Source organism: Mesorhizobium sp. M0136 (genome assembly GCF_040322515.1).
Classification (GTDB): Bacteria; Pseudomonadota; Alphaproteobacteria; order Rhizobiales; family Rhizobiaceae; genus Mesorhizobium.
Genome location: NZ_JAMYTP010000016.1, coordinates 1 through 54669, shown reverse-complemented (window position 1 = coordinate 54669; position 54669 = coordinate 1). Strand labels below are relative to the sequence as shown.

Here is a 54669-nt window from a genome sequence, read left to right as displayed (position 1 = left end):
GCGTTCCGTCGTCGAGGCGATGGGTTTTTGGGGGCAGAAATGGGTCGAGTCCCGGCTGTCCTTGAAGAACCTCGATCCGTCGCTGCTGATGTGGGACATGCGGCGCAATCTGAACGCGTCGCCGCTGCCCGACGGGCGCACGGTGATACAATTTCTGTATCAGGAGCTCCCCGCCTCCAAACGGTCGTGGTGGCTGATCGTCGAGAAGCACGGCGAGGTCGATCTCTGCTGGTATGACCCGGGCTTCGATGTCGATCTCTACGTCTCGACCGACCTGCACACCATGACCGAAATCTGGATGGGATTGATCACCGTCGAGAAGGCCGGGGCGAAAGTCGTTCTGACGGGCGACCAGGATATCGCGCGCAAAATGCAGACCTGGCTCGGCCTGAGTCCGTTCGCGGTGGAGCCGAAGCGAGCGGCCTAACTGCCTCTTGGCGAAACGATCCGAAGCGGTTATGTGTCGGGCCGCGTGGTCCCGTAGCTCAGTAGGATAGAGCGGCAGATTCCTAATCTGTAGGTCACAGGTTCGATTCCTGTCGGGATCACCAAAGTTTTCAATAACTTAGTGAATTGGTGCCGTACTTTTTTGCCAATTGGTACGGCACCTCGTCTATGGCACGAGCGGCGAGGGTTATTGGACCTCTGAGGAAGTTGATTGGATTGTCTACTGTTCGCACGAAGGGACGATCACGCTTGGCGGGTCAATAACAGCAATCGCCCCATCAAAACTCCCTTGCGGCTGATTTGAGTTAACGTCCGCTCCGGGTTGGGAGTTGAATGGCAGCTATCCTTGAACCAGCCCCTTTGACCGGACGGTCTGAAACCGGCCCAAATCGCCGATGCAGAAATTGCAGGGTGAACGATCATCCCTTGTCCGCTGGCTGACCGCTTGTCGTCAAAGGGATGCGGGCGATGACCTTGATCTCGAAATCGAAACCCGCGAGCCAATTGACGCCCACTGCCGTCCAGTTCGGGTAGGGAGGTGCGCCGATCTCTTCCGCGCGGACAGCCAGCACCGTTTCGATCTGTTCGTCCGGGTTGGCGTGGAAGGTGGTGACGTCGACAACGTCATCGAAGCTACACCCGGCGGCGGCCAAGACCTCACGCATATTGGCGAAGGCCCGCCGAACCTGATCCTCGAATACGGGCTCAGGCGAGCCGTCCTCACGGCTCCCGACCTGACCCGACACGAAGAGAAGATCGCCAGAGCGAATGGCCGCGGAATATCGATGAATATCGTATAACGCGTGGCGTTTGGCCGGGAAAATGGCGTCACGTGCAGGCATTTCGTATTCCTTTCTGTCTTAATAACGGCGCCGGGCCGGAGCCTGGGGCATCAACGGGCGGAGCTGCATGCCGGTGGCCTGCGGATCGGCGGCACAGGTTGGGTCACAGCCGCGCCAGCTCCTCGTCGGTGAAATCCGCCGCAACCGCGATGTCCTTCTGCCGGTCGAGCTCCTCGATGCGCCCGCCGAGTGCCTTGCGGATGCCGGCATAGGCCTCGGCACCAAGCACCAGCCGTTTCGGGAGTGGACCATCCTGATCGGCAAGCCGGATCATTGCGTCCGTCATGCGGTCGGGGTCGCCCTTGATCACCCATGAGACACCCAGCGCCTCGCGGATCTGACCGGCGGGTGTTCCCTCATAGGCCGCGAGCGGCTTGGTCCGCGCGAGATTGCCGCCGAACCCGGTCCGCGCCGGCCCAGGTTCCACAAGGCTGAATTCGATGCCGAAGGGAGCAGCCTCCTGCGCCACGGACTCGACGAATCCCTCGATACCCCACTTGGTCGCGTGATAGAGGCTGAAAGCCGGATAGGCGATCTGGCCTCCCTCGCTCGATACCTGTAAAATCCGGCCGCCACCCTGGCTGCGCAGATGCGGCACCGCCGCCCGGATGAGTGCGATCGAGCCGATGAGATTGGTGTCGATGATGTCCCGGACCTGCACATCGCCAGCCTCTTCAGCCGCGCCGAGGAGGCCATAGCCAGCATTGCTGACGACGAGGTCGATCCGAGCGGATGCCGCGAAGGCGCGGTCGACCGCGGCGCGGACCGAGCTCTGGTCCTTGAGGTCCATTGCGACGATGCGGAGCCGTTCGGGGTAACTTGCACGCAGGTCGGGAAGTGCGTCCTCGCTGCGGCTGGCACCGACGACGCGGTCTCCCCTGATCAGGGCCTTCTCCGCCAGCAGCCGGCCTAGACCGGAAGACACACCCGTTATGAGCCAGGTCTTTTCCATTTCTCATTTCTCCAATTGATCCAGGCGGGAGATAGGGCAGTCGCATTGCGCGCATTAGCCGTTGAAATCGGCATGGGATAATGCAAAATCCCCATCAATGCCCCGCCCGTCGCTCAACGATCTCACCGCCTTCGTCACCGTTGCCACACATCGCAGCTTCCGCCGCGCAGCGGACGAGATCGGCACGGCACCTTCCACATTGAGCCATGCGATGCGTGCGCTCGAGGAACGCATGGGCGTGCGACTTCTGAACCGCACCACACGCAGCGTCTCGCCGACAGAAGCCGGGTTCCGGTTGCTCGACCGTCTTCAGCCGGCGCTCGCCTCGCTGGACGAGGCGCTCGACAGCGTCGCGGGGTTCCGGGGCAATGTCGCGGGCACGGTCCGCATCAACGCACCGCGATTGGTGGCCGGGCTTCTCGTTCGCCGGGTCCTTCCGCAGATGGCGGAGCGCCATCCGGACGTGACCGTGGACATCGTCGTCGAGGGGCGGCTCATCGATATCGTGTCCAGCGGGTTCGATGCCGGCGTACGCCTCATCACATCAATTCCCAAAGACATGATCGCCGTGCCGTTTGCACGCGCGTTGACGTTCATCTGTATCGCGTCGCCCGCCTATCTCGATCGCTTCGGGGAGCCGGGAACGCCCGAGGAATTGCAACGCCACCATTGCATCGGCCACCGTATGCCCAGCGGCAAGCTCTATCGATGGGAGTTCGAACGCGCAGGCCAGGAACTGGTGATCGGGGCAAACGGCCCCATCGTCCTTGATGACGAGGAACTGATGGTCGAAGCCGCAATAGAGGCTCTGGGCATCGCCTATGTGGCGGATTGGGCCGCCGAAGCGGCGGTGTCCGATGGCCGGCTACGCAAGGTCCTGACCGCGTGGACGCCAGCACCGGAAGAAGTTGCGGTCTACTACCCCGGACATCGAGCCGTACCGCCCGCACTGCGAGCTTTTCTCGACGTAGTCAAGGACCTGCGGAAGAAAGAACCTTAACTGGATCACGAAGCCGACGCCCTCGCGCGGAACAGCCGCTCATACGCGTCTGAAGTTGGTCCGTGCGTCTGAGCTGGGCTGTGTGGGCGCCTACCCACTGCGTAAGACATGGCGCAGGAAAAGGACGCCTTTGACGCTAACTCGTTGGCCGATAATCAGGCGGTGACTGGCTGCATCAATTCGAAGATGTTGCCCCAAGGATCGGAGAAGAACGCGATGCGGCTGCTGATCGCCGGAACATCGAATGGCTCATGCACGATTTTCACGCTACGGCGCTTCAACTCGGCAACGGCCTTGTCGACGTCGTCCAGGCGCAGGCAAAGGTGATGCCACCCCGACAGGCCGAGGCTGGCGCCAAGATCCGCGTATACGGGGCGCTCGGCAGCGCCGGGGCCTGCCAGAAGTTCAAGGCGGAAGCCGTCATCCACTGCCGGCGAAAGAAAGACGAAGGTCATATCGTCGCCAGACGGTACGGTATCCACGACTCTGAAATCCAGCTTTTCGGTGTACCACGAGATCGCGGCATCGCGGTCAGGCACTCGGAGCAAAGAAGGGTCGCATCAGGTCATAGCGCGAACGGCAGGTTTCGAAACGCGCCATGAGGGTCAGCAAATGGCGCTCCTTATCCTGCTGGTGCAAGCGTTTCCCCACCCCCGCACCGTACTGCGGTCGGATCCAGGCATCTTGCCGGAACTCACGATAATCGTCATCCTTGCCAGCCGACGGCCAGCGTTCCGACCGGTCGTCACGGAGTGCCCGCCCTTGCAAGAAGACGACGACGGAAACGCATTCCAAGAGGCGATCCTCGCTTCGGTGGTTTGCTCATCGCTCGACTGCGTGATCGTCACGGACGAAGCCGGATTGGTTGTGGAATTCAACGCGGCGGCCGAGGCGACCTTCGGCTATTCGCGCGCTGAAGCGGTCGGCAGACAGATCTCGGAGCTCATCGTCCCGCCGCATCTGCGCAAGGCGCACGCAAACGGGCTTGCCGCCTATCTTGCGGGTGGCGCCCCGCGGTTGCTCGGGCGTCGCACAGAGCAGACTGCCATGCGAGCGAACGGCACCGAGTTTCCGGTGGAACTCACGATCACCGAAGCCCGGAGCGGCAAACGTCGTTTCTTCACGGCGAGCTTGCGCGACCTGTCGCAGCGCCACGCTGCCGACGCAGCTCTGCGTGCCAGCGAAGCCCGCTTGGCGGCATTCATGAAGCATGCTCCCGTAGGCATGTATCTGAAGGATACCGACGGACGCTATCTGGTCGCCAATCCGGAAATGGGAAAGGTCTTCGGCCGGCCAGCCGAGAGCGCGATCGGACTAAGCGCGGCCGACATTTTCGGGCCACAGGAGGCCGCGATGATCGCGGAAAACGATCGCCGCGTGCTGGAATCGGGACAGGCGATTGCAATCGAGGAATTTCTAAGCAACGCGGTCGACTATGCCTGGAGCCTTGTCGTTCGCTTTCCCGTGCTGTGGGCCGATCAGCAACAGGCGCGCATCGGCGGCTTCGATATCGACATCACCGAGCAGAAGCGCGCGGCCGAGCGCCTGCAGCAAAGCGAGCGGCGCTTCCGAGACCTCACTCACCATCATCCGGTTCCGGTCGTGTTCATAGACTCGCGAACGAGGCACCTGATTACCGCAAATCCCGCCTTCCGCGAGATCATGGGTATAGGCCCGCGTGACGAGGACCGCTTCCGCCAGCACCGCTGGTTCGCCACACGGGAAGACTATCGGCGCCTCAAGGCCCTGTCACGTCAGCAGCCGCGCGCCGACGGCGTGGAGGCTCAACTTCGGCGTCTGGACGGCTCCGTGTTTCCCGTGTCGCTGAGTTGGCGCCACATCGAGATGGACGACCGACCGGTGATCGTCGGCAGCATTCTTGATCTCACCGCAACCAAGGCGGCTGAAGCCGAACTGGCGCGGTCGCGCGAGGCATTGGCGCAGAGCGAGCGGCTCAATGCACTTGGTTCGCTGCTTGCCGGCGTTTCGCACGAACTCAACAACCCCTTGGCGGTCGTCGTCGCGCAGGCCCAGTTGCTGGAAGAATTTCTAGCCGGAACCGCCCACGCACAGCGGGCCGGCAAGATCAGACTCGCCGCCGAGCGCTGCGCGCGCATCGTGAAGACTTTCCTGGCAATGGCGCGACAACGCCAGCCGGAGCGCCGCAGTACCGACGTCAACGATCTGATCCGCGCAGTTCTTGACATCGCCGGCTACGGTTTGCGCACGGCAGGCATCGAGGTGCAATGCCGGCTCGCCGAGGGCCTGCCGCCTTTGGAAGTCGACCCTGACCAGATGCATCAGGTGTTCTACAACCTGATCGTCAACGCGCAACACGCCCTGCAGGAGATACCGGCACCGCGGCGGATCGAGATCGAAACGTCGCTTGAAGGCAATGACCTCCAGATCGTGATCGCCGACAATGGCCCCGGTGTGCCCGCCGAGATCCGGAACCGCATTTTCGATCCGTTTTTTACCACTAAGGCTCAGGGTGCGGGCACCGGGATCGGGCTCGCTTTCTCGCTCGGCGTGGTGCAGTCGCACAATGGACGGCTGACCCTGCTTGACCGTGCGGACGGCGCGCATTTCCGATTGCTGTTGCCGGTGGAGGCCTGCACTTCGTCAGATTCAGTCGAAGGTGTTGCGGCTCACTCGGTCGCGGACATCGGTTGTACCGCCCTTGTGGTCGATGACGAGCGGGAGGTTGGAGAAACGGTGGCAGAACTACTAGAGGCTGAAGGTTTTGCCGTCAGGATCGTCGAGGACGGTGCCGGTGCCAAGGCAGCGCTGATGAGTGCTGTTTTCGATGTGATCTTTTGCGATCTGCGGATGCCGAACATCGACGGCCCCGCCTTGTTCGACTGGGCCTGTCAGGCAACCCCGGGCATGGCGGAGCGATTCGTTTTCGTTACCGGCGACACGCTCGGCGGCGCTGCGGCGCGCTTCCTTGAACGGGCCGGTCGACCAGTTGTCGAGAAGCCATTTTCGCGCGATTCTATCCGCCGGGCACTAAGCTCGTTGGCAGACGTTCCGCGCTAGCCAACGACCTCAGCACCTCTAAGCGCGAACGTCTGGTGTGATGCCCGATGCGCGTTCGTAGGCATCTCGCTGTTACATCGCGGTGACAAAAACACCGCCACGGTGGCGTCAACCGGTTACCAAGGGCAGTAAATATCTCCGGCCTTCTGGGAGGAGTGGCGTGTCAGCGTCCCCAGAGGCTGCGTGGGCGTATCCCCGGTTGGCTGTTAGCGCGGCGACTGGATCGCTCCACGCCTCGCAAGCGGGATAGCGAAATCTCGTAAAGGCAAAGTCGAGCTGCGTTTTCCGTTCTGTATCGGCGACGGGCGGCGACTGGGAGAGACGGATACCATGCACATGGGGCGTCTGGAAGGTGCCAGGACATGGACGCGGGGCGGCCCGCGCGCAGGCGCTTGGTCGAGCGGTGCAATGACCACGCAGCGCCACCTCGCAGCGATCATGGTTTGCGACGTGGTCGGCTATTCCCGCCTGACGGAGCGCGACGAGCGCGGCACGCTCGAGCGGCTGAAGATCTACCGCAAGGACCTGCTCGAACCGCTGGTCTCTGAGCACCAGGGTCGGATCGTCAAGCTCACCGGCGACGGCATGCTGTGTGAGTTCGCGAGCGTCGTCAACGCGGTGGCCTCGGCGATGGCGATCCAGCAGGCCCTGGCAGAACACGAGGCGGAGATGCCCGAGGAAGAGCGGATTCGCTTTCGCATCGGCGTCAATCTCGGCGACGTGGTCTGCGAGGAGGACGGCGACCTCTACGGCGACGGGGTCAATATCGCAGCCCGCCTCGACGGCATCGCCGACCCCGGCACCGTGGTCGTCTCAGGCACCGCCTACGACCACCTTCAGGGCAAGCTCGACTGCAGCTTCACGCCGCTCGGCAATCTGCGCCTCAAGAACATCGAGCGGCCTGTGCGCGCCTACCGCGTCGAGACCGACGCCGGCGCCTCGCTGGCTGCATCGCCTCCGCTGCCCGCGAAACCCTCGATCGCGGTTCTGCCTTTTACCAACATGAGCGGCGATCCCGACCAGGAATACTTCGCCGACGGACTGGTGGAGGACATCATCACGGGATTGAGCCGGGTGAACTCCTTCTTCGTGATCGCCCGCAACTCGTCGTTCACCTACAAGGGCCGGGCGGTGGATCTGCGCCAGGTCGGGCGCGAACTGGGCGTCCGCTACGTGCTCGAAGGCAGCATCCGCAGAGCAGGATCGCGGGTGCGCATCAGTGGGCAGTTGGTGGACGCGATCAGCGGACACCATGTCTGGGCCGACCGCTTCGAGGGCGACGTGAGCGACATCTTCGACCTGCAGGACAAGGTAACCGAGAGCGTCGTCGGCGCTGTCGAACCGAGCATCCGGCTGCAGGAGATCAAGCAGGCGCGCATGAAGCCGACCGACTACATCGGTGCCTACGACCTCTACCTTCGTGCGCTGCCGCGCTTCTACAGCATGACGCGCGAAGGCTTCGCCGACGTGCGCCGGCTCACCAACGAGGCGCTCAGCATCGACCCAGACTTCACCCTGGCGAAGGCACTCGGTGCCTATATCCGCAGCCTGTCGGTGAGTCAGTGCTGGCACGAGCCCGACGATATCCGCGTCGCCGTGCGCATGGCCCGCGAGGTGCTGGCGGACGCGCGAGACGACCCGACAAGCTTGCGTTTCGCCGCGCAGGTGATCGCCTACAGCGCCAAGGATTACGAGACGGCGCTGGACACGATCGAACGGTCCCTGCTCCTCAACCCCAATTCGGCGCAGGGCCATACGGGCAGCGGCTGGGTGAACGCCCATTCCGGCCACCCCCTCGTCGCGATCGAGCACTTCCACAGGGCAATGCGGCTGAGCCCGGTCGACCCCGAGAAGGGCATCGCGCTCTCCGGCATCGGGATGAGCTACCTGATGCTCGAACGCTACGAGGAAGCGCTGGCTTGGGGAGAACGAGCGCTGCGCGAGATGCCGAATTACGGCTCCTCGCACCGGGTGGTGATCATGGCGCTGGTCAAACTCAACCGGCTGGACGAAGCGCAGGCGGCGGCGCGGCGGCTGATGGAGGCGTTCCCGACCTACACGCTCGGCCTGCAGAGGCAGATCAACCCGTGGCGGGACAAGGTGTTCGCCGAGCACTACGTCGAAGCGTTGGGTATTGCCGGCGTGCCGGAGTGATCGTCGCGGTTGCAAAGATGCCCGCTCCTGCGCGTCACGTCCGGCCAGGCGACGCGCCCCTTGATCCCGCGTCGCTTCAGGAAGGATAGTTCTCTGGCCGGCTTGTCGAGGACCGAGCGTGTAGAGCAGCTGTGAACAGCCGGCGAGCTCTCGTGGCACTTTCGTAGGATGGCGTTTCGTAGTGACCCCAAAATTGACCTTGGCGGAAATTCGAACCAAGACACTACCGTCGCGGTGCGTCCGTCTGGCGGACGCGGGTAACGCCGGAAGCACTTTCGTCGCCGCCTGTCTGTTGGTGTAGATCGGCCCTCGCGTCGTCACGCCGGGAAAAGACGATGCGCCGAGGCTTGTCATCATTTGGATCATCATTTGGAAGTTCTTCGATGCACAGCGAAATCGCTTGCAGTTCTGCGAAGCGATTCGCAATTATTGCCGCAATCCACGTCCACCTGGAGGCTCCCATGGCCGAGGTCCTGCTGTTCCACCACGCACAAGGGTTGACTCCCGGCGTGCGCGCGTTCGCTGACGACCTGCGGGCAGCCGGGCACACCGTGCATACGCCGGACCTGTTCGACGGACGCACATTCCAGAGTATTGACGAGGGTCTCGCCTACATCGGTGAGATCGGGTTCGACGACATGCGGGAGCGCGGCGTCCGCGTCGCCGGCGAACTGACGCCCGAGCTCGTTTACGCCGGATTCTCGTTCGGGGTACTGCCGGCGCAGAAGCTCACACAGACACGACCCGGTGCCTGCGGAGCCCTGCTCTTCCACTCCTGTCTGCCGATTAGCGGCGAGAGGGCGTTCGGACCCTGGCCGGACGGCGTCCCGGTCCAGATCCACGGTATGGATAGCGACCCGATCTTCATCGGCGAGGGCGACATCGACGCCGCTCGCGAGATCGTGGAGAAGGTCGAGGACGCGGAGCTGTTCCTCTATCCCGGCGACCAGCACTACTTCGCCGACAGCTCGCTCCCGTCGTACGACGCGGCTGCCAGCGCACTGCTCACGCGGCGGGTGCTGGAGTTCCTGGACCGTGTCTAACCATGTCGTCGACGGCCTTATTGAGGAGTATTGGCAGCTCTCGTCAAATCTCCATAGGGTCGAATTCGCGATCACCACCCGCGCGTTCGTTCCCTGGAGGGCTTCCGGACGCCGGCCCCGGCACCCAAATTCCTAATCTGTAGGTCACAGGTTCAATCCCTGTCGGGATCACCACGTTTTCAACAGGTTACCTGACGGTTGCGTCGGTGCTCGGCTGTGAACGCGTGCGAGGAAGTCGCGCACCAACGCAAGCGCCTCATCGAAATGGGTTTCAGTAGCCAGTGGCCGGCGCCATCGAGGAGATGGGGCTCTGCTTGCGGCAAGTCGCGCTTGTAGGCGCGGGCCGATGCGGCCGGCATGTAGCCATCCTCAGGACCCCAGACGATCAGTGTCGGTGGTTGCCGTTCGCGCAGATAAGCCTGGTATTTCGGGAACCAGTTGAGGTTCGCCTCCAGCTTCTCCATCAGGCCGACCGCGAGCCGCCGACGGGGCGGCGTGTCCATCAGAGGCCAATGGAGTTTCCACAGATCCGGTGGCACGCGCTCGGCCACGACCTCGCCAACCTCACCGATGAACTCGTGCCGGAAGCCCTCCTCGCTCACCGCTTCTTCCAGCGGGCGATGCTTGTCGGGCGTCTTGTCGTTCCAATACGCCTTGATGGCTGCGTATTTCGGGCCAAGCACGTCTTCGTAGATGTCGCCGTTCTGGATGATAAGCGCGGCAACGCGCTCCGGATAGGCGATGGCGTGGCGCAATCCGATCTGAGAGCCGTAATCGTGCAGCCAGAGCGCATAGTGGGACAGGCCGAGCGTGTCCGCGAAAGCCGCCAAAAACCCGGCATAGGTCTCGAAATCGTAGCCGAATGCAGCCATGTCGGGCGTAGCGCTATAGCCGAAGCCAGGAAAGTCCGGGGCGAACGTGTGCCAGCGATCAGCCAGTCCGGGCATCAGCCTTCGAAACTGATAGGAGGAACAGGGATAGCCGTGCGGCAGCAGAAGCACGGGAGCGTCGGCCGGCCCTTCCTCGCGAAAGAAGACAGTAATTCCGTCAACTCTGATTTGGCGGTGTCGCAACTTTGCCTCCTCGATTGAGGCTCCGAAAATGACTGGTAACCTCCCGCATCCCGTTGTGAGCGCCTGGACCCGAAACTCATGATCAGGTCGAGGGTTCCCGGTCGCGGGCGGTGGAAGCGACCAAGGAACCCCGCCGCCGATCAGATCGTTTGGCGATATCTGGCCAGATCAACCTGAGCAGATATGCCGCATGCTCGCAATCGCATGGAACCGAACATCGGCAAAGTCTGCCGTGGAATTCGGGGCTTGGCGCAATGCTGCGTGACGTCGATTATGTCCTGCAAAAACTCGACTGGATGCGCGCCGAAGGCATCTGGCCCAACGGCTTGCGATATCTGTGGACCGATGCATTCGGGGTCGTGCTCTACGTCTCGCTTTATGCGGAACTTGACGAAGAGCGCTGGCTGGACGAGGCCGAGCGGCTGGTGGTGGATGTCGAGCGTGTGCTCGGCCGGCGGCGCGGATTGAGGATCGGCGAAGCGCCGGATCGCGACGGCCAGTATTTCCACTATCTGGCGATGTGGCTGTTTGCCCTGGCGCGTCTCGGCGATCTGAAGCCGGAATACCGCGAGCGCGGCATTGCGCTGGCGCGGGACATTCACCCGGCGTTTGTGGTTCCCGGCCGCGGCGTGATCTGGAAGATGCAGGAGGATTTGAGCGGTCCTTACCCCGGCTACGGCCTCGGCAGCATGGATGCCTATGACGGCTACGTCTCTTATCGCATGCTCGACGAAGAGGAACTGGCGCCCGAGATCGCGCAGATGCGTGATCTGATGGAGCGCGATTGGCGCACGCTCGACGTCGACCAGGACCTCGGCCTCGGCATGATGCTGTGGCTCGCCCATTTCTTTCCCGACGAGCCGTGGGCCGAGGCCCAGACAAGGCATTCGCTGCGAACCCTGGAAACGATGTGGGTCGACCCGCCCGGTTATTTCAGCCGCGCGCCATGGCTGCGCGATACCAAGTTCGCCTTCACCAATTACGGCGTATCGCTCGGCCTGCAAGCCGCCGGCATCTGGCCGGGGCGTGTCGATAGGCTGAATGCCTTCTTCGAGGACTGGCGCTCCGGCGACGAATACGACCGCGAGGCGATCACCTGGGTGATGGCCTGCACCTCGCGCCTTCCCGGTGCTTTTCTGACCCGGGGTGGCGGGACAATGACTGAAAGAAGCAACCAAGCTCGGGAACGTTCCCCTGCTGGCGCGGTTGTCGATGGAAGTGCATCGAGACGCAAGGAGCGCGGTTGAAATGGCCATTCTCTTGGGAAAACCGGGAAGCTGTTGGGTAGCGGCAGCCAGATCCACGAACTACCCCCAGCTCGAAGGTTCGATCCGTGCGGACGCCGTTGTCGTGGGTGCTGGAATTGTCGGGCTGACGACGGCGCTTCGCCTTTGCGAGGCAGGCCGGTCGGTGGTCGTCGTTGAAGGCCTGCGCACGGGCGGCCAGGTGACCGGCCGCTCGACGGCCAAGATCACCACGCAGCATGCACTGATCTATCGTCATCTCATCGACACTGTCGGCCGGGAGTTGGCCCAGGTCTACGCCGATGCGAATTCCGCCGGCGCCCGACAGATCCGCGATTGGGTTCGCGAGTACGCCATCGCCTGCGATCTCGAGAGCAAGGACGCCTACACCTACACCTGCGATGAAAGCCGGCGCGCGGAGGTCGCGGCCGAGGCCGAGGCCGCGCGCCAGGTCGGGCTAGAGGCCGAGATCCTCGACCACGCGCCGCTGCCTTTCGAAACGGCCGCCGCGCTACGGTTTTCTGACCAGGCGCAGTTCAATCCGGCGATGTATCTGGTGGGCCTGGCGGAAGCGGTGACGGCCCATGGTGGTCGGATCTTCGAAAACAGCCGCGCCACCTCGATCGACGAGGCAAGCCGCTGGCGCATCGTCACCGATGGCGGCGCCGTTGATGCCGGGCATGTCGTCGTCGCCACCAACATGACGGTGAAGAGCCCCATCGGCATGGCGAACCGGACGCAGCCGCGCTGCCACACCGCCATGGCCTTTCGGATCGACGATCCCTTTACTGTCGACGGCATGTTCATCGGCATCGACGACCCGACGCATTCCATCCGCACGGGCCATGATGCCGAAGGGCCGCTGCTGGTCACGCTCGGCCCCAAGTTCAACACCGGCTGGGACGGCGACGTGGCCAAACGGTTTGTCGAACTGGAAAAATGGGCAAGAAAGAACCTTTCGGTCGGCGACGTCGCGTGGCGCTGGTGCAATGAGGATTATGATACGGCAGACAGAATTCCATATGCCGGCGAGCCCGATCCCACCAAGGCAGCCGGCTTCTACATTGCCACCGGCTTCAACGCCTGGGGCATCACCAACGGGACGGCCGTGGGCGCGATGATCGCCGACCTGATCTGCGGCCGCCCGAGCCCATGGCAAAAACTCTACGATCCGGCCCGGCCCTATCCTGAGGACTTCCACAAGAACGGCCGCAGTCAATCGATCGTCTCGAGCACCCACGACATTGCGCCTGGTATGGGGGGCGTGATCGTCAGGGGAGAGGAAAAGATTGCGGCGTGGAGAGACACCGAAGGCGCACTACAGGCGGTTTCGGCGACTTGCACCCATAAGGGCTGCACCGTAACCTGGAACACTGCGGACCACACCTGGGATTGTCCCTGCCACGGCTCGATCTTCGCGGCCGATGGTTCGGTCATCCACGGCCCTGCCCGAAAACCGCTTGCCCAGATTACGTTGTGAAGGCGGCGACCGACGTCGCCCGCGTCACGCCGGCCGTTCGTAGGTTCCGACCAACTCCGTCTCCTCCAATGCGTGTTTCTGGGCTTGCTTCCAGACCTGATGCACGCCCGCCTGTCCCGGTACGCTGAGGCTCGGCACAGCAAGCGCGGCCAGCCGGAAATGGTAATGATGGACGCCATGCCCTACGGGCGGCTGCGGGCCATCGTAATAGGCATTGCCGAAATCGTTGGTGCCCTGCCTGAGTGCCGACGGACCGGGCTTGCCGTCTGCTGCCTCGGCGAGTTCGCCGGCATCGGGCGGGATGTTGAATACCGCCCAATGCCCGAAAGTCCCGCTTGGCGCATCGGGATCCAGCACGACAAGAACAAGGCTCTTGGCACCATCCGGAACACCGGACCACTTCAGTGGCGGCGAGACGTTCTGGCCGTCACGCGTATACCTTTTGGGAATTTTTCCGCCTGCCGGGAACGCCGGGCTGATAAGTGTGAGTGGCATTGCTGTTTCCCCAAAAAGATTGCGACCAAGAAACCCGCGCCGGCGCCGTTCACGCCGCTTGCTGAGCTTCGGCGACGCGTCTGATCTCTCCTGGCAGGGATTCCCAGACCTTGTGCATCTGTCCTTCTCCGACATGATGGGCAAGCACCTTGGACACGGCCCTGAATGCATCCTTGGAATCGACCGGACGGGTGAATTCAAGCTCCGCCTTGATCTTGGCCAGAAATTCGTCGAGCGACCGCACCTTCTCGGGAGCCTTGGAAGGTTGATATTGGTCATAGAAGGCGCCACGCACCAGAATCGGCAGCTGCGAGCCGAGGTGGGCTGCAAGATCCGGCTGCATACGGTCGCGCAGGGCGTGTAGCACCGCTCCGAGAACGTGCCAGGCGACCTGCCGATCCGGTCCAATCTCGTCCATGATCTCGTCGAGCCAGATGTTCGTGGTTCTGCAATGTCTTGTCGACTACGTCGAGTCCGGTGGCGTTCATCGAATCCTCCTTCCGTTCAAATCCGATTACGGCGGATGTGACCAAACAGTCCTACCTGCCGGTTGTTCCCCGATGCGCATTCCGCGGTTTTCGGACCGCCTTTCCCGGCCGGCGTGCGGAACATCCTCATCGGCGGACGAGTTTTATTTGCTGTCGCCGATCACATGGCGGCGAGCGATGCAAACAGGAAAAACAGGAGAAGAACCATGGCAAACCGTGACTTGGCGTCCTGGACGCCATCCCGAAGTCTTTATCCATCCGGACGAGATCCGCTTACGTCATTCCACCGGCAGATCGATCGCCTGTTCGACGACTTCTTTGCGCCAATGGCCGAAGCGACTACGGCCGGCGATCTTTGGCCGAGCGTCGACGTATATGAAACAGACCAAGCCTATAAGGTCACCGCCGAATTGCCGGGGCTCGAGCAGAAGGACGTTGAGCTCAAGCTGCGCGACAACACCCTCTCCATTACGGGCGAGAAGCGTTCGGAGCACAAGGAAGGCGTTGGCGGCCGCACCTATAGCGAACGCAGTTATGGCCGGTTTCAGCGGACCATCTCCCTGGATGCGGAGGTCGACGCCGACAAGGTGCAGGCCACTTTCAAGAACGGCGTTTTGGCTGTCGAGCTTCCGAAGAACCCCGCTGCAAAGGACAAGACACGCCGCATTGAAGTGAAAGCGCGATAGTTGCCAAGCTGAAGGCTGCCTGAGCAGGCGGTGCTCAGCTAAACGGCGAGCGCGGTACAACCTGCGGGCAAGCGCCCTAGCGCCGAGATTGTCCGTCGCCTCGGAAACGCCGGTGCCGCAGCCATCCCACGGGATGTAGCCGCAGGTTGGTGAAAGCACATCCACCGGGAAAACAGATGCACGCGGACTGAAGGTCATGGCTGTCATCTTTTCAGATCGCCGCGAGGCCGGGCGGCGACTTGCCGGGGAGCTCGTTCGCTTTGCCGGCCGCGACGACGTGATCGTATTGGCGCTGCCCCGAGGCGGCGTGCCGGTCGGCTACGAGGTCGCGCAGGCACTCAAGGCACCGCTCGACGTCTTCGTCGTGCGCAAGCTCGGCGTCCCCGGCCACGAGGAACTGGCCGTGGGGGCGATCGCGCCCTCCGGCGTACGTGTCCTGAACGACGAAATCGTCAGCGGTCTCGCGATCCCGCCATATGTCATCGACGCGGTCGCAGCAAAGGAGGAAAAAGAGCTTCTGCGCCGCGAGCACCTCTATAGGGCCGGGCGACGCCCACCGCAGTTGGATGGACGGACCATTATCCTCGTGGATGATGGGCTTGCGACCGGATCGACCATGCGGGCCGGAATCAAGGCGCTGCGAAAAAACCACGCCGCCCGTATCGTCGCGGCCGTTCCCGTCGGTAGCCCCGACACTTGCGACGCGATGCGGGCGGACGCCGACGAGGTCGTTTGCGCGACGACACCAGAGCCGTTGCTCGGTGTCGGGCGCTGGTACGTGGATTTCTCGCAGACGAGCGATGAAGAGGTCCGCGCGCTCCTCGCCAGGTCCGTGCCCAAGCCTGCCGCTTCCGACAAGACTGCCGCTTCCGAAGAGGAGTTGGCTGGGCCCGCGGGCGCGGGTCCGGCGCGCGGCACCAGATCGCCATAGCGGAGGTGGATATGGGCCATAGCGAGCACGTCGTTCATGTTCCCGCGGGTCGCGTCACGCTCGAGGGCAATCTGTCGTTGCCTCCGGATGCTCGCGGCCTCGTGCTCTTCGCCCATGGCAGCGGCAGCAGCCGCCACAGTCCGCGCAACCGCTACGTGGCCGCAAGGCTGAACGAGGCGAACCTCGCCACCTTCCTCGTCGACCTGTTGACGGCCGAAGAGGAGCGGATCGACCAGGTCACGGCCGAGTTGCGCTTCAATATCGGACTGCTCGCCGATCGGCTGGTCGGCGTCACGGATTGGCTCGGCGCCTCGCCGGATACGTCGGGGTTGCGTCTTGGCTATTTCGGCGCGAGCACCGGCGCCGGTGGCGCCCTGGTGGCGGCGGCCGAGCGGCCCGACCAGGCCGCGGCCGTGGTTTCGCGTGGTGGCCGGCCCGATCTCGCAGCGCTCGCCCTGCCGCGCGTCCGGGCGCCGACCTTGCTCGTCGTCGGAGGCGCGGACACGCAAGTGATCGCACTCAACCGCTCGGCGCTGGTGGCGCTCCGCTGCGAGAAGGAGCTCGCCATCGTCCCTGGCGCGACACATCTGTTCGAGGAGCCCGGCGCCCTGGACGAAGTCGCGGATCTCGCTACCCAATGGTTCTTGCGCCATCTGATTTCGGACAGATCGGCATCGACGTCCTGACAGCCGGGGCTTGGATCACCAGTCCCGGGATCATTTGCGTCCTCAACGCGTTATGATCCTCATAAGACCGCGCGCAGCTGCAACCCGAATGGCTGTCGCAACCCGTATGCGGGAGAAAGACAATGCCGGACAAGAAAACCATCGAGAAGGCCCGAAAGGACAAGCGCGAGGGCAAATCGCCGAGCACCCAGGCCGGCGAGTTCGTGCACGAGGAGATCGATAAAATCCGCCGCGGCGAGCACGGCGCGCGATCGACCCAGCAGGCCATCGCCATTGGACTTTCCGAGGCAAGACGCGCAGGCGTAGACCTGCCCCCGCCCAAAAAGGGCAATGTGAAGGAAAGCACGCGCAAGAGCGCCGAATACGCCTATGAGGCCGGCCAGGGCGAACGCACGCCGAAACGCCGCCCGCGGGTCTCGAAAGCCGTCTCCAAGGTGCTCGAGCACGAGCCGAAGAGCACGGCGTCGCACGAGGCGCTCTCGCAGCAGGCCAAGCGTGCGGCCTCGCGCCGGACGGCTGAGGAGCGCTCGGCCGCCGCGAAGAAGGCCGCCGAGACGAAAGGCGCCAGCGGAAGGAAGCAGGCGGCGCAGAAGGCCGCCAGAACGCGGGCACAGCACGCATAGTTCAAGGCGGCAGTTCGCCTCCTGGAAACCCGATATGGCCCAACGGCCGGCGAGATCGCCGGTGATAAACGCCTACCCCGCCACACCCCTTCCCGGCGCAGATAGTCCATCGTGCGCGAAATGCCTTGGCGCAGGATCGACGCCATGTCGTCGATCTGCTCGCGCGTGATGATCAGCGGCGCGACATGACGCACATATTGATCAGCGGCCTGACCAGCAGGCCGAGCTCGCGGCAATGCGTGTCGATCCCGCTCGGCAGCTTGATCCGCCTCGCTTATGACCCCGAGGCTCTGCTGTCGATGGCCGACTGAATAATTTTTCGGGCAGCAATGCGGCCGGCGACGATGGCGCCCTCGACATAGCCCGGAAATGACGGCGACAGCTCCGACGAGGCAAAATGGACCGGCGGAGCGCCCGCACGGATAATGCGTTCGGCATCCGTTGCCGTCGCATCGACGATCAGATCGCTGTAACCGCCGCCGCTCCAGCGATCCCCAGTCCAGTCGCGATAACTGAGATCGATAATGCCGGCCGCCTCGATACCGAGCGCCTGTTCCAGCCTTGACGTCACCTTTGCGCGTAACGCCGCGTCGTCCAGATCCCGCCAGCGCTGCGCCAGCGGCCCGCCGATGAAGACGACAAGTGCTGCATGATCCTCGTCGCTGCTGGCATCGCAGGCAAAAAGCCCGTGCGGGTCGCGCCACATCACCATGCCGCTCAAGCCCCTGTCGCGCCAGAAAGCCTTGGGGTAGCGTACCAGCATCTTGATCACCGCGCCGCTTTGCCAGACGCCTAGGGCCGTCTTCAGCACAGCCGGCAGCGGCGGCACGAAATCCACTCTCGAGGCCATCATCGGCGGTACGGCGACCAGTACCGCTCGTGCCTCGATCGCGCCGGCAGGCGACACGACGCGAACCCCTCCCGGCCCGTGCTCAATGGCCTCGACAGCTGTATTCAGCCGCAGTCGATCGCCGAGATCCCGCGCAAGATCATCCGCCAGCGAATGCATGGTTTCGCCCACGAAATACTGCAGCTCCGACACCTCATTGGTGATGCGGCGATCATTGTCGATCAAGTACCACAGCGGCAGCCTTTCCATTGCCAGGCACCACAGGCCCTCGATCATCGACCGAAACGCGGCCTTTGCATCGTCGGGATCGGCCTGGCGATCGAGCCATGCCGCGACCGTCGAGCCGGCAATGGTCGGGTCGTTCGGTGCGATCGCGTTCATCCGCTCGCGCATTCGCATCGCGGTGCCGTAAGTGCGCCCGGCTTGCGCCTCGCCCATTCGCGGCTGCGTGACGAATTCGCCTGCGACATGGGTCTCGACCAATGTCTTGCCGCGCGCTCGTACCAGCGCCATTAATTCCGGCATGTCTTCGCACAAGAACTGGCCGCCGCTGTCGATCCGCTCGCCGAGCCCGTTCTGCACAGCTTCGACGCGGCCGCCGACACGGTCGCGGGCTTCGAGCAGCACGACATCGATGCCGGCGTGGTCCAATTCACGCGCGGCCGACAGGCCGGTGAAGCCGGCGCCGACGATCGCCACATCGGCTCGTTCGATCTTGAACTTCATTAGCCGGCCTTGATCTTCTCGAATGTCAGGGGCCGGATCATTGTCTTCATTGCTGGTCCACCCTCTTTTTGATGGTTCACGCCGGCCTGGCACCGCGGGCTGCGAAGTTCGGATAGTGCTTGGGGAATGCCGCAGACAGGAACTCATTCGCGGCCTGCAGCGCCGTCTCGCGTGTGGCGTCCTCGGTGCCCATCATCAAATGCAGCCACAGACCATCCAGCATGGCGCTGAGCGCCAGCGCCATGACTTGCGGCTCATAGGCATAGAAGCCGCTCTGCTTGAGCGCCGCGCAAAGATCGATGAAGATGTTCTGGTAGACGGCATCGCGTGCGCTGCTCAGCGCCTGATATTTCGGTCGCGATTTGGCCTCGCCCCAGAAGGCACACCAGGCAGCCAGCTTCCGCTTGTTGCAGATCGAGCGGTCGAAATCGGCCGCCACCAATGCCTGCAGCTGGCGGGCGGGATCATCGCCGGCCCTTTGCAAGGCGCTGCGCCAATGCACCGAATACTCGTCATGCATGTATTGCAAAGTGGCGACGAGCAGCTTCTCCTTGCTCTCGAAATGGAAATTGACGATGCCGCGCGACAGGCCGGCGCCGTCGGCGACGTCGGCCATAGTTGTTTCCGAATAGCCGCGCTTGGCCAATGAATCGATAGTCGCTTCGATCAGTTGAACCTGCCTTGTCTCTTTCGACGCTTTGCGGCCGCGCTTATCGGAATCGCTTTTTCGCGCCGGTTCGAGGAGGGCTTCGCGCGCCTCTGTTGTCTTCATCGGGTAACGGTCTCCAGCATCGCCGGCTAGCCGACCGGCTTCGGCCGCGAAGATCAGTGGGGCGGTGTTTGCCACTGTCAAGCACCTTCTGCATGGCTGCCCATATTCGAATGTTCTCGTCGAGATTGCATCCTTGGAGAGAACGACGTCGAAGGCGCCATCGGCGAAAGGCAGCGATCCCGGCACGCGGACCAGATCAGCGCCGCCGAGTCCGCCTGCAGCGGACCTTGGGTCGAGATCTACGCCAGGCGCGAGCTGCAATATCAAAAGCTGCTGAAGCGTGCCAAACTGGTGCCGCGGCTGGTCATCAAGCTCGGCCGCCGCACTGCCAATCCGCCTGCGGATTTCTGAATATGGCCGACGACATCGACAGTCACGAAATCGACGCCGAAGCCGCCGAACAGTGGCAGCTGGTCAACACTCCGCTCGGCGAAAAATGGTCGGGCCGCACCCGCTATGCCGCGGCCATGTTCTTCTACAAGCGCGGCGAGATGAGGGCTGAAACGCTGGAGGTCTACCGCATTTGTGCGAGGCTGGATTCGACCGATCCGCTGCCGATCATCCGCGACCGCGGCATTGGCCAGGACTGGCTTAAACGCATGGGTTTCGAATAGTCCGCCTCCAAACTGTGTTCCGGATAAGCCGGCATCACCCGCTTAGCCGATGGTCTTCTCCAAGATGCCGAGCCAGTTGCGATAGGCGATCTTCTCGATCAGCGCGCGCCCGAAGCCGCGTGCCGCGAAAGCGTCGAGCAATCTTGGCAGGCCGGCAACGTCGCCTATCACGGCCGGGATCATAGCGCCGTCGAAATCCGAGCCCAGGCCGACGCCGTCTTCGCCCAGCGCCTGCAGTAGTGAATCGACATGGCGCACCATGATGTCGAGGCTGGTGTCGGCGTTCATCCTGCCGTCCTCACGCAGGAACCCGGTGGCGAAGTTCAGCCCGACCATGCCGCCGGAGTCGCGGATCGCGCCGAGCTGCCATTCGGTGAGGTTGCGCGAATGGCCGCAGATCGCGTGCACGTTTGAATGGGTCGCGACCAGCGGTGCGTCACTGATCTCGACGACGTCGCGGAAACCTTTTTCGTTGAGATGCGAAAGATCGATCATGATCTTCAGCTGGTTGCACGCTTTCACCAGCGCCTTACCGGCATCGGTCAGCCCCGGCCCTGTATCGGGCGACGAGGGGAAGCGGAACGGCACGCCGTGGCCGAAGGCATTGGGACGGCTCCAGACGATGCCGAGCGAGCGCAGGCCGGCTGCGTGGAGAACGTCGAGCAGGGTGAGCTCAGGGTCGATCGCCTCGACCCCTTCGATATGAAACACCGCCGCAATCGAGCCTTGCGCCATCGCCTTCCTCACATCGCCGGCGCTGCGGCAGACGGTAAGCGCCGAAGCCCGCTCCAGCCTGAACAGGATCGAGGCCATCGCTACGGTGGAGTTGAGCGCATCGGCGCGCGGAACCTCGGGCGGCAAGGGCTCGCTGTCGCTCGGCGCCAGCGGCACCGCACCGCGTTTGGATTTCTCGGCAGGCGGCGGGAAGATCGCGAACATGCCGCCGGCAAATCCGCCTTTCTTCGCGCGCGGCAGGTCGATATGGCCACCCGGCGTCCCCTCGACGAACAGCTTTTCGACGTCCGCATCCTTCGACTGGTAGAGCCTGAGCAGCGTGTCGTTGTGGCCGTCGAAGACGGGAACGAGATCGGATTCGGTCATGGGGGGCCATTCGGTTGAAGTGGTCGGGCCGCAGAAGGCGAGCCGGTTGTTGCCAATACTTAGGCAAGACGGGCGCTCTGCGCAAATCCCGCATGTTTGCCTTGTGTTTGTACGCCGCCAATGGTCGAAGGGGCACGCGGTAAAGCCGCGCACCCTTTCTCCTGTCATTCACCGAGGGGCTGTCTCTTACCGCTTCAGCACGTCCGCCCATTCCGGATGGCGGCGGAACTGAGCATTGGCGAACGGGCAAAGCGGGATGATCGTCTTGCCCGCCGCACGCGCATCCTCGACGGCACGGGTGACCAGGCGAAGTCCCGCGCCCTGGCCGCGAAACGCATCCGGCACTTCTGTATGGTCGATGATGATCTGGTGCTCGCCGATCTTGGTGAAGGTCATCTCCGCCTCGGCGCCGCCCGGCCCACGCAGCAAGTAGCGGCCCTTCGAGCCGCGGTCCTCCAGTTCAATCTCCGGCAATAGGTCAGACATGGCTTGCGGTCCTTTCATCCGACGCCACGGCGAACAACCGCCGCGCCGCCTCGATCTCGCCCGGCCGCACCTCATGGCCGCCGTCATGCCACTCGACTGTGACATCGGCGCCATCGGCGCGCAAATAGGCTTCGAGCCGCGCCGTCAAATTAGGCGGACAGATCGGGTCTCGCCTGCCGGCGGTGACCAGGATGCGGCTGCCGCCAAGGCTGCCCCTGACCTCCGGCTGGAACGGGATCAGCGGATGCATCAGCACCGTTGCGTCGAACAGCGACGGCTCGGCAAACAGCACCGAGGCCAGGATGTTGGCGCCGTTGGAATAACCGAGGCCTAGCACCGAAGATGGCTTTGCCGCCTCGACATGCGCCTTGACGAAGCCGGCCATCTTGTCCGTCGCTCGCGTGAGGTCGCCCATGTCGTAAACGCCCTCGCCGGTACGACGAAAAAAGCGTGCGGCGCCTTGTTCCGAGACATCGCCGCGCGGGGCAACGATCGTCGCTTGCGGCGCAAGATCGCGCCCAAGCGACAGAAGCTGATCCTCGTCGCCGCCAGTGCCATGGAAGACGAAGAGCAACGGTCCGCCCGGCGAACCGGGCAGCACCTTGTGAATATACGAATCCTTGCTCATAACCTTGCCCTCAGTCTTCCAGTTTCTGCAGATGCTGCTCGAGATAGGGCCGCAAATGCTGGTGTTGCGACGGCAGTTTCAGCGCCTCGCCGAGATGGGCGGTATCCTCGTCGCGGTCGAAGCCCGGCTCGTTGGTGGCGACTTCGAACAGCACGCCGCCCGGTGTGCGGAAGTAGATCGCCCAGAAATAATCGCGGTCGATCACTGGCGTCACCTGATAACCTGTATCGAGCAGCGCCTTGCGCACTTCGAGCTGCTTGGCGCGGTTCTCGGCGGCGAAAGCGACATGGTGGACCGAGCCGGCGCCGAGATTGGCGAAGCCGGCCCCTGGCAGCGATTCGATATCGACCACATCGGCGCCGTTGCCGTTCTTCACCGCCAGCCGCCTGACGTTGCCGGATTTGTCGACCTCCTCATAACCCATGAATTTCAGCAGCTCTTCGGTGGCGCCGCCATCTTTCAGCCTGAGCGACACCGAGTGGAAGCCGCGGATCGCCTCGTCGGTGGGGATGCCACCCTTGGCCCATGGCGCACGGCTGTCCGCTCTGTCCTCGACCAGCGCAAACCCGTCGCCGTCGGGACCGGCAAACGCAAGACGCTTCTCGCCGAACGTCTCCTCGCGTGACAGCCCGGTGACACCTTGCTCGGCAAACCGTTTCTCCCAATAGCCGAGCGTTCCCTCGGGCACCGAATAAGCGGTGGTGCCGACTTCGCCGACTCCATGGCGGCCTTTGCCGATGTTCGGGAACGGGAAGTAGGTCATCACCGAGCCGGGCGTGCCGACCTCGTCGCCGTAATAGAGGTGGTAGACGTCGGGTGCGTCGAAATTGACGGTTTTCTTGACCCGCCGCAGGCCGAGCGTCCCTGTGAAGAATTCATTGTTCTGACGCGCATCGCTGGCCATCGAGGTGACGTGATGCAGGCCTTTGACCTGGTCGAGCATATCTGTGGCTCCCTTCCTTGTGCCGGTGCGGCCCTTGCCGCTGTCCACGCGAATATGAGCATCCGCCTCCTGGCCGCAAAGGCGGCAAACACAGAATAGACTGTGCTGTTAAAGTGAACGACGAAGCAGGTTTTGTTCACCATTCGGCAAACTGGACCGGCTTGCATACTCGCCGAAATTGCGCTCCATGAGCGACGCATGTAGCCAGCATGAGGATACAGCGGTTGAGTGGAAAACGCCCCAACATTCTCCTGATCACCTGCGACCAATGGCGCGGCGGCTGTCTGTCAGCTGCTGGGCACAAGGTGGTAAGGACGCCGAATGCCGACGCGCTGGCTGCCGAGGGCGTTTTGTTCCGGAAGCACTATGGCGGCGCCGCACCTTGCTCGCCGGCGCGCGCCTGTCTCTACACCGGCCTTTACCAGATGAACAATCGTGTCTGCCGCAACGGCACACCGCTCGACGCCCGCCACGGCAACATAGCGCTCTGGGCGCGCGCCCTCGGCTATGATCCGACGCTGTTCGGTTATACCGACACCGCGCGCGACCCGCGCACGCTGGCGCCTGGCGACCCGCAGCTGAAGAGTTATGAAGGCGTGCTGCCGGGCTTTACCGTGCGCCAGCTTCTGCCCGAGCACCAGAGGCCCTGGCTGTCATGGCTCAAGGCGCGCGGCGTCGATGCCGGCGCCGGCTCCCCCGACATCCACCGCCCGGCGGGCGAAATCCTGGAAAACGACGGCGAGATCAGCAACGCCCCGCCAGCCTATTCGAAGGATGAGACGCCGTCGGCCTTCCTGGCTGGCGAATTCATCCGCTGGGTCGGCGAGCAGGAGCACGATGCGCCGTGGTTCGCGCACCTTTCCTTCATCAGCCCCCATCCGCCCTTCATCGTGCCGGCGCCTTACAACACCATGTACGATCCGGCCGTGGGCCCAGCTTTTGACCGCGCCGAAAGCTGGCAGGCCGAAGCAGCAAGCCACCCCTATCTCGCCTATGAATTAGACCGGCAGGAACGGTCGAAATTCCGCCCCGGCTCGGAGGGTAAGGTGCGCGACTGGAGCGACGATAGTTTTCGCCGCATCCGGGCGCTCTATTACGGCATGATCTCGGAGGTCGACGCGCAGCTTGGCCGTGTCTGGCAAGCGGTCAAGGCGGCCGATGCATGGGACGACACCGTCATCGTGCTGACCTCAGACCACGCCGAGATGATGGGCGATCATTTCATGCTGGGCAAGGGCGGCTTCTTCGACGGCAGCTTCCATATTCCGCTGATCATTCGCGATCCGCGCCGCCGCAAGGCTGCCGGCAGCAGTGTCGACCGCTTCACCGAGGCGGTCGATTTGGCACCGACCTTGCTCGAGCTCACTGGGCTCGAGCTCACCGGCGGCGAAGTGCTGCCGCATCTCGACGGCCGCTCGCTGGCGCCTTTCCTGGACGCAACGGAGCCGGACGATTGGCGCGATGCGGCGCATTGGGAGTTCGATTTCCGCTCGATCGCCGATGGTGATGCAGAACGCTATTTCAGTATCGGTCCGCGTCAGTGCAATCTCGCCGTCATCCGCACCCAAAAGTTCAAATATGTGAATTTCGGGGGCGGCCTGCCGCCCTTGCTCTTCGACCTGGAAAAAGATGCCGGCGAGCTGACCAACGTCGCTGACGACCCAGCCTATCTGCCGGTGCGGTTGGAACTTGCCGAAAGGCTGCTTGCCTGGCGGGCCGAGCATCTCGACCAATCTCTGGCGCTCGCCGAATTGACGGACAATGGCGTTGCCGGCCATGTCGCCGGCTTTCCCTCGACATAAACAAAGCCCGCGCCGTTGCCGGCGCGGGCTTATCTGTCGCCCTGTGTGGTGCTAGCGCATGATCATGCGCTGTTTGTCGCGGTTTTGCGCATAGCTGGCCTTGTCATAGGGGGCCTGCGCTTCGAGCTGCTCCTTGGTGAAGTTCGTGTAGAGATAGCGCTTGCCGTTCTTGTCGGTCATGAATTTCAGGTTGTCCATGCCGACCGCCACCTCCTTCTCGCCGACACCGAGGAACCCGCCGACATCGATAATGACTGCATCGACCTTTTTATCGGCGCCCAGCACGATATCGCCGATCTCGCCGACGTTGACATCGTTGGCGCCGTAAACGGTCGTTCCAACCAGATCCTCGGCCCGGATCTGGCCGATCGGCATTTCAGTCAACGTCGACTTGTCGATCGACCCGGTCTTGGTCTGGTCGGCCGTTGCGGGCGCTGGGGCGTTTTGAGCCGTCTTGCCGGCCTGGTCGGCGTTATTGGTCGTCGCAGTGTTGTTGGTCGACGCGGTGTTGCTGGCCATCACGGTAGGCGTGACGGTGGCAGGCGCATTGGCATCGTTCGAAGCAGTGGATGCCGGGGCCGGATCATAGGCCTTGCGGTTGAAGTCCGGCTGCGCCTGCAGCTCTTCCTTGGTGGTTTGCGCGACCAGCCAGCGATCGCCGTTCCTCTCGGCCCACTGCGCCTTGTCGAAATCATAGGCGACGTTCTTTTCGCCGATGCCGAGGAAGCCGCCGACGCCGATGATCAGCGATTGCGCTTTGGCTTCCTTGTTGATGACGATGTCGTTTACGTCGCCGATGTTTTGGGCGTCGTCGCCGGTGCCGTTATAGACGGTCTCGCCGATGATATTGGTGGCGAGATTGCCTTCGGCGCGCTTCACTGGCTCAGCCGGCGCGGCAGGCGCTGGCGTTGTATTCTGCGCGCTGGTCGAAGCCGAAGGGGCGGCGGGTGCCGCATTATCGGCCGAAGCTGGCGGCGGAGGCGGATCGTAAGGCTTCCGGTCGAAATCCGGCTGAGCCGTCAACTCATCCTTCGTCGTCTGAGCTATCAGCCAGCGGTCGCCGTTCTTTTCTGCCCATTGCATCTTGCCGTAGTCGAAGGCGACATTCTTGGTTCCGATGCCTAGGAATCCGCCGACGCCGATGACGACGGATTTTACCTCGCCGCGCTCGTCGAAGACGATGTCGCTGACGTTGCCGATATTCTGGGCATCGGCGCCGGTGCCGTTATAGACGGATTCGCCGATGATGTTGGTAGCAAGGCTGCCCTCGGCCCGTTGCACCGGAGCGGCTGGAGCGGGGTTCTCTGCTGCGGGTGGTTGCGCCGGCGCCGGGGTCGTCGCCGACTGCGCAAAGGCACCCGTCGCAATCAATGTTGCGACTGCTGTCGTGGTTAAAAGGGTGCGGATCATCTTAGTGTCTCCTCGTCGGTGATTTCGTGCACGCCCTGCCCGCCTGGCGTCACTGCGGGCGCAGCGTCTTCTGCATGTTCACAACGTTGTGACCACACTGTTGTTCCGAAAAAAGCCGTGGTGCACCCGGTACGATGTCTATGGTTCTCGGATTCACCGCGCTGGTCGAAAGGAACATTTTCTCGGCCGCGCCGTTCCACTCCCGGCTGGGACCCCGTCCCGGCCGGATAGGTGCTGGAAAAAATGGAACGGCCATGCGGTTTGCAGCGGTGCTGAACAAGGACGGCGGCACCCTGCGCACCATCGATATTGAGGCCTTCGCCAGTCGGATGCGCAGCACGCTTGAGACTGCCGGCCACTCGATCGATATCGAAATCGTTGCCGGCAAGGATATCGTCGCCACACTGGACGGCGTAGCTTCCAGGCGCGGCATCGACGCCGTGCTGGCCGGCGGCGGCGACGGCACCATTTCGGCCGCGGCAGCCCGTTTGATGAATGGGGAGAAGGCGCTGGCAATTCTGCCGGCTGGCACAATGAACCTTTTTGCGCGCGGCCTCGGTATTCCGCAGACCCTCGATGCGGCGCTGAAATCGTTTGCCGACGGCGAGGTGATAGCGATTGACATTGCAACAGCCAACGGCCGGCCTTTCGTGCATCAATTCTCGATCGGAATGCATGCCAGGATGGTGCAACTGCGCCAGAAGATGGAATTCGGCTCGCGGCTGGGGAAGATGCGTGCCTCGGTGCGAGCCGCTTGGGCAACGATCAACAACCCACCGGCAATGAACGTAACGCTGACGATCGGCGAGGCCGAGATCAAAACCCGGATCACCGGTATCGGCATCACCAACAATCTGTTTGGCGAGGGCCACCTGCCCTATGCCGATGATCCGGCAGGCGGCGTGCTGGGCATCTATGTCACCGTGGCACGGCGGCGCGGCGAATTGATCAGGTTCCTCTTTGACGTCGCCCGTGGGAAATGGCGCGGCAACGAGCATGTCGAAATCCATCAGGCAAACCGCGCCGTTTTGAAAATCCATTCGACGAACAGGAAAGTTCAGGCCGTCATGGACGGCGAACTGGTAAAGCTCGATCGCGAGACGACCGTCGAAATCCATCCGCGCGCGTTGAATGTTCTCGTCCCGGCGCGCGCCGCCGAGGCAAAGGTTGCCTGACGTGGGGTACCGTGATGTGGGGTTGCGTGATGCGAGCTGGCACGAGCGATGGGGAGAACCTAGCCGCTGGGCGTGTTGCCCTGTTCGGTCTTCGGCGTCTCGATCATCCAGCCGTAGATTTCGGCGACGCCCCAGGCGATAAAAGCCAGCAACAGCGCGGCGATCAGGATACGAAGGACATGCCGACCCCGCCGCCCTTGACGGGCTGTGTTTTCAGGAATGGTTTTTGGCATTGTCTGGCTCCATATTTGGCGCCGGCAGGCGTAACTGGCGGGGCGTTGGCTGGTAACGGTCCCCCGCAGCGAAAGTTCCGGCTCTGCAAGGCGGCAAACGGGCCGGTTGGCCTGATCAATCAGAGCCGGCCACTGGGGGCATAGTGGACGACAATAGCCAGAACACGCCGGGCCTGCCGGCCGATATTCGCCGTGTGGTGGGCGCCGCGGACCGTCTTGCCGTGCTGCACGGCCTCGACGCGCTGGACAGGGCTGCCGACCCTGATTTCGATCGTATCGGTGGTCTTGCCGCTTCGGCGATGCAAACGCCTGTCGCACTGATCACGCTGGTCGACGCCGAGCGGCAGTGGTTCAAGTCCTGTATCGGCCTCGACCAGACCGAAACCGCAACCGAGACATCGTTCTGTGCCTATGCCATCGCAGCCGGCAACGTGCCGATGGTGGTGGCCGACGCGGCGGCCGATCCGCGGTTCAAAGCCAATCCGCTGGTCACCGGCGAGCATCATATCCGCTTTTACGCAGGCGTGCCGATCATGATCGACGGCGCGCTGATCGGCACGCTGTGCGTGCTCGACCGGAAGCCGCACGCACATCCCTCCTCTGTCCAGCTCGACCAGTTGTCGGCGCTCGCTGGGCTCGCCGCCAGCCTGTTCACGCTGAAGGATGCAACCCGCAGCGCGGCGATCGCCAAGGCCGCATTGGTTCGAGAGGAAAAGCGGCGCGCTATCGCGCTCGATGCGGCTTCGCTTGCCAGCTGGGCATGGGATATCCGCAGCGACATGATCGAGTGCGACGTCCTGCTGCCCGAATTGTTCAACCTGCCGAAGTCGAACAGGCTGAGGGCGCGCGACATCCTGACCGCCATCGACCCGCGCGACGTTCACCAGACCGAAACACGTTTTCGCGACGCGCTGACCGGCAGCGATGACTATTTTGGCGAATACCGTGTCAGAGGCCTCGATCCGCCACGATGGATCGCAACGCGCGGCCGCGTCATAGAGCGCGACGGCGAGGGCAAGCCGACGCTGATCTTCGGCGTCAATTACGACATCACTGAACGCAAGCTAGGCGACGAACGCCAACGGCTGTTGCTGCGCGAGCTCAATCATCGCGTCAAGAACACGTTGGCAACTGTACAGGCGCTGGCCACGCAGACCGTTCGCCATGCCCGCCAGCCAAGCGAATTCCTCGGCGCCTTCAGTGCCAGGCTGCAGGCACTGGGCGTTGCGCACAGCCTGCTGTCGGACCGCGAGTGGCGGGGCATCGGCATCCGCGAGCTGGTGCAGATCGAGGTAAAGCCGTTCCAAGCCGCCGGACAATCGCGGATGGCGATCTCCGGCGCCGATGTCTTGCTCTCACCCGACCAGGCAGTCGGGCTCGGGCTGATCCTGCATGAACTGGCAAGCAACGCACTGCAATACGGGTCGCTCTCGGTTTCTTCCGGAAAGGTCGATCTCGATTGGAAGGTACAAGGGAGGAAGGGTGCACGGCGTCTGTTGCTGGCCTGGCGCGAAAGCGGCGGACCGCGGGTTGCGCCGCCCGAACGCCATGGCTTCGGCTCGATCCTGATCCGCCGCAGCCTGGCCAAGGTCATTTCCAGCGAGGTGACCCATGAATTCCGGCCGGATGGCGTTGTCGCCGAAATATCGATTCCGCTCGAAGATTTGTGACGCCGGCATTTTGCGACCGGCGCCAGAATCGTTTGCCCCGAACTATCCCCTCCGAACTATTCGCGTTTGCCGGTATCCGGATCATCCGAGCCGCGCTTCACGTTCTCGCGGTAGATGGCGTAGGCAGCGAGTGCTATCGCCGGGCCGAGAATGGCGCCCAACCCGCCCTTCGCCAGGCCACCTTTGCCCTTGAGCAGCGCCGGCAGCACGGCGAGTGCCGCAGTGATGCCGATAGCCTTAATGTCGGCGTTGCGTCGCTTCGCCCGGCGCCTGGCGCGCGAGCCGGCCGACATGCGGTAGACGAGCAGGATGAGACCGGCGATTGCCAGAAATCCGATCCCGAAGCTCAGGCAAGCTGCCATCGGCCCATAGCGTGCCGCCACCCAGATATAGGCCGCCCCGACGAGGAAGCCGAGGCCGCACAGCGCCGCGAGCGCTGCGACCGAATAGACAATCGCAGCGACGCGCACGCGCTGCACCGCCGCAATGGTTTCGCCCGAGGCAAGGCCCGAGATCAGCGATGCAAGCATTCCCATGCGTGCAGAACTAGCGGCGCGCGAGAAGCGCGAAGAGGAATCCGACGCCTGCGGCGATCGCCAGCGAAGTCACCGGTTTTTCGCGCATATGCGCTATCATCTGCGCCTCGATGTCCCTGGCGTTGGTGCGCAAGCTATCGAAGGCTGCCTCGCCCTGGGTTCGCAACTGCTCGACGCTTTCGGCGGCGACTCGCCGCGCTGCCCCGTAGCCATGTTCGCCAGTTTTGGCCAACAGCTTGGTAAGTTGATCGATGTCGGCCTTCAATTGTGCGATGTCGGCCTCAATATCGGAATTCGTGCGGGCTTCGTTCCCGGCCTTACCTGCGGCAGTCGCCATTGCTTCGCTCTCCATGATTTTGCTCGGTCGAAACGCCCGACAGACCCCAAGGTTCCGGCGCGAACCTCTTCTAACCCTATCTCCGGCAGCGCGCGTTGCAAATGCCTTGCATGGGCCGAGGCCGACGCATCCGCGCCGGCACGTCTTTTTTAAATGACAGCATGCCAAATAACGATCATGACTTCCCTCGTTTCACGATACGCATTTAAGGAGATATTGCTGCGTGCGCGCATCACTTGACGGTTTGCGGATTCTTATCCTGGAAGATGAGTTCCTGATTGCCATGGATATCGAGCAGCTTTGCCGCGACTACGGCGCGCTCAATGTGGTCATCGCCCGTGATCTGACTGAGATCGAACAGCAAGACGTTGCCGCGCAGTTCGATGTGGCCATAGTCGACCTCATGCTGACCGGCGTTTCGACGCTCCAATTTGCTTCGCGGCTGCGTGAAGCGGGCATCCCGTTCGTCTTCGCCTCCGGCTATTCGGATACGAACGAGATCAAGAAATCCTTTCCCGGCGTCAGACTGGTCACCAAGCCCTATTCGGGAGACGATCTCGTCGAGGCAGTGGCGGCGGCCTGCAGGCGAACGCCTCTCCGCTGAGGCGCGGAGCGGTTCGAACACGCCGCGCTTCACGCAGCCGTCGACCCGGTTACCTGAGCCGAAATTGCGTCCGGGCCATACTCGTCTTCACCGGAGATCTTCAGGATTTCCTGCAGCCGTGTGCGGGCGCGGCTGACGCGGCTCTTGATCGTTCCGACGGCGCAGCCGCAGATCTCGGCCGCTTCCTCGTAGGAGAAGCCCGACGCGCCGATGAGGATAATGGCTTCGCGCTGGTCTTCTGGCAGCAATTCGAGCGCGCCGCGAAAGTCTTCGAGGTCAAGCTGGCCGTGCTGGGCCGGGTGAACGGCAAGCCTGGCCGTCATGACACCATCGCTATCCTGCACCTCGCGGCCGCGCTTGCGCATCTGCGAATAGAATTCGTTGCGCAAGATCGTGAACAGCCATGCCTTCAGATTGGTGCCGGGCTGGAAGCTTTCATGCTTGTCCCAGGCCTTGACCAATGTTTCCTGCACCAGGTCGTCGGCCTTGTCGGCGTTTTGCGTCAGCGACACGGCAAAAGCCCGCAGGCTCGGGATCGAGCCGAGCAAGTCGGTCTTGAAGCCCTGGGAGACGGCCGCCATGCCTCAGTCCTTCTTTTGTACAGGTTCGGCCTTTTCCAACTGGCTGAGCAGTTGGGCGAAGCGATCCGGCACATTGTCGGAGACCAGCTCGTCGTAGTATTGTTTGAGTTTGCGGCCGATTTCCGAGTTCGGCCCAAGCGGGTCGCGGGAAACAGCCCGGCGCCCGTTGCCAACGCCACCCATGGTAGCTTTCGTCATGTTCTTCATTCGCCCTTTTGTCCCAGCCTTAAGCCGCCCTTCAACACATAACGCAAGGCAAGCGGCAGCCTTGTCTGGTTGCCCAACCCGCCCTTAAACGCCAGCCCATATACTTAGTTCCGCATGATCGGAACTTTTTCGCAGAACCTGCGTTTTCAACTCTGGGCCCTGCGAACCGTTTTTAGCTGTAACCTGCATCACGTCATATGAGGGAGACGTCCAATATGAGCCTATCAGCAACCATCGCTCCGCACCTGCCGTTCCTGCGCCGCTTCTCGCGCGCTGTATCCGGATCGCAGGAGAGCGGCGACGCGCTGGTCGCCGCAATGCTCGAGGCCATCATTGCCGATGTCGACATCTTTCCGAACGCATCGAACGACCGCATCGCGCTCTACAAGGTCTTTGCCAAGCTCTTCACCTCAGTGGCCATTCGCGTTCCGCAGGAGCATGCCCAGTCGGCATGGGAACAGCGTGCCGCGGCCAATCTGAATGCAATTGCGCCTCGTCCCCGCCAAGCCTTTCTGCTGGTCGCGGTCGAAGGCTTCAGCGAAGACGAGGCGGCGGAGATTCTCGACGTCGACGAACAGGAATTCTCCGAACTTCTCGCGCAGGCGAGCAACGAGATCTCCCGCCAGGTGGCAACCGATGTGCTGATCATCGAGGATGAGCCGCTGATCGCCATGGATATCGAGGAAATGGTCGAAAGCCTCGGCCACCGCGTCGTCGGAACGGCGCGCACCCACGCCGAGGCGGTGGCGATGTTCGGCAAGACGCGGCCAAAGATGGTGCTTGCCGATATTCAGCTTGCCGACGGCAGTTCGGGCATCGCGGCCGTCAATGAGATCCTGTCGTCCACCTCGGTGCCAGTGATCTTCATCACCGCCTTTCCCGAGCGCCTGCTCACCGGCGAGCGGCCGGAACCGGCTTTCCTCGTCACCAAGCCGTTCAACCCGGATATGGTCAAGGCTCTTATCAGCCAGGCCCTGTTCTTTGACCGGCACGCGAAAGCCGCGGCATGAACATCGGGCGGCCGAGTTGCCGCCGCCAGGGTGTGGGATAGCCACTCCTCTTGGACCAGATGGGGCGTGACGCCGGCTTAACACACGACAGCCAACTGCTGCCGAACCTGACGAGGACCTTTTCGCACACATCGCAGCAATTCGGGCCGCAACGATTTTCAGCATCGTCTTTTTCGGGAAATGGTGGAACAAACAGAGGCGAATCACGTTTTCACCGCAGCATTGGAAGGAGATGGATCATGCTTTACTGGGCGCTCGTATTTCTAGTCGTGGCGATTATCGCCGGTGCGCTTGGTTTCGGCGGCATCGCTGGCACCTCGGCCGGCATAGCGCAGATATTGTTCTTCATCTTTCTCGCCTTCCTGATCATATCGCTAATTGCCGGCCTGATCAGACGGGCGTGAATGCGAAGCGGCCATTCAAGCGAACACTGGAAGCCGCACCCCTCAAACGGTTTCCAGCCACCGCCGGGCAGTGTCCTCCAACGGGATGCCGCTCGGCGGACCGCTTTTTAGGGCTTGATCCGCAGCTCCTCCTTTTGGAACCCATTTTTCCCTGAGCCGTTCAGCCCGACGTGGGTTGAGCAAATTGACCGATGCGTTCCAGAGTCGGAAAAATGAAAGACCGCGGCCAGAGTGATGAGATTATCGCTCCGCATCCCGCCGAAAGCGGAATGCAGCTTGGCCGAGCCCTTCTTCACGCTTTGCACAATGCCGGGGTTTCCGTTCTATACCAAGATCGCGAGATGAAAACTGTGTGGGCGCGCAACATGCGCGCACCATGGACTTCCGCTGCCTCCGACAACAACGGCATCTTGCCGCCGGCGCAGGCAGAGCGTATCGGCGCTGCCAAGCACGACGTCATCGTCTCCGGCAATCCTCAACATCTCGAACTCAGCGTGCCGGCCGATGATGGCGCCCGCTGGTTTCAGGTGTGGATCGACGCCGACCGCAGCGACACCGGCGCGGTGCAGGGCATCGTGACCACGATGGTCGAAACAACCGAGCAGAAACGCCGGGAGCAGACGCTGAAGGCGCTGCTGCGTGAAGTCAGTCATCGCTCCAAGAACCTTTTGGCCATCATCCAGAGCATTGCCACCCAGACGGGCCGTTATTCCGGCAGCATTGACGATTTCCTGACGCGTTTCCGGGGCCGATTGCAGTCGCTGGCCTCCTCGCAGGACCTGGTCACGTCATCCAACTGGCGGGGCGCAGCGCTGCGCGAGCTGGTTTCCGGTCAGGTCGGCAGGTACGGCGCGGACCCCGTACACAGCCTGCGTTTCCGCGGCGCAAATCCATATCTCAACCCCAATGCCGCCTTGCACATCGGCTTGGCCATGCATGAGCTCGCCCTCAATTCGGTCAGCTATGGCGCGCTGTCGCGCAGCGACGGTTTCGTCGAGGTGACGGCGGATCTGACGGCAGCTTCCGCTGGCGAGCCTGCGCTGTCGCTGACATGGGCAGAGGCGATCGGAGCCAATGACAATCAGCGCAGCGAGAAGCGTTTTGGCAGCGTCGCGCTTGAACGCGTCGTACCCACATCGTTGAATGGAACGGCGACACTTGAGATCACCGGGAACCGCCTCGAATACCGCCTTGTCGTTCCTCACGGCAATTTCGAGACGGATTGAACGAGCAGCCGCCGCCGCGAGAAGGCTTCTGCGCATCGCAAACTTTAACCGACTGTTCACCATAAAGTCCGATCCTGTCCCACGTGTCGATCCATCGATTGAGTTTGGCACAAAATGAAAGGAATGGGCCTTGACGGCTGCCGACTTGAACAGACTGGAACAGGCCGCTCGTGTCTCGATGGGCGGTTTTCAGGATCCCGAAGCGTCCGCAGCGCCCGCGCCTCGTGCTTCGCCCCTCCGCTTCGCCGCCGTCGCGCTTATGGCCGCGATCGTCCTGACCGCAGCGTCCCAGCTGATCTGATCGAGTTCGCCTCTGCTTGATCGCTTTGAAACCACTGCCCGAGTACTCGGCCGTGCCCGTTCGCGGTCACCGACCTGCAGGGCCAGGCCCAACATCTCGTCGCCAGATGCCTTGCCGTCGATCCGGAGCTCGAGGGACGACTGTGACAGGATCGTCTGGAACGTGCGTCCCAGCGGCACGCTCGATGCGTCCTTGGAGATTTCCGGGTTCGTGGTAGCATCGAACGGCGCACGCCCCGAAAAAGACTATCTTAATCAACAATGAAATCGTGCGGGCAAAGGCCGAACTTTCATGCTAAATGGCGGCTGGAGCTTATTAAAGTGAGGACAAAAGTGAGGATGACTCCATGCGGAAGATGATTATTGCCATGGTTGCCGTGGTTGCGGTCAGCGGCTGCACCACCACGGAAGAGAACGTGGGTATCGGCACTGTGGGCGGCGCGCTCATTGGTGGCGCTGTCGGCGGCGGCAAGGGCGCTTTGATCGGCGCCGGCGCCGGTGCGATTGGCGGTCTGCTGGTTCGCCGTCTGCAAAATGGCTACTGCCAATACAGAGATCGTCACGGCCGGATTTACACAGCTCGCTGCAACTAGTTTCGAGCTCCAGGCGAACAGCAAACGCGGAGGCAGGCCACCTGTCTCCGCGTTTGCCCTTTGAAGCGCTGTTGCGACGCGGCCCACGAGAGGCGTTTCAGGCCGGCAGCGGAACCCTGATTTCCACGTTCAAACCATCTTCGCGAAAATCGCGCCTGATTGTGCCACGCAATTCGCGTGTGACGTTGAGATCGATCAGTCTGGTGCCAAAACCGCTCTTTGCCGGTGTCGCGAGCTTCTTCTGACCGGCCTCGCGCCAGTTGAGAGCCAATGTCCGGGCGCCGCTACCTCCTTCGAGCGACCAGTCGACCTTCAGCGCACCGACTGAATTGCCGGCTTCGCCATGCTTCAGCGCGTTCGTCGCCAGTTCGTGAAAGACGAGGCCGAGTGCCTGCGTCGTCTTTTCATCGAGAAGAACCTGCGGTCCCGACAGCAGCCCTTCAGGAAGCTCACTGCCGAACACCTGGCCTAGCTCGATGCGCAGCAGGTCGCCGAGATCGGCTTTCTGCCAGCGTGAGCGCGTCAGCATGTCCTGGGAAGCCGCCATCGCCTGCAGCCGGGCCGAGAAAGAAGCCGAGAATTCCTGGACGTCGGTGGTGTGCGATGCTGTCTGGCGCGCGATTGCCAGCACCCGCGTGATCGAGTTCTTGATGCGATGCTTCATCTCCTGCAGCATCAGGTCTTTTTCCAGCAGGCTCTTTTCGGTCGTTTCGTGAAGCAGCGAGATCGCCTCATAGGCCCGCTCCTGATAGCGGGCCACCAGCGCGATGGCGCCCGCAAGCAGCAGTCCGAACAATCCGAGCATCACTGGGATGGCGCGCGAGGAAGGTTGCGAGAAAGCACTTGTCGGCCTGAACAGGACGACCCACGGCCGCCCGGCGACCGTGATCTTGCGGGTGACCAGCAGCCTGTCGCCGAGGCTCGAAACAGGCGGCGTCTCCGATTGGAACAGCAGGTTGTCGCTGTCAACTGTGCCGTCATAGATCTCGGTGTTGACCGGCAGCAATGGTGCCCGACTGAGCGCAGCCTGGAACAGGTCACGGGCGCGGAAGGCCGCATAAAGGAAGCCGGCAGTCGAGGATCTCGTCGCGTTCACGGCGTCCGGCGCGGTTTCGACATTGAGCCGGACGAAGACGAGGAACCCGGTAAAGGTCTGCGCGGCACCCGTATCCTTGCCGAGCTGCACGAGCCCGCTGGCGTGCTGCTGATCGTCGGCCATCGCCTTTTCGATCGCCTCGCGCCGCGCCGGCCCGGTGAACATGTCGTAGCCGATGCTGGATTGGTTGGACAGATCCAGCGGTTCGAACAGCACGATGGGCGTACGCCACGGTAAGTTCGTGTCGGGGTAGATCGGATGGCTTGCGCCGTGATCGTGCAGGATGTCGCGCTCGACCGCCGCCTCGTTGCCAGTTTTCGCCAGGCGGAGGAAACCGATGCCGCGCAGGCCGGCGAAATTATTGTCGATGTCGAGCGCGTTGAAGAAAGCCTTGAACTCGCCTTGCGAGATACCGCCATTGCGCGCGTCGAACAGCGCTCGCGTTGAGCGCAGCAGCGACAGGTCCAGGTCGATGCGGCTTTCGATCCGGTTAAGCGCGTCGTCCGCCGTCGCCTCGAATTTTATGCGGGCCGCCTCCTGGGTGGCAAAATAGGCAAAGCCCGCCATCGTCAGGCTGATCAGCGCGACGGCGATAAAAGCGACGGTCGGAAACAGCTTCTTCAATTGCTGATACGTCCCGTGGACGGTTCGGCATCTTTATGGGCAAGTCCCGACGCCAACACAATGGCCAAGCCAAAGCATGGTGACGGCTGGCACATTTTGGCGGCTTGTGATTAGCCGGCTAATTCTCGTTCATGCGGCGATCTTCAGCGCGCCCGGCCCCGGAATGGCGCCGGGTGGGCACTTGCCGAGGATGATCATGCCGAGCACTTCGTCCTGGGTGACGTCGGTTGTGCGCGCCGTGCCGACAACCCGACCGTTCTTCATGACGCAGACACGGTCGGCAAGCTCGAACACGTCGTGAATATCATGGCTGATCAGGAAGATGCCGATGCTGTCGGCCTTGAGCTGCTTGACCAGTTCGCCGACCTGCGCCGTCTCTTGCGGCCCGAGTGCCGCCGTCGGCTCGTCCATGATCAGGATGCGAGCATTGAACAGGATGGCGCGGGCGATCGCCACCGACTGCCGCTGGCCGCCCGAAAGCTTTACCACCGGCTCCTTGAAGCGTTGGAAACGCGGATTGAGCCTGCCCATCACCTTGCGCGCCTCGGCCTCCATGGCGACGTCGTCGAGCGTACCCCAGCCGGTCATTAGCTCGCGGCCGAGAAAAAGGTTGGCGGCCGCATCGACATTGTCGGCCAGCGCCAGCGTCTGATAGATCGTCTCGATGCCGTACTTCTTGGCGTCGCGGGGGTTGGAGATCGAAGCCTCCTCGCCGTTGACAAAAATCTGGCCCGCATCGCGCTTATAGGCGCCGGACAGGATTTTTATCAACGTCGATTTGCCGGCACCGTTGTGGCCGAGCAAAGCCATCACCTCGCCCGGGAAAAGATCGACCGAAGCATCGTCGACGGCGCGAATGCCGCCGAAGGCGATCGAGATGTTGCGCATGTCGATCAGCGGCGTGCCCGTGGGAGCGGTCTTGTCGGCCATGATCGTTCCTCCTCCCTAAACGCGTTTGCGATAGACGGTATCGAGCCAGACCGCGAGCACCAGCACGGCGCCGACGACGATGCTCTGCAGCGGTGAATCGATGCCGAGCAGCACCATGCCGGATTGCAGCGACTGCATCAAAAGTGCGCCGAGCATGGCGCCGAGCACCGTGCCGGAGCCGCCTGCAAGTGACGTGCCGCCGATGACCGCGGCGGCGATGACCAGCAGTTCGTCTAGCGTGCCCAGCGCATTGGTCGACGAGTTCTGCCTGGCAGACGAGATCGCCGCGGCGATCGTTGCCAGTACGCCCATGATCATGAACACCTTCATGGTCACCCAACGCGTGTTGATACCGGCAAGGTTGGCGGCTTCCGGATTGCCGCCGATAGCGAAGACATAGCGGCCGAAACGGGTACGCTTGGTGATGAAGGTCATGATCAGCCCGACGGCCACAGCCATCAGCACGGGTATGGCGATGCCATGGGCGATGAACAGCCCGCCTTCGGGAACCGTTATATTGTTGGCCGCCGCGTATCTGTTCACGATGCCGACCGGCCAAGGATAGGAATTGGCGAGCCATATGGCGCCCATGATGACAGCGCAGGTGAGGACACCGAGGAACGTCTCGGCCCAGATCGGGCGCAACGGAAAGCGGAACCGCTTGCGCTGCACCCGTCCGTTGAGCAGCATGAACACAACCGCCAGGCACGCGATAATTCCGACGATCCAGCTCCATCGCGCGCCGATCGAACCCGCCGGCCCACCGCCCATCAGCTGGAAAGTGGCATCAAGCGGCGCAATCGTCTGACCGCTGGCGACCCACCATGCGGCACCCCGCCAGACCAGAAGGCCGCCCAGCGTCACGATGAAGGCCGGCACCTCGAGATAAGCGATGATGTATCCCTGGAACGCTCCGATCAGAAGGCCGAGCGCCAGGCCAATGGCCAGCGCCAGGATCCAGATCCAGGGGTTGCCGAGTTGCAGACCGATCATTCGCACCAGGAAATGCACCTGCGCAAAGCCCATGACCACGCCGACCAGGCCTTCGGCGGAACCGACCGACAGGTCGATATTGCGCATGACGATAACCAGCACCATTCCGGCGGCCATTATGGCCACGGCGGAAGTCTGCACCGAGAGGTTCCAGAGATTGCGTGGCGTCAGGAAGGTCCGGCTGTCGAAGTCGAACGGATTGACGCCGAGCCGTACGCTGGAAACGACATGCAGCCCGATCCAGATGACCAACAGCGCGCCGATCATGCCGAGCATACGGGTGTCGATCTCGGTTGCCTTGAGAAACCGGGCAACGATGCCGAGCTCGGATTCCCGCGCCCGGTCTGCCGTGCTGTCGACCGGCGTGTTGGAAGTCGTGTCGGTCATCATGTTTCTCCCGCCGGGTTGCCGTCTGCCGCGGATGCCGGAAGCAGCCTAGAAGTTATCCGCCGGAAGCGGAAAAACAATTCTTTTTGAAAAAACGCCGCGGCGAGCGGCCGCGGCGTTCGGACTTCTCGGAAACGTCGGCTCAGTTGCAGACCGCAACAGTGCCAGCCGCCACGCCGGCGCAGACCTCTTCTTTCTTGATCCAACCGGCGTCGATGACGACGTTGAGGTTATCCTTGGTGATGGCCACCGGAGTCAGGAACAGCGACTTGACCGTGTTGCCGCCGGGCGTGGTGAAATCCTTCACGCCGGCAATGTCGGTCATCTGCTTGCCGTCGGCAAGCTGCGAGGCGATCTCGGCGGCGTTCTTACCGAGCTCGCGCGCGTCCTTCCACACCGACACGGTCTGTGTGCCAAGCGCGATGCGGTTCAGTGCGGCGTGGTCGCCGTCCTGGCCCGAGACCGGAACCGATCCGGCCAGCCCTTGCGCCGTCAGCGCGGCGACGACGCCACCGGCGGTGCCGTCATTGGCCGCGACCACGGCATCGACCTTGTTGTCGTTGGCGGTCAGGAACTGTTCCATGTTCTTCTGAGCGTTGGCCGGCAGCCAGCCGTCCGTATAGGCCTCGCCGACATTCTTGATCTTGCCGCTGTCGATGGCCTCCTTCAGCACCTCCATCGAACCGGCAAACAGGAAATCGGCATTCGGATCGGAACCCGAACCCTTGATGAAGACGTAATTGCCTTCCGGCTTCACCTTGAAGACTTCGCGGGCCTGCATGCGGCCGACTTCCTTGTTGTCGAAGGTCAGATAGAACACGTCCTTGTTCTCGATCAGCCGGTCATAGCCGACGACCGGGATGCCTTCGTCCAGTGCCTTCTGCACGGCCGGCCCGATGGCCGAGGCATCCTGTGCGAGGATGATCAGCGCATTGGCACCCTGCGAGATCAGGCTCTCGACGTCGGTGAGCTGCTTGCCGGGGTTGGACTGTGCGTCGGCGGAAATATACTTGTCGCCGGCGGCCTCGATGGCCGCCTTCATTGCGGCCTCGTCGGTCTTCCAGCGCTCTTCCTGGAAGTTCGACCAGGAAACGCCGATGACCTTGTCTTTCGCCTGCGCCACCGACGCCAGCGCCAGCGTCATGGCGACACCCGCCAGAATGGCGGTCGTGAATTTCTTCATCATATCCTCCCTGCGCCGCGTACGGCGTGACCAATTGCTCAACGACCAGCTTGGAAGCTCTAATTTTTTCGAGCCTCGAAAAAATACTGGCCCGATCTCCGGCTGCTGTCAACATCGATTGTGATGGATTTTGATGACTCTGCGAGTTTTTTCGAGCGTCGGAATAAACGATGACAGCGCCACCAGCATCTGACACTATTTGCCGCATCTGACACTATTTGTCGGACATTACCGACGGCTTCCGGTTCATGAGCGGCCGCGGCAACCGGGAGGAAAGCAAAACGATGTCGGTCGGAATCCGCCATGACGATTTGCGCCGGCGCAACCGGGCGATGGTGATCTCGGCGGTGCGCCGGGCCGGCCAGCCATCGCGTACGGAGATAGCAGCCACCACCGGCCTCAGTCATTCAACCATATCGGCGATCTCCTCCGACCTGATACGGGAAGGCATCCTCGCCGAGAGCAAGGCAAGTGAGGCCGTTTCGTTGAAACGCGGTCGTCCGCAGGTCGGCCTCGCCCTCAACCCGGAAGCGGCGGCGGTGCTGACCGTGGTGTTGTCGCTGAATTTCCTGTCGGCCGCCATTATCGACTATGCGGGACAGGTGGTCGCCGAGGAACAGCGCCGGCTGGACACGCTGACCATGCCGCGCGACGAGCTGACCCGCGAATGCATGGCCATTGTCCGGCGCCGGCTTGAGGACCCAGACCTTGACGTCCGCAGTGTCGCCCGCATCGCCCTGGCGATTCAGGGCATTACCGACTCCCCTGCGCGCGCCATGCTGTGGTCGCCGATCACGCCGCAGACCGACATCGCCTTTGCCGACATGCTGGAGGACGAATTCGGCATCCCGGCCACGGTGGAGAACGACTGCAATATGATGGCGGTAGCTTTGCGCTGGCGCAATCCGGATCGCTATCACGACGACTTCATCGCCATCCTGCTTTCGCACGGCATCGGTATGGGGCTTGTGCTGAAGGGCGAACTGTTCACCGGGACGCATTCCTCGGGCGGCGAATTTGGCCACATGATCCATCGTCCGGGCGGCGCGCTCTGCCGCTGCGGGAGGCGCGGCTGCATCGAAGCCTATGCCGGCAACTATGCCATCTGGCGCAACGCCAGGCAGATGAGCGAAGACAGCGAACCTATCGCCGACGTCAGCGACGCCGACATGCGCGCTCTGGCGGCCCGGGCGCGCGAGAAGGATGGGCCGGAACGCGAGGCCTACCGCAAGGCCGGCGAAGCGCTGGGTTTCGGTCTCGGCTCGCTGTTCGCGCTGATCGATCCGGCACCGGTCGCGATGGTCGGCGCCAGTGCCGCTGCCTTCGATCTGATCGAACCGGCCTTGCGCAAGGCCATCGCCCAGACCGCCGGTGGCCAGCATTCGGGCTCGATCTCCTTCGACACCGAGCCAAACGAATTGCCGCTGATCCGCGAAGGCTGCGCGATGCGGGCGTTAAACTTCGTCGACCAGGAGATTTTCGCGCCGGGCGCGCAAATGAGGCCCGGCGTCAGAAAGAACGTCGCCTGACCAGGCGGGTCAATCTTCCCTGATCGCATAGCCGGCACCGCGGATGGTGCGGATGACATCCGGCATGCGGCCGTTATTGACGGCTTTGCGCAGCCGCCCGACATGCACGTCGACGGTGCGTTCGTCGATGTAGATCGTCTCGCCCCAGACATTATCGAGCAACTGGCTACGCGAGAAGACGCGGCCCGGATGCCGCATCATGAACTCGAGCAACCGGAATTCGGTCGGCCCGAGCCTGATTTCGCTCTTCTTGCGATAGACCCTGTGCGATTCGCGATCGAGCACGATGTCGCCGACCTTTAGCACGCTGGACAGCACTTCCGGCTTGGCGCGCCGCAGCAGCGCCTTGACCCTGGCCATGAATTCCGGCGTCGAAAACGGTTTGACCAGATAGTCGTCGGCGCCGGTCGAAAGACCGCGCACCCGGTCGCTCTCCTCGCCGCGCGCGGTCAGCATGATGATCGGCAGCCGCTCGGTTTCGGGGCGCACGCGCAACCGGCGGCAGAGCTCGATGCCGGAAACCGCCGGTATCATCCAGTCGAGCACCAGAAGGTCGGGCACATTCTCCTGCAAACGGATCTCGGCTTCGTCGCCGCGTGTCACCACCTCGACCTGGTAGCCTTCGGATTCGAGATTGTAGCGGAGCAGCACGCCCAACGGCTCCTCGTCCTCCACCACCATTATGCGTGGTGCGATCATCGGCTGGGCACCCCCATCATGTCACCGGCGCGGACATTGTCGTTTCGTCCTGCTTCGGACGGTTGACCGGCAATTGCTCGCCGGTCAGCACATAATACGCATTTTCGGCGATGTTGGTGACATGGTCGCCGATCCGCTCCAGATTCTTGGCGCAGAACAGCAGATGCGTGCAAGCGGTGATGTTGCGCGGATCTTCCATCATGTAGGTCAACAGCTCGCGGAACACCGACGTGTATTTGACGTCGATACGCTCGTCGGCGGCACGCAGCTTGGCCAACGCGGCCGCATCGCCTGCAGCATATTCCTCGATGACGCCCTGCACCTGGATGAGCACCAGCTGCGCCATCGCATCGATGGAATGCGAAAGGTCGCGCGGCGTGACGCTGAGGCCGACCGCGCTCACACGCTTGGCGATGTTCTTGGCAAGGTCGCCGATGCGTTCGAGGTCGCCGGCCATGCGGATCGCTCCGACGACATGGCGCAGATCGTGAGCCATTGGCTGGCGCTTGGCGATCAGGGTGATGGCGCGGTCGTCCAGTTCGCGTTGACGCGCGTCCATGATGGCGTCGTCGGAGACGACGCGTTGCGCCAGCACGTTGTCGGAATTCAACAGGGCCTTGGTCGCCCCGCCGACCATCGAACCGGCGAGGTCGGCCATGTCGCGGATCAGCTTGCTGATCTGCTCGAGATCCTCGTCGAAAGAAGCGACTGTGTGTTCGCCCATGGTCCTGTCCTCATATGCATGATCGGAACGGCTCAGCCGAAGCGGCCAGTGATGTAGTCCTGCGTGCGCTTCTCGCGGGGCGACGTGAAGATCTTCTCGGTCCGGTCGAACTCGACCAGTTCACCCAGATACATGAAGGCGGTCTGGCGCGACACGCGCGCTGCTTGCTGCATGTTGTGGGTGACGATGACGATCGTGTAGTCGGCTTGCAACTCGTCGATCAGTTCCTCGATCTTGGCCGTCGACAGCGGGTCGAGGGCCGAAGCCGGTTCGTCGAGCAGAATGACTTCCGGCTTCACTGCAACGGTGCGGGCAATGCAGAGCCGCTGCTGTTGGCCGCCGGACAGGCTCAAGCCGCTGGCGTTTAGCTTGTCCTTGACCTCGCTCCACAGCGCGGCCCGCTTCAACGCTTGCTCGACGCGGCCGTCCATCTCGGACTTGCCGAGATTCTCGTAGAGCCTGACGCCGAAGGCTATGTTCTCGTAGATCGACATCGGGAACGGCGTCGGCTTCTGGAACACCATGCCGATCTTTGTCCTGAGGAGGTTGAGATCCTGCGACCGGTCGAGAATGTTCTTGCCGTCAAGCAGCACCTGGCCCTCGGCGGTCTGTTTCGGGTAGAGCTCGTAGATGCGGTTGAAGACGCGCAGCAGCGTCGATTTCCCGCAACCCGAAGGGCCGATGAAGGCCGTGACGCTGCGCTCGGGCAGCGACAGGCTGATGTCCTTCAGCGCCTTGCTCTGGCCGTAGTAGAAGTTGAGGTTCTTGACCTCGATCTTCGTCTTCTCGGTGACCGTTTCGGTCATCGTCATGTCTGGGGACAACATCTGTGTCATCTGTCCTCTCTGCGTCCGGTAAGGCTGCGGGCGAGGATGCTCAAGCCCAGAACCGTCAGGGTGATTATGAGTGCGCCGGTCCACGCCAGTTGCTGCCATTCCTCGTAAGGGCTGAGAGCGAACTGGAAGATGGTCACCGGCAGGCTGGCCATCGGCGCGTTGATATTGCTGCTCCAGAACTGGTTGTTGAGCGCGGTGAAGAGCAGCGGCGCCGTCTCGCCGGAAATGCGTGCTATCGCCAGCAATATGCCGGTGACGATCCCGGACAATGCGGCGCGGTAGGCGACCGAACGGATCACCACCCAGCGTGGCGCGCCGATCGCGGCACCGGCTTCACGCAACGCGTTCGGCACCAGGTTGAGCATGTCTTCAGTGGTGCGCACGACCACCGGAATGACCAGGATGGCAAGCGCCACGGCGCCGGCAATGGCCGAGAAATGTCCCATTGGCCGCACCATCAATTCATAGACGAACAAGCCGATGATGATCGACGGCGCCGACAACAGGATGTCGTTGATGAAGCGGACGACGGTGGTGATGCGCGAAAAGCGTCCATACTCGGCCATGTAGGTTCCCGCCAGCACGCCGATCGGCGTGCCGACGACAATGGCGATGATCGTCATCAGCAGGCTGCCCGCGATGGCATTGAGCAGGCCGCCGGCTTCGCCCGGTGGTGGCGTCATCTCGGTGAAGACCGCGAACGAAAGCCCGGCTGTGCCCTTATAGATCAACGCACCGAGGATGAGCGCCAGCCAGGCAAGTCCGATGCCGGCGGCGACGACGCAAAGCGCCATCATCACCGAATTCCTGGCTTTGCGGCGGCTGTGGAGCGATGAGGATGTCGACATCGGTCAGGCTCCCGTACGGGCGTCGATCCGCATCAGCATATAGCGGGCGGCGGCAAGGATCAGGAAGGTGATGACGAACAGGATCAGGCCGAGCGCGACCAGCGAGGAGGTGTAGAGGTCGCCGTCGGCCTCGGTAAATTCATTGGCGATGGTCGCCGAGATCGTCGTGCCCGGTGCGAACAGGGAGGCACTGATGCGATGCGCGTTGCCGATGACGAAAGTCACCGCCATGGTTTCGCCGAGTGCCCGGCCGAGGCCAAGCATGACGCCGCCCATGATGCCGATGCGGGTATAGGGAATGACCACGCGCCGGGTCACTTCCCAGGTGGTGCAACCGATGCCGTAGGCCGATTCCTTCAGCACCGCCGGCACCGTATCGAAAACGTCCTTGGTGATCGAGGTGATGAAGGGCAACACCATGATGGCGAGGATCAGCGCCGAGGTCAGAAGGCCGATGCCGTAAGGAGGGCCGGCGAAAAGGCTGGATAGTCCCGGCACGCCGTGGAAGATGCTGATGATGAAGGGCTGTATCGTCGTCTGCAGGAACGGCGCGAACACGAACAGGCCCCAGATACCATAGATGATCGAGGGAATGCCGGCCAACAGCTCGACCGCTATGCCGATCGGGCGCCTGAGCGGGCGCGGGCAGAGCTCGGTGAGAAAGATTGCAATGCCGATGCCGATCGGAACCGCGATCAGGATGGCGATCGCCGCCGTTACCAGGGTGCCGTAGATCGGCGCCAGTGCGCCAAATTTTTCCGTGACCGGATTCCAGCTCTCAGTCGTCAGGAAAGAAAAACCGAAGGACGACAGCGCCTGCCATGAGCCGGCAAACAGCGAGATCGCGACACCGCCGAGGATGACCAGCACAAGGATTGCGGAAGCGCGGGTGAGTCCGCGAAATATGGCATCTGTGAGCGCGAAGCGCCGCACCGTAGCTTCCCTGGCCCGGGCTGCTGCAGATGATGGCATGGCATCGGAAGCGATGGTCATTGGGTCCTCGCAATTAAAGGCAACAGGGAGGGCGCCGTCGACGCCCTCCCTGGAGGAGATTACATAGCCGAGTAGAGCGGCTTGCCATCGTCGCCGACGACTTCCTTGGCCCACATGGCCTTGACGCTCTCAACCACCTTGTCGGGCATCGGAACGTAGTCCAGCTCGCCGGCCATCTCGTCGCCCTTGTCATACGCCCAGGCGAAGAATTTGAGCGCTTCGCCGGTGGTCGCGGCGTCGTCCGGCTTCTTATACAGGAGGATCCACGTCGCCGCCGTCATCGGCCAGGACTCGGCGCCCGGCTCATTGGCGAGGATCACCCCATAGCCCGGCTGCGAGCTCCAGTCGGCATTGGCCGCTGCCGCCGAGAACGCGGCTGCGGTGGGCTCGACCTTCTTGCCGTCCTTGTTGATCATGTCGGTGTGGGTGAGCTTGTTCTGCTTGGCATAGGCGTATTCGACATAACCGATCGCGCCGCCGGTCTGGGAGACGTTGTTGGCAACGCCCTCATTGCCCTTGGCGCCGATGCCGACCGGCCATTCCACGGCCTTGTCGACGCCGACCTTTTCTTTCCAGTCCGCGCTGACGTCGCCGAGGTAATAGGTGAAGTTGAACGTCGTGCCCGAACCATCGGAACGGTGAACGACCGCGATCGCCTGCGAAGGCAGCTTGACGTCGGGATTGAGCTTCTTGATCGCCTCGTCATCCCAGCTCGTGATCTTGCCGAGGAAGATGTCGGCCAGCGTCGGGCCGTCGAGAACCAACTCGCCCGGCTTGATGCCTTCGAGGTTGACGACCGGAACGATGCCGCCCATCACCATCGGGAACTGAGCCAGTCCGGACGCTTCAAGCTCGTCGCCCTTGAGCGGCGCATCCGAAGCGCCGAAGGTAACGGTCTTGGCTTTGATCTGCTTGATGCCGCCGCCGGAACCGATCGACTGGTAGTTGAGGCCAACGCCGGTGTCTTTCTTGTAGGTGTCGGCCCACTTCGCATAGATCGGGTAGGGGAAGGTGGCGCCGGCGCCGGAGATGTCCGCGGCGAGCGCGGCGGACAGGGTGAGGGTGGTCGTCGCCGCAGCCATTGCAATCGCAACGGCCGCCGAGCGGATGAAATGTCTCATGTGGCCTGCTCCTGTTCGGAATATGGTCTCTCGGCGCCATTCCTCCGGCGCCCGCTGAGGCCAATAGCCCCCGATTATTACAGTCGCATGACAGTTTCATGTCGCTCCGGTAACGTCGTCCAGCCGGGTTAAGAAGGAGCGGCCGCGGGCTTTGTCGGCATGGGCGGCGGTTTGCCGCTGGAATCAGCAGCTTGCGTGATTTCCGGCCGGCATCGTCTGCTCGGCGATCGCAGCCACCGGCTTTAAAAGAAAAAAGCCGGACGGGAGCGCGTTGCATGCAGCCAGAACGTGTCATGGCCGCGCCATCGCCGAAACAGGTCCGTTGGGGTAAATCTGACCCTGTTTCTTGCCGGCGGTCGCTGCTCCCGCCCGTAACTGGAGGAGCGGAACTTCGAACATCCCATTGTCGCCACTGAGCGCGGCTTTGGTATGGTGCGATCGCACCATGGCCTTACGCTGGAAGCGTTGACGAATCGCAAGTTTCTAACTCGCGCTGGACCCCCATTCGCGCCCGACTCGGCGTTCGATCTTCGAGCAAGGCCTTCGACGGGAAGCGCGACGACTTCTACTTCACGGTATCTACTCCCTTCGCCCTATTCCGCCGGTTGTCGGTTAGGCCGAAGCGGCGTTATAAGCTTGCAGGGGTATTGCTGATGTCTCGACGGATTCTGCCTGTCTTCCTGTGCCTGGCGCTGCCTCTGGGAAGCGGTTGCGCGCGCAGCTATGACGGCACCGTGATCATTCCCAAGCCGCTCGATGTTCGCCGGTTCTGGGATCGGCCTTCGCCGCAGGCGCAAGCCGAACAGTCGCAACTGGAGACCGACGTCTTTCCAGTGGCGCCGCAAACGACGAAAAGGCCGGCGATGCGCAGGAATGCAGCTTCCGTTGCAGCGCCACGGAGGAGGGCCACCAACAACCCACCCGTGCTGTCGCCGGAGCCGACGAAGGCGCTAACTTGCAGGAACGTCAGCGAGCCCGGCAAACGGGCCCGCATGGTCTGCGAATAACCAGCCGACGTCGGTCGACGGCCCTACGCCTCGAAGCGGCTATCCGGTCAAAAGTTCGCCGTCTCGGAACATCGCCCGCCTGGGTCAGTTCGCCGGGAAAAAGGCCGGCCCGACCACTCTCACCGGCCGTGCGCCGATCGCCCTTTCGATCGACTGATGCTGGGCAGCGCCTTGCACCTCGGCAACCGGCGTTTTTGCCTCTGCAGGAACGGCACCGGCGGTTTCGATCCCGGATTCAGGAATTTCCGCGACGATGCCAAAATCCGGCTTTGCCGTCGGCAAGGGAATGATGGCGTTGGTCATGTTGGCCGGTGTCACGGTTCGTGCCCTGAGTTCGGCGACGCGCCGATAATAGCGCTTGACGTCGCAGGCCTTGAAGTTCGCGTCGTCGCGGTACCGGAACGCGGCAGGTAGCTCCACATAGGGTTTTCCTGACTGGAGCGCGACCATCTCTTCAGTCTCGCGAGTGGCGTCGCTCAGCGTGTAGAGGTCGACGCCGGCATCGTCGCAGATATAGCGGCACTGATCGACCGTTTCCTTCAGATCGTCGCTCTTGGCGAACTGCGATTTTGGCGCGGGGAAGAAATATCCGTCCGACAAGCGAACGCAAAACAGCATCCGATTGCCGCCCATTGTTGCGCCTGCGAACTGGGGTTTGGCTGCTGTGCGCTGCTGCGCCGGCTGTTTCTTGGCAGCGGGGGCGGCGCAGCCCAGCGCGACAAACCTGGCCTTCAATCCGGACGTGTCCCTGCCCGAATTCGACAGTCTGGCGATCTGGCGTTGCACCTCCGCCTTGCTGGCGACCAGGTCGGCGCAGGGGTTGAAGAAGAAGCCGGCCGTTTTCGCCGTGCATCGGCGTTGTCTCTCCAGCTTTTGAAGCGCGCCGAGTTGCCGGCGCAGTCGGGCAAGCTCGGGGCTGGTCCCGCCGCTGCGCCCCGCCGAAAGAAATTGGCTCCTGATAGCACCGCAGCTATCCGCGTAGGAGAAGGATGTGCCGAGCGCAATGGCTATTGCCGACACCAGCATCAGAATCGTGAAGAGCCAGAAGCGTGTCATTGGAACGACCATTGTCCTTGTTGCACCGAGAACAGGATTTCTTTGTCGACTATGGATAAGTTCTGGCTAAATCAGTTTTATCTAATTGAAGTAGACCACTCCACCATCGAAGACTTAAGTTCTAGTGTAGTACATCCGCTCGCGTGAATTCAATATTACATTTTTATTTCAAGATTGAGACGAACCGGCAGCAACGACGCCCGCCACGGCGAAATTTTGAAGCGCGCGGCTGGTTCCGCACCGCGATCAATCCGGCGTTACCGGCCGCCCGTTGCTGAAACCTTAGCCCCAGGTTCGGCGTTGAGCGTCCAACGGAGGAGACCGCAAATGTCGATCCACTTCACTGTCGCGGGGCTGACCAGGAATCTGTTCCATTCACTTGGGTTGGACCATGAACGCGTACCAAGGCCACTCGACCACGAGCAGAGGCTTTTGCTGGAGTGCTATCTCGCCGGCCAGATTCCGGAATCGGCCTGGAGCGACTATGTCTTCGAGATGCCGGAACTGGCGCGACATGTCGAGGCCAGACGAAGCCGCCACTAGATCCCGAAAAGTGGAATCCGGTTTTTGGAAAAGATCAAGGCGAAGCCTTCACTCGCGGTGCAGCCTGTTCTTGTTTGGGCGAGTTGAATTGCAGAGTGAACACCTTGCCCGGGATGCCTTGAGCCAGCGCCGGTGAAAAGCTCAACGGCAGGCAATGGTCCACGGCCGCGACCGCCGCGTCGACAAAAGCTTGGCGCGCCTTCTCCTCGCCGGCGACGCGGATGGCGGTCGGCTTGGGCCGGCCGATCAGCGTGCCATCGCGCCTGAAGCTGAAGCTCAGGGTGACGGTGGAATTCCCGGCATTCGCCGGAGGGGTCCAGCACGCCTGGATGGCAGCCCCGACCTCGGGCATGGTGTTGAGCGTCGCTGCATTCGATTGACCGGTTGCGCCCACCAGCATGGCGCCTGCGATCACGATCATTCCAGCAATGCTTTTCATGGCAGGGCCTCTGTCCTTGAACCGCCCTCGAGGACGGGACGAACTTCGATGGTAGGGCCGACAGCGGCGATGACAAGATGGCGGCGACGCGTTTCATCAGCCATGCAGGCGTCGTGAAACGCCGTCTGGCGCAACTTCGGCAGGGGCTGAAATAAGCAAAAGGCCGGCGCGCAGCCGACCTTTGCTTCCCTTCCGCGCCAGTACATCCGTGGTCGCGGGCTGGAGGTGGATTCAGTAGAAAGGGTTTAGGTTAATGAAACCTTAAGCTCCCCACATCGTGCAAACAGGGGAGATTAAAAAATCCCCAGTTCATTACCGGCTCCTGCAGACGTGCGGACGACCGCTATTGGCATGTGCCTCAGGCGTTGGCCTGCGACCTCACATAGGCGATATAGCCGCGCACGTCGCCGGCCGGCTCGGCATAGGCCTTGCCGAGCTTCTTCTCGATCGCCGCTATATAGTCTTTTGCCCATTGGGGCAACGCGTAGTCGATGACGGCGAGGAACTCGAGCGTCGCCGCCAGACGGATGTCGGCGATCGACGGGTCCTTGCCGCCGATGAACGGCTTGCCGTTCCTGAAGAAGGAGTGAAACACCTCCAGCGGCTCGGCTATCGCTTCTATAGCGGCCTTCTGGGCTTCCGACTTCTTGTCGGGATGAGCGTCGCTGTGGCCGACCTCGCCGGCATATTGCGGGAAATTCAGTGCAGGATAGGTGGCGCGCGCCACATAGGGGTAGAGCGTGCCGATCAGGTAGAACATGGCACTGTCGATCATTGCCCGCTTGGCCGGTGCCCTGGGATATAGTTTCTCCAGGCCGTGCTTGTTGGCGAGGTACTGCATAATGGCGCAGCTTTCCCACAAGACACCTCTCGGCAGGCCCTTGTCCTCGATCATCGGCGTCAAATGGGCCGGGTTTCGCGCCATGTATTCGGGCGAGCGCGTGAGGCCCCAAACGTCGGTTTCGGAATGGTCGAGCCCGGCGGCGCGTGCAAACACCCGAACGCTCATATTGTTGACGCTGGGCTTCAGCATGCTGAGCGTGAGCGCCGGCTTTTTCGCCGGTTTCGCCTTGGTCTTCGCGGTCTTTTTGGTGGAGACTTTCGTCGCCGGCTTTGCCACTTTCGCCGCTGACTTGGCGGCGGCTTTGGCCGCCGGCTTCGCTCCTGGCCTGGCTGCCTTGGCCGCGGGCTTCTTTGCACTCATGGTTGCTGTCTTCGCCATTATATCCTCCCTTTGTTCGGCGTGCCGTCAGTACGGATTTTTCGGTGCGCGATCCTCCGACAAGGTCGTGCGCGAACGCTCGACAAGCGCCTGGATCGCATCGGCAAGGTGCACCTCGGCGATGTTGTAGTCGCCACGCGCGACACGCAGCTTGTGCGCCTCCATCAGCACGTCGGCATGGCTGAAGCCGGCCGGCGGCTCGAAGCGGTAGGAGGCGAGTTCGATCAGCAGGCCGAGCGGATCCTCGAAATAGATCGAGTCCATGAAGCCGCGATCCTTGACGCCGCTGTGCTTGATGCCGCGCTCGTCGAGCCGGGCGATCGCCTGCAGAAAGGTGACGCGCGACACCGCAAACGCGATGTGATGGACGCAGCCCGTATCGGTCGGCGTGCGCCGCTTGACCGGCGTCCGGCTCTCGTCGGTGAAGACCGTGATCAGCCGGCCGTCGCCCGGATCGAAATAGAGATGGCTTTCGCTGGCCTTGTCGAGGTTGGGCTGTTCGAAGATGAAAGGCATGCCAAGCACGCCCTCCCAGAAATCGATGGAGGTCTGACGCCCGGCGCCGACCAGCGTGATGTGATGAACGCCTTGTGACTGCAGCTTCTGCATCTGACTCCTCCCGGCCACGCCGTCTTGCAGCCGAACGGAAGTTCGGATGCCCAGTCGCGCTTGGATCAGCGCCCGGCATGTGATCGCGCCCGGCCTCGCTCGCCTTCGCTCCGCATTCCGCATCCTGCAGGAGTGCGGCCGGAGCTTTGATGAACGGATGCTAGTTCAATCCGAGGCGTTGCGCCAGAAGCGCTGAGTTTCAAGAACTCCACGCAGGCGCCAAGAGCGCGGACGCCTTCGCCGGAGCTCGCCGAAACGATCCGTGGCCGGCAGTTGTAATGGTGCGGCTGCCCGCAGGTCGCTGGGTTTCCCGAGCGGCCGGTTTGGCGACGGCAGGTCAAAGGGGCCTCGTTGACGCATGCCGCGCCTGGTTCGGATTACGGGCATCCGTGGCCCTAGATGAAAATCACATATTCTTCATCGGCACATCGGGATCGACATGTCCCCCATCGGCAGTGATCTTCAGCCTTGAGAGGTAGTGCTCCCATCCCCTTCGGTGGCTGTCACGCTCCTTTGCGTTCGGCAGTCCGCTATGCGTGAAGCGGATCAGTGTCCCCGCATCCCTCGCGATCAGGTCGATCTCGACATGGCTGGAGCCGGGCGGCACGGTCTCGTTGTCTTCCCAGCCAAAACTGTAGGCAAGACGGTGGACCGGGATCACCTCGGTGAACTCACCGCGCGCCATATGGCGACCACCGACATTGACGAGAAACAGACCGCCCGGCGATGCATCCAAATTCGCTTCGGTCCCGATCCATCGCACGATCTGGTCCGGATCCGTCAAAAGCGCGAACACGGTCGCTTGTGGCGCCGCGACCTCAATCTCTGTGTAAACCGATTCCGCCATCGCTCACTCCAGGTCACATCCGCATCGAATGCCGTGCAAGCGAATATGGGGAGTTGCAAGAAGATGTTCGAGGCGTAAGCATAAGCCGGTGCCGAGTGATCTTCTACCGATGCTTCTCGCAAACTCGCTTTCATTCCTTCTGGACGACGCCGCGCATATTGGCGACGGTGGGCGACTTCTATTGCAGCTCTCAACGCATTTGATGGAAGACGGCTTGCCGATCATCGCCGGCGCACTGGCGCAGGATGCTCCCGACCCGATTATCTCACGCCGCATCTGGCTCTGGCGAGCGCCTGGGGGTGAAGTGGTCGAGGCTTTGGGGATAGGCGCCGACCGCCAGAATGCCGATCCCCGGCTCGTGCTGCGGGAGTGGCTTGGCACGACGCGGGCGATCGTGTTCGACGAGCGAGCGGGCGGTGTCGCGCCGACTTTGGTGTGGGCGTTCGACCATACTCCGGATGAGGCGCAGTCAGAGCTGCTGCGGCAAATCTCCCGGTTTGCTGCGGCTCCGATGACCGCACTCGCAGAACGGTCCGCGAAACGCGCATTGCTCGAAGCATATTTGGGAAAGCGCAGTGCAGCACATGTGCTCAACGGTCATTCTCGTCGAGTAAAGGGAGAGACGATACGGGCTGCGCTTCTGTGCGCGGACCTTCGAGGTTTCACCGATCTATCCGAGGTTCATGATGCAGACGAGATCGTATTGGTACTTGATGCCTGGTTCGATTGCGTCGCCGGCGCGGTGCACGCATTTGGTGGTGAGGTTCTCAAGTTTATAGGTGATGGCGTCCTCGCGATGTTCCCGATTGGCGAGCGCGATGCAAATGCCGCATGTGACGCCGCGGTACGCGCCGTGAAGGCCACGCGCGCCGGGATAGATCATCTCAACCAAACTCGGCGCCGCAATGGCGGCCCTGAGCTCGGATATGGCATTGGCCTGCATGTCGGCGAGATACTCTGGGGGAATATCGGCACTGCCGGCAGGTTGGACTTCACCGCGATCGGCAAGGCTGTAAATCTTGTCAGCCGCATCGAAGGGCTGTGCAAGCCGTTGGGACGGACGGTGCTCGCGTCGACACTGTTCGAGGCAGAAACTACCGAGCCGATGATCGCCATGGGCAGTCATCCGCTCGGAGGAATAGCAGGCGCGCAAACACTTTTCGGCTTGCCGGAATAGATCGAATGGTTGAGCGCGCCGTGGATGTGTCGTTCGCAGCATATCTTGGTATCGTGCGAAGCCATGACTGAGAGAAATTCGAACGGCAAAGAAGCTACGATACTGCAACTGGAGTATGGCGCGTTTAGAGCCCAGCCATGCGCGTCGCGCGCAGCTTCGCTGGCCGGTGCTAAGGGCCGAGTATTCCCGGCATCCACCCTTTCGAGGGAGAGGCGCCTTCGCCGAGCTCGCCAAAACGATCCGCCGCCGGCCGCTGTAGCTCAGGTCGGCTCCAGGCAGTGCCGGCCAGCGTGATGGACGTCTTGCAATCGGCTCCGCTGCGCCAGAAGCGTACGCATCCGGTGAAGACCGCAGACGTGCATATCCGATGCCATGAGGACCTGAGCACCGCGGTGCTGGGGTCAAGCTTTCGATG

Annotated in this window: 56 protein-coding genes, 1 tRNA gene and 3 pseudogenes (1 of these 60 only partly in view); 26 read left to right on the top strand and 34 right to left on the bottom strand. The window is 62.4% G+C overall.

Annotated elements, in window-relative coordinates; genetic code table 11:
• Together NKJ35_RS19890 and NKJ35_RS19885 are read left to right on the top strand one after the other, a co-directional pair.
• Positions 1–427, top strand: the 3' portion of a protein-coding gene (locus NKJ35_RS19890; protein ID WP_352649279.1) for a winged helix-turn-helix transcriptional regulator. The gene continues 266 nt to the left of window position 1, outside the view; only the last 427 of its 693 coding nucleotides appear in the window; its start codon lies beyond the left edge, outside the window; its stop codon occupies positions 425–427.
• A 47-nt stretch (positions 428–474) separates the two neighbouring features.
• Positions 475–551: transfer RNA gene (locus tag NKJ35_RS19885), tRNA-Arg, on the top strand.
• Between the two features lie 315 nt (positions 552–866).
• Here NKJ35_RS19885 and NKJ35_RS19880 read toward each other — a convergent pair.
• Together NKJ35_RS19880 and NKJ35_RS19875 are read right to left on the bottom strand one after the other, a co-directional pair.
• A complete protein-coding gene (locus NKJ35_RS19880) occupies positions 867–1289 on the bottom strand; it encodes a RidA family protein (protein WP_352649278.1) in 423 nt (140 codons plus the stop codon).
• 103 nt (positions 1290–1392) lie between these two features.
• Positions 1393–2241 carry an SDR family oxidoreductase gene (locus tag NKJ35_RS19875; protein WP_352649277.1) on the bottom strand — a complete coding sequence of 283 codons (849 nt, stop codon included), beginning with the start codon at positions 2239–2241 and terminating at the stop codon, positions 1393–1395.
• A 97-nt stretch (positions 2242–2338) separates the two neighbouring features.
• Here NKJ35_RS19875 and NKJ35_RS19870 point away from each other — a divergent pair, with 97 nt between their 5' ends.
• A complete protein-coding gene (locus NKJ35_RS19870) occupies positions 2339–3241 on the top strand; it encodes a LysR family transcriptional regulator (protein WP_352649349.1) in 903 nt (300 codons plus the stop codon).
• A gap of 155 nt (positions 3242–3396) precedes the next feature.
• Here NKJ35_RS19870 and NKJ35_RS19865 read toward each other — a convergent pair whose 3' ends face one another.
• Positions 3397–3780 (bottom strand): VOC family protein, encoded by a 384-nt coding sequence (locus tag NKJ35_RS19865; RefSeq protein ID WP_352649348.1) that lies wholly within the window; start codon positions 3778–3780, stop codon positions 3397–3399.
• 73 nt (positions 3781–3853) lie between these two features.
• Between NKJ35_RS19865 and NKJ35_RS19860 the strand changes: the two genes are divergently transcribed.
• The 3 genes from NKJ35_RS19860 (at position 3854) to NKJ35_RS19850 (ending at position 9477) form a co-directional block, all read left to right on the top strand.
• A complete protein-coding gene (locus NKJ35_RS19860) occupies positions 3854–6280 on the top strand; it encodes a hybrid sensor histidine kinase/response regulator (protein WP_352649276.1) in 2427 nt (808 codons plus the stop codon).
• Between the two features lie 408 nt (positions 6281–6688).
• On the top strand, positions 6689–8434 hold the full coding sequence (locus NKJ35_RS19855) for an adenylate/guanylate cyclase domain-containing protein (RefSeq protein WP_352649275.1): 1746 nt from the start codon (positions 6689–6691) through the stop codon (positions 8432–8434).
• Positions 8435–8895: 461 nt separating this feature from the next.
• The gene (locus NKJ35_RS19850) at positions 8896–9477 is read left to right on the top strand and encodes a dienelactone hydrolase family protein (protein WP_352649274.1); all 582 of its coding nucleotides are present in this window, start codon (positions 8896–8898) and stop codon (positions 9475–9477) included.
• Positions 9478–9645: 168 nt separating this feature from the next.
• Here the strand turns inward: NKJ35_RS19850 and NKJ35_RS19845 are convergent.
• Positions 9646–10565, bottom strand: a pseudogene (locus tag NKJ35_RS19845) (alpha/beta fold hydrolase).
• Positions 10566–10804: 239 nt separating this feature from the next.
• Between NKJ35_RS19845 and NKJ35_RS19840 the strand changes: the two are divergent.
• Positions 10805–11797 carry a hypothetical protein gene (locus NKJ35_RS19840; protein WP_352649273.1) on the top strand — a complete coding sequence of 331 codons (993 nt, stop codon included), beginning with the start codon at positions 10805–10807 and terminating at the stop codon, positions 11795–11797.
• A 1-nt stretch (position 11798) separates the two neighbouring features.
• Positions 11799–13274 carry an FAD-dependent oxidoreductase gene (locus NKJ35_RS19835; RefSeq protein ID WP_352649272.1) on the top strand — a complete coding sequence of 492 codons (1476 nt, stop codon included), beginning with the start codon at positions 11799–11801 and terminating at the stop codon, positions 13272–13274.
• 24 nt (positions 13275–13298) lie between these two features.
• On the opposite strand, the gene NKJ35_RS19830 is transcribed toward NKJ35_RS19835, so the two are convergent.
• The gene (locus NKJ35_RS19830; protein WP_352649271.1) at positions 13299–13769 is read right to left on the bottom strand and encodes a YbhB/YbcL family Raf kinase inhibitor-like protein; all 471 of its coding nucleotides are present in this window, start codon (positions 13767–13769) and stop codon (positions 13299–13301) included.
• A gap of 49 nt (positions 13770–13818) precedes the next feature.
• Positions 13819–14257, bottom strand: a pseudogene (locus NKJ35_RS19825) (DUF2267 domain-containing protein).
• 62 nt (positions 14258–14319) lie between these two features.
• Between NKJ35_RS19825 and NKJ35_RS19820 the strand changes: the two are divergent.
• From NKJ35_RS19820 to NKJ35_RS19805, 4 genes are all read left to right on the top strand, one after another.
• Positions 14320–14943 carry an Hsp20/alpha crystallin family protein gene (locus tag NKJ35_RS19820; protein WP_352649270.1) on the top strand — a complete coding sequence of 208 codons (624 nt, stop codon included), beginning with the start codon at positions 14320–14322 and terminating at the stop codon, positions 14941–14943.
• A gap of 196 nt (positions 14944–15139) precedes the next feature.
• Entirely contained in the window at positions 15140–15874 is a 735-nt protein-coding gene (locus NKJ35_RS19815; RefSeq protein WP_352649269.1) for a phosphoribosyltransferase, read from the top strand.
• A gap of 11 nt (positions 15875–15885) precedes the next feature.
• Positions 15886–16560, top strand: coding sequence for a dienelactone hydrolase family protein (locus NKJ35_RS19810; RefSeq protein WP_352649268.1), 675 nt, complete (start codon positions 15886–15888; stop codon positions 16558–16560).
• Positions 16561–16682: 122 nt separating this feature from the next.
• On the top strand, positions 16683–17183 hold the full coding sequence (locus tag NKJ35_RS19805; RefSeq protein ID WP_352649267.1) for a DUF6496 domain-containing protein: 501 nt from the start codon (positions 16683–16685) through the stop codon (positions 17181–17183).
• 74 nt (positions 17184–17257) lie between these two features.
• Here the strand turns inward: NKJ35_RS19805 and NKJ35_RS19800 are convergent.
• The 3 genes and pseudogenes from NKJ35_RS19800 to betI all read right to left on the bottom strand — a co-directional run.
• Positions 17258–17430, bottom strand: a pseudogene (locus NKJ35_RS19800) (aspartate aminotransferase family protein); the annotation flags it as partial.
• A gap of 27 nt (positions 17431–17457) precedes the next feature.
• Entirely contained in the window at positions 17458–18759 is a 1302-nt protein-coding gene (locus NKJ35_RS19795) for a flavin monoamine oxidase family protein (RefSeq protein ID WP_352649266.1), read from the bottom strand.
• 76 nt (positions 18760–18835) lie between these two features.
• The gene (gene betI, locus NKJ35_RS19790; RefSeq protein WP_352649347.1) at positions 18836–19531 is read right to left on the bottom strand and encodes a transcriptional regulator BetI; all 696 of its coding nucleotides are present in this window, start codon (positions 19529–19531) and stop codon (positions 18836–18838) included.
• Between the two features lie 353 nt (positions 19532–19884).
• Between betI and NKJ35_RS19785 the strand changes: the two genes are divergently transcribed.
• Positions 19885–20145: a hypothetical protein gene (locus NKJ35_RS19785; RefSeq protein WP_352649265.1), complete on the top strand. Its 261-nt coding sequence runs from the start codon at positions 19885–19887 to the stop codon at positions 20143–20145.
• A 42-nt stretch (positions 20146–20187) separates the two neighbouring features.
• Here the strand turns inward: NKJ35_RS19785 and NKJ35_RS19780 are convergent, their stop codons facing one another.
• The 4 genes from NKJ35_RS19780 to NKJ35_RS19765 form a co-directional block, all read right to left on the bottom strand.
• Complete coding sequence (locus NKJ35_RS19780) at positions 20188–21246, bottom strand: dipeptidase (RefSeq protein ID WP_352476217.1); 1059 nt, start codon at positions 21244–21246, stop codon at positions 20188–20190.
• A 186-nt stretch (positions 21247–21432) separates the two neighbouring features.
• Entirely contained in the window at positions 21433–21732 is a 300-nt protein-coding gene (locus NKJ35_RS19775; RefSeq protein WP_352476216.1) for a GNAT family N-acetyltransferase, read from the bottom strand.
• Complete coding sequence (locus NKJ35_RS19770) at positions 21725–22360, bottom strand: alpha/beta hydrolase (protein WP_352649264.1); 636 nt, start codon at positions 22358–22360, stop codon at positions 21725–21727. Before NKJ35_RS19770 ends, NKJ35_RS19775 begins: the two co-directional genes overlap by 8 nt.
• Positions 22361–22370: 10 nt before the next feature.
• Positions 22371–23303 (bottom strand): VOC family protein, encoded by a 933-nt coding sequence (locus NKJ35_RS19765; RefSeq protein WP_352649263.1) that lies wholly within the window; start codon positions 23301–23303, stop codon positions 22371–22373.
• Positions 23304–23512: 209 nt separating this feature from the next.
• On the opposite strand from NKJ35_RS19765, the gene NKJ35_RS19760 reads away from it, so the two are divergent.
• Positions 23513–25105: an alkaline phosphatase family protein gene (locus NKJ35_RS19760; protein ID WP_352649262.1), complete on the top strand. Its 1593-nt coding sequence runs from the start codon at positions 23513–23515 to the stop codon at positions 25103–25105.
• 51 nt (positions 25106–25156) lie between these two features.
• On the opposite strand, the gene NKJ35_RS19755 is transcribed toward NKJ35_RS19760, so the two are convergent.
• Positions 25157–26515, bottom strand: a complete 1359-nt coding sequence (locus NKJ35_RS19755) for a PRC-barrel domain-containing protein (protein WP_352649261.1) — start codon at positions 26513–26515, stop codon at positions 25157–25159.
• 254 nt (positions 26516–26769) lie between these two features.
• Between NKJ35_RS19755 and NKJ35_RS19750 the strand changes: the two genes are divergently transcribed.
• Complete coding sequence (locus NKJ35_RS19750) at positions 26770–27690, top strand: diacylglycerol/lipid kinase family protein (RefSeq protein WP_352649260.1); 921 nt, start codon at positions 26770–26772, stop codon at positions 27688–27690.
• A gap of 59 nt (positions 27691–27749) precedes the next feature.
• Here the strand turns inward: NKJ35_RS19750 and NKJ35_RS19745 are convergent, their stop codons facing one another.
• Entirely contained in the window at positions 27750–27923 is a 174-nt protein-coding gene (locus NKJ35_RS19745; RefSeq protein WP_352649259.1) for a hypothetical protein, read from the bottom strand.
• Positions 27924–28066: 143 nt separating this feature from the next.
• Between NKJ35_RS19745 and NKJ35_RS19740 the strand changes: the two genes are divergently transcribed.
• Positions 28067–29593 carry a sensor histidine kinase gene (locus NKJ35_RS19740; protein ID WP_352649258.1) on the top strand — a complete coding sequence of 509 codons (1527 nt, stop codon included), beginning with the start codon at positions 28067–28069 and terminating at the stop codon, positions 29591–29593.
• 56 nt (positions 29594–29649) lie between these two features.
• On the opposite strand, the gene NKJ35_RS19735 is transcribed toward NKJ35_RS19740, so the two are convergent.
• Together NKJ35_RS19735 and NKJ35_RS19730 are read right to left on the bottom strand one after the other, a co-directional pair.
• Entirely contained in the window at positions 29650–30129 is a 480-nt protein-coding gene (locus NKJ35_RS19735; protein ID WP_352476207.1) for a hypothetical protein, read from the bottom strand.
• Between the two features lie 10 nt (positions 30130–30139).
• Positions 30140–30466, bottom strand: coding sequence for an ElaB/YgaM/YqjD family protein (locus NKJ35_RS19730; RefSeq protein ID WP_254816582.1), 327 nt, complete (start codon positions 30464–30466; stop codon positions 30140–30142).
• A 283-nt stretch (positions 30467–30749) separates the two neighbouring features.
• On the opposite strand from NKJ35_RS19730, the gene NKJ35_RS19725 reads away from it, so the two are divergent.
• Positions 30750–31070: a response regulator gene (locus NKJ35_RS19725; protein ID WP_502904653.1), complete on the top strand. Its 321-nt coding sequence runs from the start codon at positions 30750–30752 to the stop codon at positions 31068–31070.
• Between the two features lie 29 nt (positions 31071–31099).
• On the opposite strand, the gene NKJ35_RS19720 is transcribed toward NKJ35_RS19725, so the two are convergent.
• Together NKJ35_RS19720 and NKJ35_RS19715 are read right to left on the bottom strand one after the other, a co-directional pair.
• Positions 31100–31651, bottom strand: coding sequence for a sigma-70 family RNA polymerase sigma factor (locus NKJ35_RS19720; RefSeq protein ID WP_023678544.1), 552 nt, complete (start codon positions 31649–31651; stop codon positions 31100–31102).
• 3 nt (positions 31652–31654) lie between these two features.
• A complete protein-coding gene (locus NKJ35_RS19715) occupies positions 31655–31858 on the bottom strand; it encodes a NepR family anti-sigma factor (RefSeq protein ID WP_352649256.1) in 204 nt (67 codons plus the stop codon).
• Positions 31859–32073: 215 nt separating this feature from the next.
• Between NKJ35_RS19715 and NKJ35_RS19710 the strand changes: the two genes are divergently transcribed.
• The 5 genes from NKJ35_RS19710 (at position 32074) to NKJ35_RS19690 (ending at position 35391) form a co-directional block, all read left to right on the top strand.
• Positions 32074–32868 (top strand): response regulator, encoded by a 795-nt coding sequence (locus NKJ35_RS19710; protein WP_352476204.1) that lies wholly within the window; start codon positions 32074–32076, stop codon positions 32866–32868.
• A gap of 239 nt (positions 32869–33107) precedes the next feature.
• Entirely contained in the window at positions 33108–33272 is a 165-nt protein-coding gene (locus tag NKJ35_RS19705; protein WP_023678541.1) for a DUF1328 domain-containing protein, read from the top strand.
• A 191-nt stretch (positions 33273–33463) separates the two neighbouring features.
• Positions 33464–34498, top strand: coding sequence for a sensor histidine kinase (locus tag NKJ35_RS19700; protein WP_352649255.1), 1035 nt, complete (start codon positions 33464–33466; stop codon positions 34496–34498).
• A 130-nt stretch (positions 34499–34628) separates the two neighbouring features.
• Positions 34629–34799, top strand: a complete 171-nt coding sequence (locus NKJ35_RS19695; protein WP_352476202.1) for a hypothetical protein — start codon at positions 34629–34631, stop codon at positions 34797–34799.
• A 346-nt stretch (positions 34800–35145) separates the two neighbouring features.
• Positions 35146–35391 (top strand): YMGG-like glycine zipper-containing protein, encoded by a 246-nt coding sequence (locus NKJ35_RS19690; protein WP_006328050.1) that lies wholly within the window; start codon positions 35146–35148, stop codon positions 35389–35391.
• 97 nt (positions 35392–35488) lie between these two features.
• On the opposite strand, the gene NKJ35_RS19685 is transcribed toward NKJ35_RS19690, so the two are convergent.
• From NKJ35_RS19685 to xylF, 4 genes are all read right to left on the bottom strand, one after another.
• The gene (locus tag NKJ35_RS19685) at positions 35489–37111 is read right to left on the bottom strand and encodes a CHASE domain-containing protein (RefSeq protein WP_352649254.1); all 1623 of its coding nucleotides are present in this window, start codon (positions 37109–37111) and stop codon (positions 35489–35491) included.
• Between the two features lie 129 nt (positions 37112–37240).
• On the bottom strand, positions 37241–38041 hold the full coding sequence (locus NKJ35_RS19680; RefSeq protein WP_352649253.1) for an ATP-binding cassette domain-containing protein: 801 nt from the start codon (positions 38039–38041) through the stop codon (positions 37241–37243).
• 15 nt (positions 38042–38056) lie between these two features.
• Entirely contained in the window at positions 38057–39421 is a 1365-nt protein-coding gene (locus tag NKJ35_RS19675) for a sugar ABC transporter permease (protein ID WP_352649252.1), read from the bottom strand.
• A gap of 142 nt (positions 39422–39563) precedes the next feature.
• Positions 39564–40604 (bottom strand): D-xylose ABC transporter substrate-binding protein, encoded by a 1041-nt coding sequence (gene xylF, locus NKJ35_RS19670; RefSeq protein ID WP_352505024.1) that lies wholly within the window; start codon positions 40602–40604, stop codon positions 39564–39566.
• A gap of 284 nt (positions 40605–40888) precedes the next feature.
• Between xylF and NKJ35_RS19665 the strand changes: the two genes are divergently transcribed.
• Complete coding sequence (locus NKJ35_RS19665) at positions 40889–42133, top strand: ROK family protein (protein WP_352649251.1); 1245 nt, start codon at positions 40889–40891, stop codon at positions 42131–42133.
• 9 nt (positions 42134–42142) lie between these two features.
• Here NKJ35_RS19665 and phoB read toward each other — a convergent pair whose 3' ends face one another.
• The 6 genes from phoB to pstS are packed head-to-tail and all read right to left on the bottom strand — an operon-like array spanning position 42143 to position 47354.
• On the bottom strand, positions 42143–42832 hold the full coding sequence (gene phoB, locus NKJ35_RS19660) for a phosphate regulon transcriptional regulator PhoB (RefSeq protein ID WP_031212149.1): 690 nt from the start codon (positions 42830–42832) through the stop codon (positions 42143–42145).
• 16 nt (positions 42833–42848) lie between these two features.
• Positions 42849–43556, bottom strand: coding sequence for a phosphate signaling complex protein PhoU (gene phoU, locus NKJ35_RS19655; protein ID WP_254816572.1), 708 nt, complete (start codon positions 43554–43556; stop codon positions 42849–42851).
• Between the two features lie 32 nt (positions 43557–43588).
• Complete coding sequence (gene pstB, locus NKJ35_RS19650; RefSeq protein ID WP_254816571.1) at positions 43589–44392, bottom strand: phosphate ABC transporter ATP-binding protein PstB; 804 nt, start codon at positions 44390–44392, stop codon at positions 43589–43591.
• Positions 44389–45240, bottom strand: a complete 852-nt coding sequence (pstA, locus tag NKJ35_RS19645) for a phosphate ABC transporter permease PstA (protein ID WP_352649250.1) — start codon at positions 45238–45240, stop codon at positions 44389–44391. Before pstA ends, pstB begins: the two co-directional genes overlap by 4 nt.
• 3 nt (positions 45241–45243) lie before the next feature.
• A complete protein-coding gene (pstC, locus tag NKJ35_RS19640; RefSeq protein WP_352649249.1) occupies positions 45244–46233 on the bottom strand; it encodes a phosphate ABC transporter permease subunit PstC in 990 nt (329 codons plus the stop codon).
• 59 nt (positions 46234–46292) lie between these two features.
• Entirely contained in the window at positions 46293–47354 is a 1062-nt protein-coding gene (gene pstS, locus NKJ35_RS19635; RefSeq protein ID WP_352649248.1) for a phosphate ABC transporter substrate-binding protein PstS, read from the bottom strand.
• A gap of 653 nt (positions 47355–48007) precedes the next feature.
• Between pstS and NKJ35_RS19630 the strand changes: the two genes are divergently transcribed.
• The gene (locus NKJ35_RS19630; protein WP_254816568.1) at positions 48008–48361 is read left to right on the top strand and encodes a hypothetical protein; all 354 of its coding nucleotides are present in this window, start codon (positions 48008–48010) and stop codon (positions 48359–48361) included.
• Positions 48362–48445: 84 nt separating this feature from the next.
• Here the strand turns inward: NKJ35_RS19630 and NKJ35_RS19625 are convergent, their stop codons facing one another.
• The gene (locus NKJ35_RS19625; RefSeq protein WP_352649247.1) at positions 48446–49417 is read right to left on the bottom strand and encodes a DUF2865 domain-containing protein; all 972 of its coding nucleotides are present in this window, start codon (positions 49415–49417) and stop codon (positions 48446–48448) included.
• Positions 49418–49744: 327 nt separating this feature from the next.
• Here NKJ35_RS19625 and NKJ35_RS19620 point away from each other — a divergent pair, with 327 nt between their 5' ends.
• Positions 49745–49960 (top strand): hypothetical protein, encoded by a 216-nt coding sequence (locus NKJ35_RS19620; protein ID WP_352649246.1) that lies wholly within the window; start codon positions 49745–49747, stop codon positions 49958–49960.
• Positions 49961–49994: 34 nt separating this feature from the next.
• On the opposite strand, the gene tolA is transcribed toward NKJ35_RS19620, so the two are convergent.
• The 4 genes from tolA to NKJ35_RS19600 all read right to left on the bottom strand — a co-directional run bounded on the left by tolA (position 49995) and on the right by NKJ35_RS19600 (position 53077).
• A complete protein-coding gene (gene tolA, locus NKJ35_RS19615; RefSeq protein ID WP_254816565.1) occupies positions 49995–50399 on the bottom strand; it encodes a cell envelope integrity protein TolA in 405 nt (134 codons plus the stop codon).
• Between the two features lie 358 nt (positions 50400–50757).
• A complete protein-coding gene (locus NKJ35_RS19610; RefSeq protein WP_352649245.1) occupies positions 50758–51621 on the bottom strand; it encodes a glutathione S-transferase family protein in 864 nt (287 codons plus the stop codon).
• 27 nt (positions 51622–51648) lie between these two features.
• The gene (locus tag NKJ35_RS19605; RefSeq protein WP_352649244.1) at positions 51649–52230 is read right to left on the bottom strand and encodes a VOC family protein; all 582 of its coding nucleotides are present in this window, start codon (positions 52228–52230) and stop codon (positions 51649–51651) included.
• A 406-nt stretch (positions 52231–52636) separates the two neighbouring features.
• Positions 52637–53077 carry an SRPBCC family protein gene (locus NKJ35_RS19600; protein WP_023678521.1) on the bottom strand — a complete coding sequence of 147 codons (441 nt, stop codon included), beginning with the start codon at positions 53075–53077 and terminating at the stop codon, positions 52637–52639.
• 109 nt (positions 53078–53186) lie between these two features.
• Between NKJ35_RS19600 and NKJ35_RS19595 the strand changes: the two genes are divergently transcribed.
• The gene (locus tag NKJ35_RS19595; protein ID WP_352649243.1) at positions 53187–54254 is read left to right on the top strand and encodes an adenylate/guanylate cyclase domain-containing protein; all 1068 of its coding nucleotides are present in this window, start codon (positions 53187–53189) and stop codon (positions 54252–54254) included.
• The last annotated feature ends 415 nt before the right edge of the window (positions 54255–54669 follow it).

Excerpts from the sequence above, each read along its gene's own strand:
- NKJ35_RS19805 (WP_352649267.1), top strand. The coding sequence starts at position 16,683 with ATGCCGGACAAGAAAACCATCGAGAAGGCCCGAAAGGACAAGCGCGAG.
- NKJ35_RS19760 (WP_352649262.1), top strand. The coding sequence starts at position 23,513 with ATGAGGATACAGCGGTTGAGTGGAAAACGCCCCAACATTCTCCTGATC.
- NKJ35_RS19625 (WP_352649247.1), bottom strand. The coding sequence starts at position 49,417 with ATGACACGCTTCTGGCTCTTCACGATTCTGATGCTGGTGTCGGCAATA.
- NKJ35_RS19870 (WP_352649349.1), top strand. The coding sequence starts at position 2,339 with ATGCCCCGCCCGTCGCTCAACGATCTCACCGCCTTCGTCACCGTTGCC.
- NKJ35_RS19675 (WP_352649252.1), bottom strand. The coding sequence starts at position 39,421 with ATGACCGACACGACTTCCAACACGCCGGTCGACAGCACGGCAGACCGG.
- NKJ35_RS19600 (WP_023678521.1), bottom strand. The coding sequence starts at position 53,077 with ATGGCGGAATCGGTTTACACAGAGATTGAGGTCGCGGCGCCACAAGCG.
- NKJ35_RS19860 (WP_352649276.1), top strand. The coding sequence starts at position 3,854 with ATGGCGCTCCTTATCCTGCTGGTGCAAGCGTTTCCCCACCCCCGCACC.
- NKJ35_RS19755 (WP_352649261.1), bottom strand. The coding sequence starts at position 26,515 with ATGATCCGCACCCTTTTAACCACGACAGCAGTCGCAACATTGATTGCG.
- NKJ35_RS19710 (WP_352476204.1), top strand. The coding sequence starts at position 32,074 with ATGAGCCTATCAGCAACCATCGCTCCGCACCTGCCGTTCCTGCGCCGC.
- xylF (WP_352505024.1), bottom strand. The coding sequence starts at position 40,604 with ATGAAGAAATTCACGACCGCCATTCTGGCGGGTGTCGCCATGACGCTG.
- NKJ35_RS19840 (WP_352649273.1), top strand. The coding sequence starts at position 10,805 with ATGCTGCGTGACGTCGATTATGTCCTGCAAAAACTCGACTGGATGCGC.
- NKJ35_RS19775 (WP_352476216.1), bottom strand. The coding sequence starts at position 21,732 with ATGTCTGACCTATTGCCGGAGATTGAACTGGAGGACCGCGGCTCGAAG.
- NKJ35_RS19750 (WP_352649260.1), top strand. The coding sequence starts at position 26,770 with ATGCGGTTTGCAGCGGTGCTGAACAAGGACGGCGGCACCCTGCGCACC.
- NKJ35_RS19875 (WP_352649277.1), bottom strand. The coding sequence starts at position 2,241 with ATGGAAAAGACCTGGCTCATAACGGGTGTGTCTTCCGGTCTAGGCCGG.
- phoU (WP_254816572.1), bottom strand. The coding sequence starts at position 43,556 with ATGGGCGAACACACAGTCGCTTCTTTCGACGAGGATCTCGAGCAGATC.
- pstC (WP_352649249.1), bottom strand. The coding sequence starts at position 46,233 with ATGACCATCGCTTCCGATGCCATGCCATCATCTGCAGCAGCCCGGGCC.
- NKJ35_RS19835 (WP_352649272.1), top strand. The coding sequence starts at position 11,799 with ATGGCCATTCTCTTGGGAAAACCGGGAAGCTGTTGGGTAGCGGCAGCC.
- NKJ35_RS19730 (WP_254816582.1), bottom strand. The coding sequence starts at position 30,466 with ATGGCGACTGCCGCAGGTAAGGCCGGGAACGAAGCCCGCACGAATTCC.
- NKJ35_RS19605 (WP_352649244.1), bottom strand. The coding sequence starts at position 52,230 with ATGCAGAAGCTGCAGTCACAAGGCGTTCATCACATCACGCTGGTCGGC.
- NKJ35_RS19620 (WP_352649246.1), top strand. The coding sequence starts at position 49,745 with ATGTCGATCCACTTCACTGTCGCGGGGCTGACCAGGAATCTGTTCCAT.
- NKJ35_RS19785 (WP_352649265.1), top strand. The coding sequence starts at position 19,885 with ATGGCCGACGACATCGACAGTCACGAAATCGACGCCGAAGCCGCCGAA.
- NKJ35_RS19850 (WP_352649274.1), top strand. The coding sequence starts at position 8,896 with ATGGCCGAGGTCCTGCTGTTCCACCACGCACAAGGGTTGACTCCCGGC.
- NKJ35_RS19810 (WP_352649268.1), top strand. The coding sequence starts at position 15,886 with ATGGGCCATAGCGAGCACGTCGTTCATGTTCCCGCGGGTCGCGTCACG.
- NKJ35_RS19795 (WP_352649266.1), bottom strand. The coding sequence starts at position 18,759 with ATGAAGTTCAAGATCGAACGAGCCGATGTGGCGATCGTCGGCGCCGGC.
- NKJ35_RS19780 (WP_352476217.1), bottom strand. The coding sequence starts at position 21,246 with ATGACCGAATCCGATCTCGTTCCCGTCTTCGACGGCCACAACGACACG.
- NKJ35_RS19830 (WP_352649271.1), bottom strand. The coding sequence starts at position 13,769 with ATGCCACTCACACTTATCAGCCCGGCGTTCCCGGCAGGCGGAAAAATT.
- pstA (WP_352649250.1), bottom strand. The coding sequence starts at position 45,240 with ATGTCGACATCCTCATCGCTCCACAGCCGCCGCAAAGCCAGGAATTCG.
- pstS (WP_352649248.1), bottom strand. The coding sequence starts at position 47,354 with ATGAGACATTTCATCCGCTCGGCGGCCGTTGCGATTGCAATGGCTGCG.
- phoB (WP_031212149.1), bottom strand. The coding sequence starts at position 42,832 with ATGATCGCACCACGCATAATGGTGGTGGAGGACGAGGAGCCGTTGGGC.
- NKJ35_RS19765 (WP_352649263.1), bottom strand. The coding sequence starts at position 23,303 with ATGCTCGACCAGGTCAAAGGCCTGCATCACGTCACCTCGATGGCCAGC.
- NKJ35_RS19720 (WP_023678544.1), bottom strand. The coding sequence starts at position 31,651 with ATGGCGGCCGTCTCCCAGGGCTTCAAGACCGACTTGCTCGGCTCGATC.
- NKJ35_RS19745 (WP_352649259.1), bottom strand. The coding sequence starts at position 27,923 with ATGCCAAAAACCATTCCTGAAAACACAGCCCGTCAAGGGCGGCGGGGT.
- NKJ35_RS19735 (WP_352476207.1), bottom strand. The coding sequence starts at position 30,129 with ATGGGAATGCTTGCATCGCTGATCTCGGGCCTTGCCTCGGGCGAAACC.
- NKJ35_RS19715 (WP_352649256.1), bottom strand. The coding sequence starts at position 31,858 with ATGAAGAACATGACGAAAGCTACCATGGGTGGCGTTGGCAACGGGCGC.
- NKJ35_RS19880 (WP_352649278.1), bottom strand. The coding sequence starts at position 1,289 with ATGCCTGCACGTGACGCCATTTTCCCGGCCAAACGCCACGCGTTATAC.
- NKJ35_RS19630 (WP_254816568.1), top strand. The coding sequence starts at position 48,008 with ATGTCTCGACGGATTCTGCCTGTCTTCCTGTGCCTGGCGCTGCCTCTG.
- NKJ35_RS19770 (WP_352649264.1), bottom strand. The coding sequence starts at position 22,360 with ATGAGCAAGGATTCGTATATTCACAAGGTGCTGCCCGGTTCGCCGGGC.
- NKJ35_RS19610 (WP_352649245.1), bottom strand. The coding sequence starts at position 51,621 with ATGGCGAAGACAGCAACCATGAGTGCAAAGAAGCCCGCGGCCAAGGCA.
- NKJ35_RS19665 (WP_352649251.1), top strand. The coding sequence starts at position 40,889 with ATGTCGGTCGGAATCCGCCATGACGATTTGCGCCGGCGCAACCGGGCG.
- NKJ35_RS19595 (WP_352649243.1), top strand. The coding sequence starts at position 53,187 with ATGCTTCTCGCAAACTCGCTTTCATTCCTTCTGGACGACGCCGCGCAT.
- NKJ35_RS19855 (WP_352649275.1), top strand. The coding sequence starts at position 6,689 with ATGACCACGCAGCGCCACCTCGCAGCGATCATGGTTTGCGACGTGGTC.
- betI (WP_352649347.1), bottom strand. The coding sequence starts at position 19,531 with ATGAAGACAACAGAGGCGCGCGAAGCCCTCCTCGAACCGGCGCGAAAA.
- NKJ35_RS19680 (WP_352649253.1), bottom strand. The coding sequence starts at position 38,041 with ATGGCCGACAAGACCGCTCCCACGGGCACGCCGCTGATCGACATGCGC.
- tolA (WP_254816565.1), bottom strand. The coding sequence starts at position 50,399 with ATGAAAAGCATTGCTGGAATGATCGTGATCGCAGGCGCCATGCTGGTG.
- NKJ35_RS19725 (WP_502904653.1), top strand. The coding sequence starts at position 30,750 with ATGGATATCGAGCAGCTTTGCCGCGACTACGGCGCGCTCAATGTGGTC.
- NKJ35_RS19700 (WP_352649255.1), top strand. The coding sequence starts at position 33,464 with ATGCGTTCCAGAGTCGGAAAAATGAAAGACCGCGGCCAGAGTGATGAG.
- NKJ35_RS19690 (WP_006328050.1), top strand. The coding sequence starts at position 35,146 with ATGCGGAAGATGATTATTGCCATGGTTGCCGTGGTTGCGGTCAGCGGC.
- NKJ35_RS19705 (WP_023678541.1), top strand. The coding sequence starts at position 33,108 with ATGCTTTACTGGGCGCTCGTATTTCTAGTCGTGGCGATTATCGCCGGT.
- pstB (WP_254816571.1), bottom strand. The coding sequence starts at position 44,392 with ATGACACAGATGTTGTCCCCAGACATGACGATGACCGAAACGGTCACC.
- NKJ35_RS19815 (WP_352649269.1), top strand. The coding sequence starts at position 15,140 with ATGGCTGTCATCTTTTCAGATCGCCGCGAGGCCGGGCGGCGACTTGCC.